Annotated in this window: 49 protein-coding genes and 2 tRNA genes; 15 read left to right on the top strand and 36 right to left on the bottom strand. The window is 44.9% G+C overall.

Going from position 1 to position 53,948, the window contains the following annotated elements:
• Positions 1-313: 313 nt before the first annotated feature.
• Entirely contained in the window at positions 314-1,099 is a 786-nt protein-coding gene (locus VX941_12925) for a Sua5/YciO/YrdC/YwlC family protein (protein ID MEE2934309.1), read from the top strand.
• A gap of 8 nt (positions 1,100-1,107) precedes the next feature.
• On the opposite strand, the gene VX941_12930 is transcribed toward VX941_12925, so the two are convergent.
• Both VX941_12930 and VX941_12935 read right to left on the bottom strand, forming a co-directional pair.
• Entirely contained in the window at positions 1,108-1,803 is a 696-nt protein-coding gene (locus tag VX941_12930) for an SDR family NAD(P)-dependent oxidoreductase (GenBank protein MEE2934310.1), read from the bottom strand.
• Positions 1,800-2,555, bottom strand: a complete 756-nt coding sequence (locus VX941_12935; protein MEE2934311.1) for a nitroreductase — start codon at positions 2,553-2,555, stop codon at positions 1,800-1,802. Before VX941_12935 ends, VX941_12930 begins: the two co-directional genes overlap by 4 nt.
• A gap of 283 nt (positions 2,556-2,838) precedes the next feature.
• On the opposite strand from VX941_12935, the gene VX941_12940 reads away from it, so the two are divergent.
• Positions 2,839-3,453, top strand: coding sequence for a hypothetical protein (locus VX941_12940; protein ID MEE2934312.1), 615 nt, complete (start codon positions 2,839-2,841; stop codon positions 3,451-3,453).
• A 139-nt stretch (positions 3,454-3,592) separates the two neighbouring features.
• Here VX941_12940 and VX941_12945 read toward each other — a convergent pair whose 3' ends face one another.
• The gene (locus tag VX941_12945) at positions 3,593-4,189 is read right to left on the bottom strand and encodes a hypothetical protein (GenBank protein MEE2934313.1); all 597 of its coding nucleotides are present in this window, start codon (positions 4,187-4,189) and stop codon (positions 3,593-3,595) included.
• Between the two features lie 168 nt (positions 4,190-4,357).
• Between VX941_12945 and VX941_12950 the strand changes: the two genes are divergently transcribed.
• Positions 4,358-5,341, top strand: a complete 984-nt coding sequence (locus tag VX941_12950; GenBank protein MEE2934314.1) for a hydroxyacid dehydrogenase — start codon at positions 4,358-4,360, stop codon at positions 5,339-5,341.
• 214 nt (positions 5,342-5,555) lie between these two features.
• Here the strand turns inward: VX941_12950 and coaD are convergent, their stop codons facing one another.
• The 8 genes from coaD to ssb all read right to left on the bottom strand — a co-directional run bounded on the left by coaD (position 5,556) and on the right by ssb (position 15,995).
• Positions 5,556-6,062, bottom strand: a complete 507-nt coding sequence (gene coaD / locus VX941_12955) for a pantetheine-phosphate adenylyltransferase (protein ID MEE2934315.1) — start codon at positions 6,060-6,062, stop codon at positions 5,556-5,558.
• Between the two features lies 1 nt (position 6,063).
• Positions 6,064-8,835, bottom strand: coding sequence for a DNA gyrase subunit A (gene gyrA, locus VX941_12960; protein MEE2934316.1), 2,772 nt, complete (start codon positions 8,833-8,835; stop codon positions 6,064-6,066).
• Positions 8,836-9,155: 320 nt separating this feature from the next.
• Positions 9,156-9,875 (bottom strand): HAD-IA family hydrolase, encoded by a 720-nt coding sequence (locus tag VX941_12965; GenBank protein MEE2934317.1) that lies wholly within the window; start codon positions 9,873-9,875, stop codon positions 9,156-9,158.
• A 177-nt stretch (positions 9,876-10,052) separates the two neighbouring features.
• Positions 10,053-11,066 (bottom strand): D-alanine--D-alanine ligase, encoded by a 1,014-nt coding sequence (locus VX941_12970; GenBank protein ID MEE2934318.1) that lies wholly within the window; start codon positions 11,064-11,066, stop codon positions 10,053-10,055.
• Between the two features lie 2 nt (positions 11,067-11,068).
• Complete coding sequence (locus VX941_12975) at positions 11,069-12,271, bottom strand: ATP-grasp enzyme (protein MEE2934319.1); 1,203 nt, start codon at positions 12,269-12,271, stop codon at positions 11,069-11,071.
• Positions 12,272-12,411: 140 nt separating this feature from the next.
• Positions 12,412-13,221 (bottom strand): class I SAM-dependent methyltransferase, encoded by an 810-nt coding sequence (locus VX941_12980; GenBank protein MEE2934320.1) that lies wholly within the window; start codon positions 13,219-13,221, stop codon positions 12,412-12,414.
• Between the two features lie 15 nt (positions 13,222-13,236).
• A complete protein-coding gene (locus tag VX941_12985; GenBank protein ID MEE2934321.1) occupies positions 13,237-14,976 on the bottom strand; it encodes a sedoheptulose 7-phosphate cyclase in 1,740 nt (579 codons plus the stop codon).
• Between the two features lie 560 nt (positions 14,977-15,536).
• On the bottom strand, positions 15,537-15,995 hold the full coding sequence (gene ssb, locus VX941_12990) for a single-stranded DNA-binding protein (GenBank protein MEE2934322.1): 459 nt from the start codon (positions 15,993-15,995) through the stop codon (positions 15,537-15,539).
• Between the two features lie 197 nt (positions 15,996-16,192).
• Here ssb and uvrA point away from each other — a divergent pair, with 197 nt between their 5' ends.
• Positions 16,193-19,051 carry an excinuclease ABC subunit UvrA gene (gene uvrA, locus VX941_12995; protein MEE2934323.1) on the top strand — a complete coding sequence of 953 codons (2,859 nt, stop codon included), beginning with the start codon at positions 16,193-16,195 and terminating at the stop codon, positions 19,049-19,051.
• A gap of 122 nt (positions 19,052-19,173) precedes the next feature.
• On the top strand, positions 19,174-20,514 hold the full coding sequence (trmFO, locus tag VX941_13000; GenBank protein MEE2934324.1) for a methylenetetrahydrofolate--tRNA-(uracil(54)-C(5))-methyltransferase (FADH(2)-oxidizing) TrmFO: 1,341 nt from the start codon (positions 19,174-19,176) through the stop codon (positions 20,512-20,514).
• Between the two features lie 20 nt (positions 20,515-20,534).
• Here trmFO and VX941_13005 read toward each other — a convergent pair whose 3' ends face one another.
• Positions 20,535-21,383: a squalene/phytoene synthase family protein gene (locus VX941_13005; protein MEE2934325.1), complete on the bottom strand. Its 849-nt coding sequence runs from the start codon at positions 21,381-21,383 to the stop codon at positions 20,535-20,537.
• A gap of 168 nt (positions 21,384-21,551) precedes the next feature.
• Between VX941_13005 and VX941_13010 the strand changes: the two genes are divergently transcribed.
• Positions 21,552-22,907 (top strand): MmgE/PrpD family protein, encoded by a 1,356-nt coding sequence (locus tag VX941_13010; protein ID MEE2934326.1) that lies wholly within the window; start codon positions 21,552-21,554, stop codon positions 22,905-22,907.
• On the opposite strand, the gene VX941_13015 is transcribed toward VX941_13010, so the two are convergent.
• From VX941_13015 to yajC, 4 genes are all read right to left on the bottom strand, one after another.
• Positions 22,904-23,278, bottom strand: coding sequence for an Mth938-like domain-containing protein (locus tag VX941_13015; protein MEE2934327.1), 375 nt, complete (start codon positions 23,276-23,278; stop codon positions 22,904-22,906). The two genes, VX941_13010 and VX941_13015, sit on opposite strands and share 4 nt — an antisense overlap.
• Positions 23,279-23,289: 11 nt before the next feature.
• Positions 23,290-24,225, bottom strand: a complete 936-nt coding sequence (gene secF, locus VX941_13020; GenBank protein ID MEE2934328.1) for a protein translocase subunit SecF — start codon at positions 24,223-24,225, stop codon at positions 23,290-23,292.
• Positions 24,226-24,238: 13 nt separating this feature from the next.
• Complete coding sequence (gene secD / locus VX941_13025) at positions 24,239-25,750, bottom strand: protein translocase subunit SecD (protein ID MEE2934329.1); 1,512 nt, start codon at positions 25,748-25,750, stop codon at positions 24,239-24,241.
• Between the two features lie 75 nt (positions 25,751-25,825).
• Positions 25,826-26,167 carry a preprotein translocase subunit YajC gene (gene yajC / locus VX941_13030; GenBank protein MEE2934330.1) on the bottom strand — a complete coding sequence of 114 codons (342 nt, stop codon included), beginning with the start codon at positions 26,165-26,167 and terminating at the stop codon, positions 25,826-25,828.
• A gap of 209 nt (positions 26,168-26,376) precedes the next feature.
• Here yajC and VX941_13035 point away from each other — a divergent pair, with 209 nt between their 5' ends.
• Positions 26,377-27,246, top strand: coding sequence for an ATP-binding protein (locus VX941_13035; protein ID MEE2934331.1), 870 nt, complete (start codon positions 26,377-26,379; stop codon positions 27,244-27,246).
• Here VX941_13035 and VX941_13040 read toward each other — a convergent pair.
• From VX941_13040 to VX941_13105, 14 genes are all read right to left on the bottom strand, one after another.
• Positions 27,243-28,163 carry a M23 family metallopeptidase gene (locus tag VX941_13040; protein ID MEE2934332.1) on the bottom strand — a complete coding sequence of 307 codons (921 nt, stop codon included), beginning with the start codon at positions 28,161-28,163 and terminating at the stop codon, positions 27,243-27,245. The genes VX941_13035 and VX941_13040 overlap by 4 nt on opposite strands.
• Positions 28,164-28,184: 21 nt before the next feature.
• Positions 28,185-28,847 carry a protein-L-isoaspartate(D-aspartate) O-methyltransferase gene (locus tag VX941_13045; protein ID MEE2934333.1) on the bottom strand — a complete coding sequence of 221 codons (663 nt, stop codon included), beginning with the start codon at positions 28,845-28,847 and terminating at the stop codon, positions 28,185-28,187.
• A 19-nt stretch (positions 28,848-28,866) separates the two neighbouring features.
• Entirely contained in the window at positions 28,867-29,658 is a 792-nt protein-coding gene (surE, locus tag VX941_13050; GenBank protein MEE2934334.1) for a 5'/3'-nucleotidase SurE, read from the bottom strand.
• A gap of 3 nt (positions 29,659-29,661) precedes the next feature.
• The gene (gene serS, locus VX941_13055) at positions 29,662-30,933 is read right to left on the bottom strand and encodes a serine--tRNA ligase (GenBank protein ID MEE2934335.1); all 1,272 of its coding nucleotides are present in this window, start codon (positions 30,931-30,933) and stop codon (positions 29,662-29,664) included.
• 66 nt (positions 30,934-30,999) lie between these two features.
• Positions 31,000-31,833 carry a twin-arginine translocase subunit TatC gene (gene tatC / locus VX941_13060; GenBank protein ID MEE2934336.1) on the bottom strand — a complete coding sequence of 278 codons (834 nt, stop codon included), beginning with the start codon at positions 31,831-31,833 and terminating at the stop codon, positions 31,000-31,002.
• The gene (tatB, locus tag VX941_13065; GenBank protein MEE2934337.1) at positions 31,830-32,171 is read right to left on the bottom strand and encodes a Sec-independent protein translocase protein TatB; all 342 of its coding nucleotides are present in this window, start codon (positions 32,169-32,171) and stop codon (positions 31,830-31,832) included. Before tatB ends, tatC begins: the two co-directional genes overlap by 4 nt.
• A 36-nt stretch (positions 32,172-32,207) precedes the next feature.
• Positions 32,208-32,456 (bottom strand): twin-arginine translocase TatA/TatE family subunit, encoded by a 249-nt coding sequence (locus VX941_13070; GenBank protein MEE2934338.1) that lies wholly within the window; start codon positions 32,454-32,456, stop codon positions 32,208-32,210.
• A gap of 101 nt (positions 32,457-32,557) precedes the next feature.
• Positions 32,558-33,625: an ABC transporter ATP-binding protein gene (locus VX941_13075; protein MEE2934339.1), complete on the bottom strand. Its 1,068-nt coding sequence runs from the start codon at positions 33,623-33,625 to the stop codon at positions 32,558-32,560.
• Between the two features lie 92 nt (positions 33,626-33,717).
• Positions 33,718-34,347: an SMC-Scp complex subunit ScpB gene (gene scpB / locus VX941_13080; protein ID MEE2934340.1), complete on the bottom strand. Its 630-nt coding sequence runs from the start codon at positions 34,345-34,347 to the stop codon at positions 33,718-33,720.
• On the bottom strand, positions 34,347-35,150 hold the full coding sequence (locus tag VX941_13085) for a ScpA family protein (GenBank protein ID MEE2934341.1): 804 nt from the start codon (positions 35,148-35,150) through the stop codon (positions 34,347-34,349). The genes scpB and VX941_13085 overlap by 1 nt, the downstream gene beginning before the upstream one ends.
• A gap of 349 nt (positions 35,151-35,499) precedes the next feature.
• A complete protein-coding gene (nagZ, locus tag VX941_13090; protein ID MEE2934342.1) occupies positions 35,500-36,597 on the bottom strand; it encodes a beta-N-acetylhexosaminidase in 1,098 nt (365 codons plus the stop codon).
• Positions 36,515-37,342 (bottom strand): SPOR domain-containing protein, encoded by an 828-nt coding sequence (locus tag VX941_13095; protein MEE2934343.1) that lies wholly within the window; start codon positions 37,340-37,342, stop codon positions 36,515-36,517. Before VX941_13095 ends, nagZ begins: the two co-directional genes overlap by 83 nt.
• Positions 37,342-39,096, bottom strand: a complete 1,755-nt coding sequence (argS, locus tag VX941_13100) for an arginine--tRNA ligase (GenBank protein ID MEE2934344.1) — start codon at positions 39,094-39,096, stop codon at positions 37,342-37,344. Before argS ends, VX941_13095 begins: the two co-directional genes overlap by 1 nt.
• Positions 39,093-40,268, bottom strand: a complete 1,176-nt coding sequence (locus VX941_13105) for a deoxyguanosinetriphosphate triphosphohydrolase (GenBank protein ID MEE2934345.1) — start codon at positions 40,266-40,268, stop codon at positions 39,093-39,095. The genes argS and VX941_13105 overlap by 4 nt, the downstream gene beginning before the upstream one ends.
• Before the next feature lie 138 nt (positions 40,269-40,406).
• Between VX941_13105 and erpA the strand changes: the two genes are divergently transcribed.
• The 3 genes from erpA (at position 40,407) to hspQ (ending at position 42,067) form a co-directional block, all read left to right on the top strand.
• On the top strand, positions 40,407-40,772 hold the full coding sequence (gene erpA, locus VX941_13110; GenBank protein MEE2934346.1) for an iron-sulfur cluster insertion protein ErpA: 366 nt from the start codon (positions 40,407-40,409) through the stop codon (positions 40,770-40,772).
• A 122-nt stretch (positions 40,773-40,894) separates the two neighbouring features.
• Entirely contained in the window at positions 40,895-41,689 is a 795-nt protein-coding gene (locus VX941_13115; GenBank protein ID MEE2934347.1) for an exodeoxyribonuclease III, read from the top strand.
• A gap of 48 nt (positions 41,690-41,737) precedes the next feature.
• The gene (hspQ, locus tag VX941_13120; GenBank protein MEE2934348.1) at positions 41,738-42,067 is read left to right on the top strand and encodes a heat shock protein HspQ; all 330 of its coding nucleotides are present in this window, start codon (positions 41,738-41,740) and stop codon (positions 42,065-42,067) included.
• Between the two features lie 342 nt (positions 42,068-42,409).
• Here the strand turns inward: hspQ and ilvD are convergent, their stop codons facing one another.
• The 5 genes from ilvD to VX941_13145 all read right to left on the bottom strand — a co-directional run bounded on the left by ilvD (position 42,410) and on the right by VX941_13145 (position 49,900).
• Positions 42,410-44,125 carry a dihydroxy-acid dehydratase gene (gene ilvD / locus VX941_13125; GenBank protein MEE2934349.1) on the bottom strand — a complete coding sequence of 572 codons (1,716 nt, stop codon included), beginning with the start codon at positions 44,123-44,125 and terminating at the stop codon, positions 42,410-42,412.
• A 149-nt stretch (positions 44,126-44,274) separates the two neighbouring features.
• On the bottom strand, positions 44,275-46,932 hold the full coding sequence (locus VX941_13130; protein MEE2934350.1) for a valine--tRNA ligase: 2,658 nt from the start codon (positions 46,930-46,932) through the stop codon (positions 44,275-44,277).
• Between the two features lie 54 nt (positions 46,933-46,986).
• Positions 46,987-47,571: a DUF2497 domain-containing protein gene (locus VX941_13135; GenBank protein ID MEE2934351.1), complete on the bottom strand. Its 585-nt coding sequence runs from the start codon at positions 47,569-47,571 to the stop codon at positions 46,987-46,989.
• 64 nt (positions 47,572-47,635) lie between these two features.
• On the bottom strand, positions 47,636-49,057 hold the full coding sequence (locus VX941_13140; GenBank protein ID MEE2934352.1) for a TolC family outer membrane protein: 1,422 nt from the start codon (positions 49,055-49,057) through the stop codon (positions 47,636-47,638).
• 192 nt (positions 49,058-49,249) lie between these two features.
• Positions 49,250-49,900 (bottom strand): protein-L-isoaspartate O-methyltransferase, encoded by a 651-nt coding sequence (locus tag VX941_13145; protein MEE2934353.1) that lies wholly within the window; start codon positions 49,898-49,900, stop codon positions 49,250-49,252.
• 168 nt (positions 49,901-50,068) lie between these two features.
• Between VX941_13145 and VX941_13150 the strand changes: the two genes are divergently transcribed.
• Together VX941_13150 and VX941_13155 are read left to right on the top strand one after the other, a co-directional pair.
• Positions 50,069-50,142 (top strand) — tRNA-Cys (locus VX941_13150).
• Between the two features lie 189 nt (positions 50,143-50,331).
• Positions 50,332-50,407, top strand: a tRNA-Asn gene (locus tag VX941_13155).
• A gap of 79 nt (positions 50,408-50,486) precedes the next feature.
• On the opposite strand, the gene VX941_13160 is transcribed toward VX941_13155, so the two are convergent.
• Complete coding sequence (locus VX941_13160) at positions 50,487-50,726, bottom strand: hypothetical protein (protein MEE2934354.1); 240 nt, start codon at positions 50,724-50,726, stop codon at positions 50,487-50,489.
• Between the two features lie 95 nt (positions 50,727-50,821).
• Here VX941_13160 and VX941_13165 point away from each other — a divergent pair, with 95 nt between their 5' ends.
• The 3 genes from VX941_13165 to VX941_13175 all read left to right on the top strand — a co-directional run bounded on the left by VX941_13165 (position 50,822) and on the right by VX941_13175 (position 53,872).
• Positions 50,822-51,766 carry a TauD/TfdA family dioxygenase gene (locus VX941_13165; GenBank protein MEE2934355.1) on the top strand — a complete coding sequence of 315 codons (945 nt, stop codon included), beginning with the start codon at positions 50,822-50,824 and terminating at the stop codon, positions 51,764-51,766.
• Between the two features lie 9 nt (positions 51,767-51,775).
• On the top strand, positions 51,776-52,720 hold the full coding sequence (locus tag VX941_13170; protein MEE2934356.1) for a TauD/TfdA family dioxygenase: 945 nt from the start codon (positions 51,776-51,778) through the stop codon (positions 52,718-52,720).
• A 201-nt stretch (positions 52,721-52,921) separates the two neighbouring features.
• Positions 52,922-53,872, top strand: coding sequence for a TauD/TfdA family dioxygenase (locus VX941_13175; GenBank protein MEE2934357.1), 951 nt, complete (start codon positions 52,922-52,924; stop codon positions 53,870-53,872).
• Positions 53,873-53,948: the final 76 nt, after the last annotated feature.

Consider the following 53,948-nt stretch of genomic DNA (forward strand, 5'->3'; position numbering starts at 1 on the left):
ATTTTGCAATATTCTTGTTCAACACTGTTGCAAATCTGTCACATGCATAAAAGATGGCAGGATCAACCGCCCCCCTAGTTCTGAGCCCAATCAGCAAGATTTTTCTCCAAAACCCCTCAGTTAATAAGCAAATTTGCTCTTGTTTAAAAAAACTTTTTTACATTAACAAAAAGCCCCATTTACATTGTTAATTGAAATTTGTTTAAATTGCTGTACGTGGTTGAATTACTGGTGTTACGCAAAACTTTCAAAATAGAACAGTAACCGCCCGGCCAAATCATTGAATATCCGGGCTTTAAATAATGGTAGAAGAATGACTAAAACTGTGGCATTCCGCCAATGGAGCGGCAACATAGATCCGAGTGCATTAAAAGTTTTAAGAAAGCCCGGTGGCATCATCGTGAGCCCAACAAAGGTTGGTTATATTATAATGACCACTGATGAACGCGGCCTAGATCGAAAATTTGATGTGAAAGAGCGCGCGCGCAATAAACCGGGTGTAGTTCTCTGTAGTTCGATCAGTCAACTTGAAAAATTAGCCGTGCTTAACGATGAAATACTGAATTTTTATCAGGATCACTGGGACCATGATATACTACTCGGCTGCATCTTGCCTTGGTCTAAATCAGGGAAATCATTTATCCCTGACGACGGCTCCCAGAACTATATGATGGATAAACGCGAGACGAGTTGTTTTGTTATACGTTTCGGCACACCGTCCGAACAGTTTGCGAAGGTCCTTTGGGAACAAGATAAAAAACTTTGCTTTGCAAGCTCAGCTAACCCATCGGGGCAAGGAAACCGCGGCGTCATTTCCGGAATTGGATCTAAAATTGAGTCGGGCGTCGATATGATTGTTGCTGCCGATGAATACGTTGCCTCAATTCAGCCTAATAGTAGCGAGAAAACCCGCTATGAGCAGGGTGTTATGATATCAATGGTTGATGAGGAAGGCGTATTAGTACCGGAACAGAAGGGCCAGCGTGGAATTCTTCCAGCTCCCACTCTTATTCGGAAGGGTCTGAGCGTAGACAAAATCACAAACCTACTTTCTGACCACTTTAATACCTGGGACTTTAGGCAGGGCGCATATTACTAAAATAAAAATCAGAAGTTTTCGCACCATGGACGCACCTCAACTTCCCAACTCCATGCACTTCTGTGTTGCTGCAATACCTGAAAATAAGTATCAGCGATTGCCTCTGGCTTTAGTAGTGCATCTTTCTCGCCATTTATATTACGTGGATCAGCATCCCCAGTAGAAATACCTCCATCTATTACAAAATGAGCGACGTGAATATTTTTTGGCGCAAGTTCACGAGCTAAACTTTGGGCAAGCCCCCTTAATCCGAATTTTGAGATCGCGAATGGAGACGATTGTGGATAACCCTTTATACTAGCAGATGCACCAGTGAAAAAAATGGCACCCCGCCCCAGCCCTAACATTCGTTTGGCAGCCTCCTGGCCAACCATAAAACCACCGTAACATGATGTTAATATTGCTTTTTTTACCTCATCGGTTTTGAGCGTTTCTATGGCACCCCGCAGACGTTCGCTTGCATTGAAGAGTACTAACGACAAATCTCCTAATTCAGTGTCCGTCCAGTTGTAAAGCTCAGAGATCGATTGTGGATCGCTGCAATCACAAGCCTTGCAAATGGCATTGCAATCAGAAGTTATGCTACTGAGCTTATCAATGTTTCGCGCCGCCAGTGCTACTTTATATCCATTATCAGAAAGACGGCGAGCAAAAGCTGCACTAAGCCCTCTACCCGCGCCCACAATCAATGCACTGTTGGTCATACTGATACTTCTTCATCATAAAATTGAAAGTTTGCGAAGCTGGATAATGGTTCCCGCTGAGGTCGATATTTATTCACTTTTTGTTTGAGGTCGGCATAACCAATCGCCATGCCGCAGACCACGGTTTCATCATCCGGTATCCCAAGGTGTTCTCTGATGATCTCATGGTAGTCGCCGAACGCTGCTTGCGCACAAGTATGCAATCCATGTCCACTAGCCGACACCATAATTGTTTGCAAAAACATTGCTAGATCCATCCAGCTGCCAATTTCAAGGTCGTTGTGAATTGAGAATATCATCCCAACTGGTGCGTCAAAAAACTTATAATTACGGGCCCGCTGACGACGCATTCTTTCAGTTTCTCCTTTTGCAATACCTAACGTCTGATAAAGCCCAATACCGCAGGCTCTCCGTCGTGCTTTGTAAGGCTCGAAAAACTCATCCGGGTAGTACTTCCAACTTCTTTCGTTACCATTGTCACCGGAAAAGAAAGCCTCACAGATTGCATCGGAAAGTCTTTGACGGGCACTTCCCGCTAACACCGTAACTTTCCATGGCTGCATATTTGATCCGCTTGGGGCATACGCCGCAACAGAAAGAATTTGTTTTATAAGACTGTGCTCAACTGGGGTTGATAAAAATGCACGTGTTGAGCCACGACTCACGATCGCCCTGTCAACCAAATTCAAAGTATCCAGACAATCATTATCATTGGGGTCTATTTTATTTTCATTTTCGGCCGTACTTGACATTACTTCCCTTTACTTATTTAATAGAAATAGAATTACAGTAATACCAATACTTTGAAGACAGTTCATAATATTTGATATTTATAACTCAATCATCACAATGCTTATAACTATAAAATTAATTTATGCTTTAACACATTCGTAGGTGTGCTGACATGTGAAAACAGTGCAAACGTCGGTAAATGCACAAGAAGCCAGTCACAGGGTATAAAGCGGTTTTTTGAGTAAATTGTTTTTGTAATGCGCATATGCAGAAAAATACGGAGACGATCGAACAGGATTTCAGATGACAAAGCCACGTAAAACATTAACCAATACGTTTCATGCAGTCGCTTTGGTCCTATTGGTCACGTTGGTAGCCTGCAGGTCAGCGCCATTAGTCCCCACAGCACCAGGGACTACTGGAAGTATAACACGTTCAAGTTTCCAACCCACAACTGATATACCAATACCCAACGGCGCTCGATTTGATGCAGACGCATCACTCGTGCTCAGTAGCAAAGATTACTGGACCGGACGCCTTGTTCTCGATGCAGATCAGAGTATTAGTCAGATTTTTGCATTTTATCAGCAGCAGATGCCCCAGCTAAATTGGAAACCTGTTGCCAGCGTTTTATCTACAACAAGCGTCCTCACATTCATTCGAAAAAATAGAACAGCGACCGTTCAAATCACCCCAAAGAACTGGAGGGGTTCGGAAATTTCCATTACCGTTGCCATTCGCGACCCGGATGCACCAGGTGGCGCTGAAACGGGCCCTATGCCGATGCCAGGAACTAGTAATCTTCAGTTAGACCCGCCAAGCAAACCAGTCTCATCCATTCAAAACCCCATACCCACACCCGTTACTCCTGCCGCCGACGCACCAAAATTTCAACAACAAATTCCTCGGGTATATTGAAAGTTAAAAGTATGGTGCTCAACGCCGCTGAATGAGTTGTTTGACGCCTAGGTGTAAACTAATGAGTACTTTTTTTACGCAGGAATTCAAAATTATGATCGAAGTAATAACTACGTTTTTAAGAAACTAGATTGTCCAGCTATCTGAGAATAACATCCACGCGTGTTGTTGTTCTGCCAAACTTTTTGATCAGAGGGGGAATCATTTGCCTCAATAGCTCCCTCTTCCTCCAACCTTTTAAACTGGCTATAGCTCTCCCCCGCCACACACAACTTAAATCATTGATGTCGCTCACCTCAATTACCAACCGAAGATAGGTAGCCAGAGTTTGATGTGCACGCACCCCCCTTGCCCCCCCTAGAACACTATTGGAATTGCTTCGCCACAAATGAACGAACACTTCGTTTCCAGCCCAGCTCTTACTATGAGCTTCGACCATACCTGTTTTGGGCGCGCTATCATTTATTTGCTCAATCTCTGTACGGTAAAGAATTCTTAACATCGGTTTGGGATGCAAACTCATTCCCTCAGATTCAAAGGCAGCAGTGACATAATCTTTTACTGAACGGTCCAAGAGACTATCTGTCTCGGCAACAACTTTGAATGAAGGCCCCGGTGAAATTGACTTACAATTTTCCGATCCTAAAATCGCCTGCGCGGAAACACTAACACTGAAGAAGCAGATCAAATGCACCCATACGAGAAAATTTATTGGTTGATGCAGTCTTTCCCTCATGTCTAATGAATCCATCGTACTAGGTTAATAGGCGAAGTGTGATATCAATATCTCAGACTGCCGTTATGAGCACAATCAACATTTTACCCAAACGATTAAAATTTAATTATATTGGTTATCAAAAGAATAATTAAAACAGTAAATTAAATAATATTTTTGAGAGTTAACATGAGCAAAAAAGTATTAATTACTGCTGACGGCATTGGTCAGGAAGGTTTAAAATATTTTAAACAAAAAGGTGTGGTAGTTTTTGATTCCAATAACCCGTCTCCAGTAGAAGAATTGATTGAGACAGCCAGTTCCCAGCAAGTTGATGCCATAGTTGTGCGCCGAGCGTCTATCACGGCTGCTGTTATGGATGCCTCCTCAAAACTCAAAGGTATAATAAAGGTTGGCGCAGGGCTTGATTCCATTGACGTCAATGCTGCCACCGAACGTGGCATCGTAGTTTGCAATGGTGCGGGCTTAAATGCTCAGGCCACTGCAGAGCTCGCTTTCTCTCTTATTTTAGCGGTCACGCGCAAAATAGTGCCCTTGGCGCATGAGATGCGGGAAGGAATTTGGTCACAGAATGAGTACTGTGTCGCTGGATTGTCGGGGCAAACTCTCGGAATTGTTGGTCTTGGACATATAGGAAGGATTGTTGCATCGATGGCTCGCCCTTTTGGTGTGAAACTTTGTGCCTTCAGCCCCAATGCTCCAGAGGAAGCTTTCGGTACTGATATAAAGTGTATGAATACCATTGACGAACTCCTTCGGATTTCTGATATCGTAAGTGTCCATGCGCCTGGCCGGCAGCAGTACCGTCATTTATTCAATGAGACGACATTTGCAATGATGAAACCAACGGCTTACTTCATCAATAATGGGCGCGGCTCGATTGTTGATGAACTAGCTTTAGCCGCTGCTCTTTCAAAAGGAATAATTGCCGGAGCCGGCTTAGATGTTTTTGACCCGGAGCCGCCCGCACCTGACAATCCACTGCTACGCGCGCCTAATTTGGTCATGACGCCCCACGTTTCATCCCGTACCCTCAATGTAATCGAAACTACTGCCCGCCAAGCAGCCATAAACGCGTGCCTGATTATCGATGGGGAAAAACCAGCGCAAAAGTTTCTAGTTAATCCAGAAGTTTACAACGGTACCCAGTAAAATCGCATGCCTTTTTACTCAAGTTATTACTGATGCTAGGCGACTAACGACAGAAATAAACAAGGATGGCGTTAGAGTAACGTTTAGGCCACCTCCTTAAAGCAGCTTTTAGCAATAGCAGATAGATCGAATTCAAACGCTACAAAAGGCTTGAGAGAGTTAACGGAACATCATCTAAATTAAAAAATTTGCAATTTTTAAAACGCCCAACGCGCTATTCGTTGGAAAATTTCTCTCGCATGGCAATCGCAACCTCAGCCGGGACAAACTGCTCAATATCGCCACCAAGTTGGCATATTTCCTTCACCAAACTAGAGGCTACAAATAAGTAATTCTCACTGGCCATTAAGAATACCGTCTCAACTTTATCCTCAAGCTTACGGTTCATTGAGGCCATCTGAAACTCGTAATCAAAATCTGAAACAGCACGTAAACCGCGTATTAGCATACTGGCACCACATTCAACCGCAGTTTCCACTAATAACCCTTGAACGCCTCGCGCCTCTATTTTAATACCATACTTGTCAGCCAGCGGTGCGGTCTGCTCCTGAACCATTGCCACGCGCTCTTTGAAAGAGAAAACAGGTGATTTACTAACATTTATAGCAACTGCAATAATCAGGCGATCAACAAGATGTGCTGCCGCACGCTCAACAATATCCAAATGTCCATTGGTGATTGGATCGAATGTCCCGGGATAAAGCCCCACTCGCTCGACCATATCAGTCTTCCTCACCCAATTCGTTGTGCTGATTGTTTTCTTGTTTGTTAACACCCACCGGCCCCTCGGCTGTTTCTTTACCACTATTCATGGTATCTTCGGGATTTTCTTCAGGGTCACCCACATCACTAAGCCTCGCCACTGATACTACTTTTTCATCATCATCAACCTTAAAAACCGATACCCCTTGAGAACCGCGCCCCTTAATCCCAACATCATTAAGCGGGCACCTAATCAGTTTACCTCCATCAGTCACCAACATTATTTGGTCTTTATCCTCAACTGAGAATGCAGCAACAATCTTAGCCGCAGTGCCTTTACCAATATCCATGTTAGTCACGCCTTTTCCACCACGCTTTGCTGGCCTATATTCATAAGCTGAACTTAGCTGACCACGACCATCATTAGAGATAGACAGGATGAATTCCTCCTCCTCGAGCATTTTCTGAAATCCCTCATTTTCCAAAGCTTTTGCTCGCTCTTGATCCCTTTCCAAATCCTCCTGTTTCCATGCCTCTTTATCGCGCGTTTCCAGCCTTCGACGAGCTCGAGAGGCTTGTATAAAAACCTCTCTTTGTTCGGCGCTGGTGTCTGTGTGCTGCAAAACAGACATCCAAATTACCTGGTCGTTATCACCGAGATTTATGCCGCGCACCCCCGTTGAAGTTCGCCCGCTGAAAACACGAACATCAGGTACGGGGAACCGAATACAAATCCCATTTTGCGTGGATAACATAATATCCTTGCTTTCATCACATACCCGCGCATTAACAAGACCATCACCATCAGCAAGTTTCATGGCAATTTTTCCGTTAGCTTTAATGTTGGTAAAATCAGAAAGTTTATTTCGCCGAACATTACCTTTCGATGTCGCAAACATAATCTGCGAGCCATCCCAAGTCGTCTCGTCCTCAGGCAATGGCATAACTGTGGAAATTACTTCACCGTCCTTGAGCGGCAAAAGATTAACCATGGCTTTGCCGCGCGCTTGCGGCCCCCCCAGCGGCAACTTGTACACCTTCATTTCAAAGACCATTCCACGCGATGTAAAGAATAGGACTGGCGTGTGAGTAGATGTAACGAAGACCCTGCTAACAAAATCACCCTCTCGAGTGCTCATGCCAGCGCGCCCCTTGCCCCCTCGTCGCTGCGCACGATATGTCGAAAGTGGCACGCGTTTGATATATCCACCATGGGTAACAGTCACGACCATATCTTCGCGCTGGATTAAATCTTCGATATCGTGTTCAAATTCTACATCGCTGATTTCGGTCCTTCGCTCATCAGCATAAGCATCTTTCATCTCGACTAATTCTGCACGCATTACCTCGAGGAGCAAAGATCTTGACCCTAAAATTCCCAAATACTTGTTGATTTGAGAAGCCAAATCTTCGGTTTCTCCAATCAATTTATCGCGTTCCATCCCAGTGAGACGTTGCAAACGTAACTCCAAAATTGCTCGTGCTTGCTCTTCGGAGAATTGATACTTCCCGCCCACAACGGCGTGGCCCGGGTCGTCTATTATTTTTATAAAATCTTCAACATCGGACGCAGGCCAAGGTGTAGCCATCAAATTTTCCCTCGCCTCCACAGGGTCTTTTGCCTTTCGTATAAGATCAATAACAGGATCAAGATTGCTAATTGCAACTAAAAGCCCTGCCAAAATATGCGCCCTTTCTCGAGCTTTACTCAACTCATAAATAGTGCGTCTTGTAATTACCTCCTCACGAAACGCAAGAAAAGCGTCTATGACTTGTTTAATGTTGAGCATCTCTGGCCTGCCGCCATTTAACGCCAACATGTTCACGCCGAAACTTGTTTGGAGTGGGGTAAACCTATATAGCTGAGCAAGCACAACTTCTGTCATGGCATCGCGCTTGAGCTCTATGACAACCCGAACCCCTTCGCGGTCAGATTCATCACGGAGGTCTGAAATGCCCTCCACCGTTTTGTCGCGAACTACCTCTGCAATCCGCTCTAGCATCCGAGATTTATTAACCTGAAAAGGAATTTCAGTAACGACAATTGCCTCTCGATCTTTGCTTGCCACTTCCGTATGGGTCTTTGCTCGCATTACAACAGAGCCCCGCCCAGTATGAAAAGCAGAATGAATGCCCGTTCGGCCCAGGATTATCCCCCCGGTTGGGAAGTCTGGCCCTGGAACAATTGTTATCAGGTCGGCAATACTAATTTCGGGATTTTCAATGGTCGCCACACAAGCGTCTATCACCTCACCTAAATTATGGGGCGGTATATTTGTTGCCATTCCAACAGCAATGCCGCCGGCACCGTTAACCAACATGTTAGGAAAGCGCGCCGGCAAAACAGATGGCTCCTCAGTTGAGTCATCATAATTAGACTGGAAATCAACTGTGTCCTTGTCAATATCATCCAATAGCGATTCTGCTGCTTTAGCAAGCCGCGCTTCGGTGTACCGCATTGCTGCCGGCGGATCGCCATCCATCGATCCAAAATTACCTTGGCCGTCGATTAACTGAAGGCGCATAGAGAAGTCCTGCGCCATTCTTACCATGGCATCGTATATGGCTTGATCTCCATGGGGATGATATTTACCCATGACATCACCAACAATCCGAGCAGATTTACGGAACGGTTTAGAAGAGTCGTACCCGTTTTCTTTCATCGCATAAAGAATTCGCCTATGCACAGGCTTGAGACCATCTCTTACATCAGGCAGTGCACGGCTAACGATTACGCTCATTGCATAATCGAGGTAAGAGTTACGCATCTCTTCCTCAATCGTAACCTGCATATAAGTACCAGGATTGACGTTTTGCGGCGGTTGGCTCACATCATGCCTTCTTATAATTAATTAACGACTGAATTACCGTTAAAGACGAGTTGCACGCTATGGCACTCAGCTATTGTTTTCCGCTATTTATTAACACTCGCAAGACATCCCTACAAGCGGTGTAAAGTTAATATTTATTATTATATAACAATAGCTTATATGTGAAAAAATCGACAAATATGCAATGGTGTGCGAAGATCGGTCATATGATTCGCTTATGCCCGATTAACAGAACCGCCACGAAAGTTTCGGACCGGAACTACCATTTGGTAAAATATGAATTAGGTTGTGGCGGAAGCGCCGCAAAATCCTAAATCATTTTGATCAATGTGAAAATTCTTAAGGCTCGTTAAAACACAAGCAGAACTGGCATAGTTCTGTGATTTCTTGTACTCACCTGGAACGACTAGACACTTAAGGCCGGCCTTTTCCGCAGAATAAAAGCCACTCTCACTGTCCTCTATTGCAACCGACAAGTGTCTGGGGACCTGCGTTTTTTCTATGGAGTTTAGATAAATTTCCGGGTCCGGCTTAGACTTAATACAATCATTTTCACTAGTGATCAGATCAAATAGGTTAAAATCTAATTTTCCCTGTAAGGAATTGCTGATCGCATTTATATTTCGCTGTGACGTAGATGTGATCCAGCATAACATAATTCTATTTTTTGAACATGTGGTCATTAGTTCTGCAACACCCTCACGGGGGAACAAAACCTTCGACTGCAGTAGTTCTTCAAAAAATTGAGTTTTAAGTACGTGTAAGGCTTTGATACTTTCCTCGTCTAAATTGGTATTACACGACTCGGCGTATCTTTTTAAACGATCTTGCCCTCCTGCCTTTACCAGCATTTCCTGGTATTCCTTCAACTCCCAGTTCCATGAAAGACCGTATTCTTTAAATGCTGAGTTGAACGCAAGAAGTTGCAATTCCGATGTTTCAACAAGTGTTCCTATTGATCCTAAATAGATACACCTTACTTCGCCAAAGGTAATTCGCATATTTGCACCTTGTTAAAAGAAAATTTCAGCCCCTTAGAATATTTATAACGGTTTGTAAGATTTAGACAGGATATGAATTTACCGTCGCCTATACTGAAGATTAGTTTGCATATCATTAGCGGTAAACCCTAAAAAACATTATGGGTGTCCATGATATCGAGTGCCATTCGAACAATTCTAGTGCTCGCTTACAAAATCTCTACATTCCCAGACGTCTTTGATAATAGAGGGGATGTCCATACTGCCAGCTCGCAGCATTTTTGTGATCATTGCGGCGTTACTGAAAGACCAAAATAATCCTGCTTCCAAAAAAATCGGCCTGTTTGACCCGTGTTCTATCCGAAAATCAAAAAGAGAGTAATGCCTGGCGCCTAGTGCTTTATGAGCCCTTAGCGCTTGAGATCGAATTTCCTCGTACAAATCACAATCAATATCAGCTGGGCAAACCATCTTGACCGGTGTTGATAGCGCTTGGTCTTGCGGTTTTCCCCTTGTATCAATTTTTAATTTATCAGAAATAGTTCGAATAGGGTTCTGAGGAGTAACTAGATATTCGATAATGGGGGGGATAAGATAACCCTCGGAGGTTTCTAATACAGCAACCCTAATCTCACGCCCGTTTATGTATTTTTCTGCAAGGACAGAACTATCTGATGCCTCAGCCAATTCGATTGCACGTTGTAATTCATTTGGCCGGGTGACCATTGTTAAACCAACGGAATTATCCTGCTTATTGGGCTTTATTATTATCGGAAAAGAGAGTAATTGAACATCGATCTCCGACGTTAGCCCACCATCGGCTATATTCACCCCATTTTGGACCACACACTTGCGTGTGCGATTTTTATCCGCGGCTAGCGCCATCACAGAACCCGGCGAACCAATCATTTTAAAAGATAATTTTTTTTCAAAAAAATCTCTGCACGCTGTCATCCCTTCATAACAAAACAGGTGGGGGACTATGAGTGAACCTTTGTGCAGGTTATTTATTATTTCTTTTGATGCTTTTGCATCGGACAATTGAGATAAAGAGTGTCCGATGCGCCAACTACCGTTAGGCTCAATTACAATAAAATCCTCCTTCCATCCTTTTGGTAGGATTGTGTTCTTTGCATAGATAAGTGACAATTCGTGGAAGAATTCAGACGTTGGCGAACCACAAACATGGTAAACGTGCTTATTATCGGCCAAAATTAATCTCCACCAGGCTCGACGAGTTTACCGATATTAAAATCAATCCTTAACCACTTGTTACCGGTAAATACCGCTTTTAATAACAGCAATGGAATCTGCCAATGATAAACCATCAAAAATGGAAGTGGGTCATGCATATCAAAAATTGCTTCTTTCCCCAGTGCAACGAGTTTAGTTTTTTCAATAAGCTTAGCGGCGGAAAATGCTGAAAATAGCTCGAACAATTCATGATAAATCCAATAAGTCTCGCGCGCATCTTCTCTCGGTGTGATAGGATCATACTTCACCAAAGATGATGGCTTTACATAAGTGTCCGCAAGCCGTGTCGAATTATAAAAAGTAGTGACAGCTGAGTGTGTGCGCGGATTACACTCAATAGGCATAATCTCGCCCCTATTATTTTCAATAAAATCAAACGAAATCTGGCCCGTAAGACTTAATTTTTTTGCAAAGGAACTAATCCAATCAAAAATTTTTCTATGATCAATATGCTTATACCGAAGCTGAAAATCCGATGATAGACAACAACAGTGCAGCAATACTTTACCTTTGTGCACCAAAGAATGTGTGCAGTATTCCGTGCCCTCTATAAATTCTTGTAATACCCAAGAATTTTTTTCTGAAAAACTTAATCTACTAAAATACTCTGATTGGTCGGGAAACGGTATGAGCGGCCTGTCAAGTCTATTGAGAGGATCATATGAAAGATTCTTAAGAATAAATTTCTTTTTCGACTGTTTTAAATTAATGCGATCTAAATCTTTACGGTTTGCAATTCTATGCACTTCGGGCGCAGTTAATCCTAATTCTGAGGCTATTTCACACAAACGATGTTTATCATCGAGTACTTTCAGAACCTCCATATCAAAGTGGAGAAATTGGCATTGTCCTTTCAATGCTTTTTTAACATCAGAGTCAAAATATACAACCTTTGGACTGGCAACAGGAATCACAAGGTCTATTTTTTCATCCGTTACGATTTTACGAATTGCACTGAGGTAGGACCTGAGACCTTCTTTTAAATCAGGAAGCAGTACAAATTTATGTATGCACGCTGAAAATGCGTGCCCTGAACAACTAAATTTTGCTACTTCGGAAAGATAAACTTTATGGCCTGATCTGTGTAGTAGCCTAGCTAGCTGTAATGCCTTTGTCATCTTGCCACCGGTAAGGAGGATGTTCTGACTATCTGTTCTTTGCATTACAGCGTTCCGCAAAAACAAGCGCATCAAGTTGGCAATACAAAAAATAATAAAACTTAGGGGGGCAAGACCCGTTAAAACCAGAAAGTACAAAATGCCGTGCAGGCGACCACGTATTTTAGCCTTCATCATTTATGCTTTTATTTTACGCGCTCGGAAACGGTAACGCCGTCACGAAGTGGAATTATTACCTGTTCCATTTGTTTTTCATTATTTAGGTATTGATTAAACAAATTTATGGCTTGACCGGCTTCGGATCTGTCAGAGCTATCCAAGTATGCTTCTCCTTGAAGAAGGGTATTGTCGACCACACACAGACCACCAATGCGCAGAAGATTGTTTTTTAGAATATATTGCACATAGTTTGTATAATTTTGCTTGTCGGCATCAACAAAAACAAAATCAAACGTCAAATTTTGTTTTGATATTTTTTTCAAGGTATCCATAGCTGGCCCGATTATTATTTTTATTTTTTTCTTCAAACCAGCAGAAAGGATACTTTTCTCTGCGATGGCAGCAGCTTCAGCATCTATTTCACAAGCTATTAACTCGCCATCATCGGGCAGCCCCCTTGCCATGGAAATTGCCGAGTAACCAGTAAACATGCCTATTTCCAAAATCTTTTTTGATTTAGTTGCCGAAACAAGTGTTTTGAGGAATTGTCCTTCAACATGCCCCGATAACATTTCAGCTTCCAAAAAGACATCAACTTTTTCTCGATCAGCTTCCCAGTCAAATTCACGGGTTTCTTGCGAAAGAGATGCCAAATATGCGGGCTCACTAGTGGTATTTTCTTCGAGATACTTATCCAGGCCGGAAGCTAAAAGGTAGACGCGGTTTAGTTCTTTTTGGAAAATGTCGCTTGTTTCCTTTAATGAAGGATCATTCCTAAGTTGTTTCAGTTTTTCAGTCAAAATGGAATGTGGTGTTATCGGCCTAAGCGTTTTCATCTGTAAACCTATCATTTATTCAGCAGCAAAAGCAGATCGTAGAGGAACATGCACAGTAGAGGGGTCTTCCAAACCAACATCACTGCAAAGCGGTTCAACGCCAATACCTTTACGTTCAAGGCTTTGGCAAAAAGAATGATAGTCGGAAATAGAACTTTTCAGTTCTTCACGCCCAAGATCATTGATGTATCCACAATTACCAATTCGGTGCTTGGGAACAGGCGCGGCGAGATTACCTCCGCGTTTTTCTATAATACGTTCCTGAGATTCCCAAATTAATGATTCTTCTAATAAAATGTCGTGCCAAAGACTCAACTCAAAATTTTCTATCAATTTAATAATTCGAAGGAAAGTTTCGTCATCTATCCAATCCTTTTTTCTACTCAAGAAAGCACCAAATCCCATTCCTATTGAGACTGCGTGCCCATGCAGTAAGCCGGCTTTTATTTCAAAACCGGGCGACCAAGTATGGCCATACGCATGAGGGCGGCATTGATGTGTTTCATATAAATTCTCGTATTCTGCAGAAACATAGCTCCGCATAGCACCGGCCAAAATTTTGTTCGACTTTGCTACTATATCTTTTGTTTTAATATTGTCCTGTTCAATACCAAATCTTGACTTGAACAAATCTGCACCAACCTCTTCGAGATCACAAAACAGTTCGGCATCTTTTACAACACCCATTTTAATCATTTCAGCCACGCCGTGTCTAAGCCAACCAATTTTAAGAGTCTTAAAAAACGAACGATCTGTTATCGTTAGGATTGGTGTATGATAGGAGCCAAGTAGATTTTTGTATCCATATCCATCACAGCAAGTCCGAGGTGACGGTCCAGCGTCTATAGCAGAGACGATTGACGATCCAACCATGATATAGGGTGTGTTGCGATGATAAAGAGCGCACGCCAGACCACCTATATCCGCTAAAACGCCACCTCCAATGATGAGTATGGGCTCATTCCTTGAAACGCCCAGCAACTTAAAATCACCTAAGATTTTTTCAACAGTGTTAAGCGCTTTATCAATCTCCATCGCTCGGTAGACTAATTTTTCTAGATCCGTTGAATAATGTTTAAAGTAGTTCTCAATGTCTTTTCCAAAATGCTTGTCTACATTTTCGTCTACAAGACAAATACAACGTTCAAGCGGTCGGTAGATATCGCTTAAGGTGGTATTATACAAATCCAGTATATTTTCTTCGATACGTATAGAGGTGTAGGTATGGCATGACATAACTGCCTCAAATGCATAATCATCAGAGCCAGTTGTTACTGAGCCACGGCTTTCTCGATACGGTGATGTCGGATATAAGGCGTGCGGATTGTTATTTACAAGTTCTTGTTCGTAATTTTTAAAATAGGCATTAAAAGGTCCTTCCGATAAGACCTTTGATAAACGAATTTTACCTGCACAATTATCTAAAAGTTCATCTCTGAAACCCGTTATGCCCTCTGAAGCATTAGGCGCAATAATCTTGCTGAGTTCCGCCAAATCAGAAAACACAAATTTCAGAGGCTGGGAATAACATGCCCTAAGGCGACGAATGATAGGTATAGCCTTGATATCATCTGAAGAAGCAAGTTCATTCATTAAATCCGGTGAGTCAATCACAGTGTTGGTGAACCATACCACTAACTCTTTAAATACGTCTGATGACCCTAATTTACTCACGGTGTCAGCAGTTGACACTCCATCTAAGACGATTTGTTCAAGTTCAATAAGCTTGGGTAAGACATCTAATTGTACAGTCATAAACTTGCATCTCATAAAAATGTTGTTGTCAAAACTATCATTTGCTCTCCTTTGCTTAAAATTTCCATGAGGCAATTCGGCGCGGGTAATTCTCCAACAGTTTACTAACAATGTAATTGTAGGAAGCGCGTCGTGCGGGGCGGCCCTTTCTGGTGATGTACTTGTTTCCGATGTTCCGCGACCCACAACGCGGGCGCAACCAAGTTTCCGGGCTACGGCTTCCGGTTTCTGATTGCAGGGAAGCTCTCGCAATAGCGAAAGTGTTGTTCTTTAATCTTTACCTTTTTACCTGTAAAGAGAAAGTTTACCCCTAAAGAGTAAGCTCAGAGAGGGTTTTCCGCTCTTTTGTCGCGGGAGAAACTATCGATGTTGTCCCCAAGGATAGTTTTTTGGGGACAAAACTCTTGGCTATCATTTCAAAGATAGCTGTAATAGCCAAACAGCAGTTTTTAGTGAGATATTACCTAAAGGTTATTAGCTTTTAACGTTTTTAAAAGCTTGCTCGCCGAAATCCAGAGATTTGTAAAATTAGGACAAAGTTACCTGCTCCAAAGATATACTTAAAACGGAATTTCATCATCTAGGTCACTGCTACCGGCCGGTGCGGGGCCAGAATCCTCCGGCGGTGAGTAATTCTGAGAAATTTCCTGACCAGCACTTCCTCCGGCGCGAGAGTCTAGCATTGTGAGCTGTCCTCTAAATTTGCGAAGAACTACTTCGGTTGTATATTTTTCTTGGCCTGATTGGTCTGTCCATTTTCGGGTCTGAAGCTCGCCTTCAAGAAAGACCTTTGCCCCTTTCTGCAAATACCGTTCCGCAACATCGACCAGCCGATCATCAAAAACGACCACTCTATGCCATTCTGTCCGTTCTTGCTGCTCACCACTATTACGGTCTTTCCAACGCTCGGAAGTAGCTATCGACAAATTACAAACCTTTCCGCCGTTCTGCATTGTACGGACCTCCGGTTCACGACCTAAATTTCCTACCAGTATTACTTTGTTGACGCTTCCGGACATCGATTTCTCCCGTATTAAAACCGCTAGTAGAGTTTACTGAACATAACGCAGGTATTTCTACCAGAATGTTACTGCAGCGCTACCTATCCAGACAAATCTACGTTAAAAGTTATCGTCTCAAGCCATTGTGGGACCTATATTATCAGTGAATAATTTTTTCAACAGCCAACCAACATTAAGTGGAACATTAACCTAAAATGGCCGACTCGATTAGCATACGTGGCGCCCGCGAACATAACCTTAAGAATTTCGACATAGATTTACCACGTGATCGACTGATCGTCATCACGGGCCTGTCCGGATCCGGCAAGTCCTCTTTAGCCTTTGATACAATCTATGCGGAAGGTCAGCGCCGCTACGTGGAGAGCCTATCTGCTTATGCTCGCCAATTTCTTGAAATGATGCAAAAACCTGATGTGGACTCTATCGAAGGCCTTTCACCCGCAATATCAATTGAGCAGAAAACGACCAGCCGTAATCCTCGCTCTACCGTTGGTACGGTGACTGAAATTTATGATTATCTTCGCCTGCTATTTGCAAGAGTAGGAACACCTTTTTCCCCTGAAACAGGACTGCCAATCGAGAGCCAAACAGTGACCCAAATGGTAGACAAAATTTCAGCATTTAAAAAAGGCAGCCGGCTGTATTTGTTATCGCCTATCGTAAGAGGAAGAAAGGGAGAATACCGTCGGGAATTAAAGGATTTACAAAAACGCGGTTTTCAAAGGGTCAAAATTGACGGCGAAATCTATGAACTCGATGATACCCCGGCGCTTGATAAAAAGCGCAAGCATGACATAGAGGTGGTTGTTGATCGAGTGGTCTTGCGTGATGCTCTTCAAGAGCGTCTTGCTGACTCAATCGAAACAGCACTGGAACTGTCGGATGGGTTGGCTATTGCTGAAGATGCAGACAGTGGTGAACGCAGTATATTTTCAGCGCGTTTCGCATGCCCCGTTTCTGGTTTCACAATAGATGAAATAGAACCACGACTATTTTCCTTCAATAATCCCTTCGGCGCATGCCCCACCTGTGATGGGCTCGGAACTAGAATGACTTTCGACCCAGAACTTACTGTGCCTGACACCTCCAAGAGCCTTCGGGACGGGGCGATCGCACCGTGGTCAAATTCCTCTTCGCCCTACTATCAACAGACCCTCAAAAGTTTAGCGCGCCATTTTGGCGTACAAATGAGCACACCATTCGGGGAACTGCCAGATGAAGTAAGAAGTGCTATTCTTTTCGGTACCGGCGACGTTTCGATTACGCTGGAGTATGACGATGGCCTTCGAAACTATAAGACCAATAAACCTTTTGAAGGCGTTATCCCCAATATGGCCCGTCGTTGGCGTGAAACAGATTCGAATTGGATAAGGGAAGAGCTTGAACGCTACCAGACTAAAAACCCTTGTGAGACATGCAAGGGAGCACGCCTCAAACCTGAGGCTCTAGCAGTAAAAATTGCCGGCCTCCATATCAGTGAAGTATGTACAAAGTCGATTGGCCAAGCCGTAGAGTGGTTTCAAGTATTGGAAAACTCTTTAAACACTAATCAACGGAAAATCGCCGAGCGTATTCTCAAAGAAATTCGTGAGAGGCTCGGCTTCCTTGCTAATGTCGGACTTGAATATCTTTCACTTGAAAGGTCTTCCGGCACGCTTTCTGGGGGTGAGAGTCAGCGTATTCGCCTCGCATCTCAAATAGGATCCGGCCTAGTCGGTGTACTATATGTTCTTGATGAGCCATCAATCGGTCTTCACCCACGTGATAACCAGAGGTTACTTGAAACCCTGCGGCGCCTTCGGGACTTAGGGAATACCGTAATCGTGGTAGAGCATGACGAAGAAGCTATGTGTGCTGCCGACATGTTAGTCGACCTTGGTCCAGGTGCCGGGCGTCACGGTGGAAGCCTCGTTTCCGCCGGAACACCTCAGGAGGTGATGGCATGCTCAAACAGTGTGACAGGTCAGTATTTGTGTGGAGAACGTCAGATCGCCGTACCTCAAAAGCGACGGAATACCAGATCAACACCGAAACTCCAAATAAATGGGGCCTCGGCAAACAATCTAAGGAATTTGTGTGCGGAGGTGCCTCTTGGAACCTTGACGTGCGTGACTGGGGTATCCGGAAGTGGAAAGTCGACATTTACAGTTGAAACTTTATACCGAGCATTGGCACGACATTTAAATAACTCTCGGGTCATTCCAGGCACCTACGAGAGTATCAAAGGTTTGGAATACTTGGACAAGATTATAGAAATTGATCAGTCACCAATAGGACGAACGCCTCGTTCTAACCCAGCAACCTATACAGGTGCATTCACACCAATACGAGAATGGTATGCAAACTTACCTGAGGCAAAAGCAAGAGGATATGCTCCAGGGCGTTTCTCATTCAACGTTAAAGGCGGTCGATGCGAAGCCTGTCAGGGTGATGGAGTAATAAAAATTGAAATGCATTTTTTGCCAGATGTATATGTCGAGTGCGATGTTTGTGAGGGTAAACGCTACAATCGAGAGACATTAGAGGTGCAGTTTAAGAATAAATCTGTCGCTGACGTTCTCGCCATGACGGTAGAGGAAGGCGCAGAGTTTTTCAGCGCTGTTCCTTCAATACGAGATAAATTGGCGACCCTTAACCGCGTTGGGCTTGGTTATGTGCAAATCGGCCAGCAAGCAACAACACTTTCCGGTGGTGAGGCGCAGCGAGTGAAACTTGCGAAAGAACTCGCGAAACGGGCCACCGGCCGTACTCTCTACGTACTAGATGAACCTACCACTGGCCTTCATTTTGAGGATATCCGAAAGTTACTTGAGGTACTGCACGCGATAGTCGACACGGGTAACACAGTTGTGGTTATCGAACATAACCTCGATGTAATCAAAACAGCCGATCATATCATAGACCTTGGACCAGAGGGTGGAGACAATGGTGGAAAATTAGTTGCAAGCGGAACACCGGAAGAGATTGCTAAAGTAAAAAAAAGCTATACAGGTATGTATTTGAAAACAATTTTACGAAAACAAAAGGAAATTCCACAAAGGAAAAATATTTAAGTCAAACAGTTTTGCTCCATGGTTTAATTCTGAACCGCCCTTAATCTACATTTTTTTCAACCTATTAATTTATTCAAATGAAAGCGTCCGAACAATCTATAATCGCTAAATCGGCACCAATAATGTCTGAGAGAAAATCACCCATCCACGTAATTGGCGGCGGCTTGGCCGGATCTGAAGCTGCTTGGCAAGCTGCCCGAGCCGGCGTTCCAACAATCATCTATGAGATGCGACCAACCCGTGGCACAGAAGCCCATAAAACAGATGGTTTGGCTGAATTGGTGTGTTCCAATTCATTTCGCTCAGATGACGCACTCAGCAACGCTGTAGGGCTATTGCACGAGGAAATGCGGCGCTGCGGGTCAATCATCCTGTCGGCCGCAGATGCTAACAAGGTACCAGCTGGAGGCGCCCTTGCGGTAGATCGGGACGGCTTTAGCAATATGATTACCGATGCCATCAATGATGAACCTCTAATTGAAATAGAAAGAGCTGAGATCACAGAAATTCCCTCAGAAGATTGGGACAATGTCATAGTCGCAACCGGTCCACTTACATCAGAGGATTTGAGTGCCTCAATTCTAAATGCCACGGGCGAAGACACTCTCGCTTTCTTTGATGCAATTGCGCCAATCGTTTACAGAGACAGCATTAATTTCGACATCGCATGGTTCCAATCTCGCTATGATAAGGGTGATGGTGCAGATTATATCAATCTTCCGATGACCGAAGAGCAATACCTAACATTTTTAGAAGAAGTTAATCAGGGTGGGAAAACAGCGTTTAAATCCTGGGAGGAAACACCCTATTTCGAGGGCTGTCTTCCACTCGAGGTTATGGCAGAACGAGGCCCAGAGACACTTCGTTTCGGACCGTTAAAGCCGGTAGGATTAACTGACCCGCGGAACCCAGACCAAAAACCCTACGCTATAGTACAGCTCCGACAAGATAATGCCTTGGGCACTTTGTACAATATGGTGGGTTTTCAAACCAAACTTAAGTATGCAGAGCAGACCCGTATCTTTCAGATGATACCAGGGCTTGAAAATGCACGGTTCGCAAGGCTCGGCGGCCTTCATCGGAATACATTTTTGAATAGCCCGCGTTTACTTGATAGCCAGTTACGCTTGAAGCAGGACCCTCGCCTTCGGTTTGCAGGACAAATTACTGGTGTAGAGGGGTACGTTGAATCTGCTGCTATAGGGCTATTAGCAGGCCGTTTTGCAGCGGCTGATAAATTAGCAATTACAGTAACAGCACCGCCGCTGACGACTGCCCTTGGCGCACTGATCAATCATATTACTCAAGGGGCTGAGAGTTCTACTTTTCAGCCTATGAATATTAATTTTGGCTTGTTTCCTCCACCCGTGACTCCAGAGGGAAAACGCAAACTCCGAGGTCGGGAACGCAAACTAGCATATACTACACGAGCAAATAATGCCCTCAAGGCCTGGCTTTCCTAAAGTAGCCAGAATGGCATGTCCTACTGCCATTTCCTGCTCCATACCTTGAGTGCAAGGCGCGCCTCGTGAAACGGAATGGGTAACGTAACAGCATAAACATATGGATCGTAATTGACCCGCTTGAGACGCATCAGATACCAGCGTGCCTGCGCAGCCGACAACACCGCAGGATATGCCGAACGTGATAACTTAATCCCAGCCACCTCATCCAAGCGTAGGAACGCCATTTCTCCGAGCCTGGCGATGATCTTTGATAATTCCGAAGATGGCCTGAGTGAGAGCAAGGCGCGTTCACTCAGGCCCGCCTCATTCATCAAATCTACGGGCAAAAAATTTCTGTTCTGTTTAAAAAAGTATGGTGCTGCTCTCAACAAACCTGCCATACCATAACTAACAGATGCCGCACTGACCGCGAGCGCATTTTTTTCATCTTCTGGCACCTCAAGGACCTTCAATGCCAAACGGTTTAAAGGCGTAACGGTCTTATCGATATAACCACATAACTCTTCCACGTTTGCAAAAGGCTCATTTTTAAGGTCATTCATCCTACCCATAATCAGGGTCTGTAATTCCTTTCTTTCTAAACCCCAAGTCTCCTTGGCGTTTGCCAGCGCTTGAAGAACCTGATGCTGTCTTGGCGTTCCTGTGAAAATTTCCTCAATGGCATCTGACCACCATTGCAATCTGATCTCGCCCAGCATTGGTTCAGATACAGTTTCTCGGATTTTAGCAATTTCGTGATTAAAAGCGTGAATCGCCCAAAGTGCAGAACGTCTCTCAACCGGCGCAAAAAGACTCACAACGTACGCGTCATGTGCCACACGCCGGACAAGGTCACGACAATAGACATCGTTGTCATTCCAATCCATTAACATACTCAGTTAAACATAGATAAACCATAATCATATAAGTTAGCGTATCCTTTAAATATGTAATAGCCTTACAAAGTTTTTACCTTGGTCTCCACGCAGGCATATATTAGAACGCCAAAAACTGGGCCGGTGAACAACTCATAACTATATTCTGGGACTTTTTCTATGGATAAGACTGCCGAAGATCTAGTGGATTTTACTCTTGAGACAAAGTTCGACACGTTGTCAGAAGCAACTATTGAAGCTTGTAAAAATAGACTGCTAGATACAATTGGATGTCTTGCTGGTGGGTTTGATCATCCTGTTTTCATAGCTGCCAGAAATTTTGGTGAACGGTTCATGATGGAAAAACCTGCAACTATTTTGGGCACAGGTATTTCCGCTTCACCAGACATGGCTGCGTTTGCAAACAGCGTTGGAATACGTGTTCTTGACATGAATGATAACTATCGCGTGAAGAGCGGTGGCCATCCAAGTGATGTTATAGGCGCCCTTTTCGCTGGGTCCGAGATAGGGGAAAAAAGTGGCGCTTCTTTTCTCACAGCTATGGCAATTGGCTATGAAATATATTGTCGCCTTTGTGATGCCGTCGATATAAATGGTCAGGGCTGGGATCAGCCTGTTTGTGGAGTGTGCGCCTCGGCTTTAACCGTAGGAAAGTTAATTGGGCTCGACCGCAAAGAGCTTCTCCATAGCCTTTCTATGGCGATCGTTCCCAACATGGCAATGATCCAAACACGTCAAGGCCAACTTAGTGCCTGGAAGGGATGTGCGGCTGCAAATGCTGCTCGCAATGGGGTATTTGCAGCTCTCTTAGCCAAAGAGGGTTTCACGGGCCCCAGCATGCCAATAGAGGGCAGACACGGGTTATGGGATATTGTTGGGAAATTCGATTGGAAAATTGAAAAAGGACTGTCCCCGGAGCGTATTCTGAGTTCTGACATTAAGGCCTTTCCAATTTGCGTGCACGGGCAAACTGCCGTCTGGGTTGCGCTTGAAATACGAAAACAAATATCATTAGAAGCGATAGAACATATCCACATAGATACGTATCATCGTGGTTATGAAATGATGTGTAGCGATCAATCTAGATGGTTGCCATCGACCAGGGAGACAGCAGACCACAGCCTACCCTTTGTGGTGGCTGTTGCGCTCTTAAATGGATCTGTCAATGATGATTCCTTCACCGACGAAATGCTAAAAAACAAGCAGCTTGCAGACTTAATCAAAAAAGTAACTGCCAGCTCTAATCCCGAAATGTCTGCCTTGCATCCAGAAAGTATGCCTTGCCGGATAACCGTAGACCTTAAAAATGGCTCCCAATTTAGTCATACACTGCAATACCAAAAGGGGCACCCGGACAACCCTATGAGTGAGGAAGAATTGGAGTCTAAATTCAAAAACCTGTTTTCAAAATTTGGTAATATGAACCAGGCAGAAAAAGTAATAAATCTGGTAAGGATAACCGATCATTTGGAGGATATGTCTGCTTTAATTTTAGCTTTGGAGAAACGCAACTAAACCAACATTAATGCAGCTGCGACCCGGCGACCCTCGGCTAATAAAACATTATAGGTGCGACATGCAGCGCCAGTGTCCATGCTGTCTACACCAACCCCCTGCGCCCGAATGCATTCCCTAAGATCATTTGGGATACGTTCCATTTTTTTTCCAGTTCCGATCAGTAGAACTTCTATACCAGGGTCAGCATTTAAAACCGGTCTTAGACTACTTGAGTCAACATCTGAGATACGCGAAATTGGCCACTCCACAGTCTGCTCCGGCGTCACAATGACACAACTGTTCCAAACCACCGATGCTATTCTGAATCGCCCGGGCCCGTAGCTATCAACAACTTGGAGGCCCTCCAGGACGTTGGTACTCACGTCCATCTAACCAACCCTTATTCTTCTGATTGCGATGAATACTTGCCTTCACCGTCACTATTTCGGTCTATCCTGAGATACAGTAAAGTTGGGACTGCAAGGGCCACAGATGAGTATGTCCCGATCAGCACGCCAAATATCAGAGCAATCGAGAACCCACGAATTACCTCGCCTCCTAGCAAAACTAGCGCCAGAAGGGCTAGCAGCGTTGTCACGCTGGTCATGACCGTTCGCGCAAGTGTCTCATTTATAGACTTATTGAATAAATTAGTAAGTGGCATGCTTTTGTATCGACGCATATTTTCGCGGACCCGATCATATATGACAACAGTGTCATTTATAGAGTAACCGGCTATTGTAAGTAATGCCGCTACAGAAGCCAGATTAAATTCTAGTCCTAATAGTGAGAACAAACCAATCGTCGCTAACACATCGTGACTAAGGGCTATGACCGCCCCCAAACCAAACTGCCACTCAAAACGAAACCAAACGTATAGTAGAATGGCGCCAATCGCCATTAGCACAGCTAAAATAGCCGCTTCTTTAAGCTCGGCACCAACTGTAGGACCAACTGTCTCAGTTCGACGGAATTCTATTACCTCTGCCTTAATTGCCTCAGAAATTATAGCAACTGCCTCCTGTTGTTGCGCATCGCCACCTTTTTGGCGTTGAACACGAATTAACACGTCGTCAGGAGCACCAAATTCCTGAATAGAAACTTCGCCAAGTCCTAGATTGCTGATCTTATTTCTCAGACTAGCCACATCTGCAGGGCCGTCAGTTTTTACTTCAACCAGAATGCCACCTAAAAAATCTATCCCAAGATTAAGCCCCTTAATCCCAAGCAAACTTAGCGACCCGACAATAAGAACCGCTGAAAAAATTAGTGCAACAAAACGCTTTTCTATAAAAGCAATACTTGTGTTGTCCGGAACAAGGCGGAGCTTAATCATTTTTGTAAATGCCTTAAATCATCATCTCTGTTGGGCGGGCTGACCTTAGCCAGCTAACCACCATTAATCGGGTAACCATTATGGCCGTAAACATGGAAGTGATAAGCCCAAAAGTAAGCGTCACAGCAAACCCTTGAATAGGCCCTGATCCAAATGCATACAGTAAGATTGCCGCAATGAGTGTTGTAAGATTAGAGTCAACAATAGTGACCAACGCCCGACTATACCCCGCTTCTACGGCGTTTATTGGCGTCCTTCCGGAACGTAATTCTTCCCTTATTCGCTCAAAAATAAGAACATTTGCATCAACTGCCATCCCTACAGTCAAAACAATCCCAGCTATACCCGGTAAGGTTAAGGTAGCCTGAAGAGCAGAAAGCAGGGCCGCTAACAGGGCTACGTTGATGAAAAGAGCAATGTCAGCCATGATGCCAAAACGCCCGTAAACCACCACCATAAAAACAAGTACTGCTACAAAACCAATTATACTCGCAGCTTTTCCAGCCTCTATTGAATCTCTACCAAGACCCGGCCCGACGCTGCGCTCCTCAAGAAACGTGACGCCTGCGGGCAAAGCGCCAACACGAATAAGCAGAGCTGTTTCTTGGGCTTCCTTAATTGAAAAACGTCCGGTTATCACGCCGTTACCTTGACAAATTGGTTCATTGATAACCGGGGCGCTAATGACTTTTTTGTCGAGGATAATTGCTAGTTGTCGATTAACATTTTCCCGACTTGCTTTGCAGAATTTACGGGCTCCTATGGTATCGAAACGGAAAGTGACTGCCGGACGATTTTCATGGTACGTGCCGGCCGCGTCAACAATGTTTTCTCCGCCAACTCTCACCCGTTTTTCAACGGTATAACAGATTGGTTGTCCGCTAGCGTCTGTATCATCTGAACGCATGAGCTCTGTCCCACCTCGCATTCTCTTTGGAGAATTAGTGCAGAGGTGCATTTTTTTCACCTTCTGGATAGTAAGCTTGGCGGGTTTGAATTTATCTTTCAGTGAAGCATCACCGCCCGGGACTTGGACCAAAATGCGTTTCTCTCCCTGACGTTGTATTGATGCTTCCAATGTCCCAGTTGCATCAATACGACGGCGTATCACCTCTACAGTGCGACTAAGGATATCGTCTTTTTGTTCAGCTAAAAACTTTGACGAATACGCAATGGCGAAGGATCCTTTTTCATCAACATCATATTCAAGATTACCAATTCGATCGCGTAACTTTTTGCGCACGGTCTCTGTCTTACTAGGATCAAGCAGTTTAAATCGAACGCTGTCACCTGAGATAGATATACCAGAACTGCGTGCCTTAGCTTGGCGAAGCGTTATACGTACTGATGACTTTAGATTTTCTAATTGCTGCTTAAAGACGGATTCCACATCAACATCCATCAAGAGATGGAGCCCGCCTTGCAAGTCGAGCCCTAAATTCATTCGCTTACCAGGCAACCATTCGCTGCCGAGATCGAATGTTCCTTCCTTAAAAAAGTTAGGAAGTGCGTACAAAAAACCCATCCCACAAATAACCAAGATGAGTATTTTTTTCCATGTCGGAAAATTAAGCATTACACAGCCCGATTTTTTAAATAGCTATTTCTTGGCCGTGTCATTAGCCGGCTCTGTTTTGGATATAACCTCCGAAATCGTGCCGCGGGCTACTCGAACACGAACTCCGTCAGCTATTTCAAGTGCAACTTCTGCCTCATTCGTGACTTTTGCAACGGTGCCGTAGATACCCCCTGCGGTAACAACCTTATCTCCACGGCGTAGCGCACTAATCATCTCGCGATGCGCTTTCACTTTCTTTTGCTGTGGCCGGATCATTAGAAAATAAAAAACACCGAAGATAAGCACCATCATGATAATGGTCTGCATTAACCCACCACCACCAGCAGCTCCACCGCTTTGTGCCCATGCAGTTGAAATCAACATTGAACTCTCCTTACCGTACTGATGTTGGCAAAATCAAAGGCCATTTAGTTGGATGAGACGCGACTATACTCAGAACCGCAGCAATTTCAATTCTGAACAACATCGCTGACCTATCAAATTTTTCAACATAAATGTTTTAAAAGAGTACTTCTTCTAAATCATTCATGATACCTCCTAAGAATAGCTATATTACAAACGAGTGTTAAGATATGAAAATTGACAGTTTGGCAAATCAATTTCTCGAAAGAATTGCAATAGCACTTGAAAAAATTGCACCAAAAGACGAGCTAAAAAATGAGATCCATCTTGCCGATGGCTATGTTTGGCAAGCAGACCAATGCTGGCTCGAACCGGTTCACCAAATCAATCGACTGGACATAACCTTGCTGCAGGGCATAGACAGACAAATCGCGTTGTTGCTTGAAAACACTGAACGGTTTTCAAAGCGATTACCTGCGAATAATGCATTACTTTGGGGCGCACGCGGTTCTGGAAAAAGTTCTCTCGTAAAGGCAGCACACGCCGAAGTTAATCGTAATATAAAGGATCCGTCGTCTCGAATTGCGCTAATCGAGATACACCGAGAAGATATCCCTACACTGCCAAATTTACTCTCTATATTGCGAGAAACTCCGCGACCTTGCCTTGTCTTTTGTGATGATCTTTCATTTGACGGAGAGGATGCTAGTTACAAATCACTGAAAGCCCTTCTAGAAGGAGGAATTGAAGGCCGTCCCAAAAATGTGATTTTTTACGCCACCTCCAACCGGCGTCATCTACTACCACGGGACATGATGGAGAATGAACAATCTACCTCTATTAACCCTTCCGAGGCAGTTGAGGAGAAGGTGTCACTCTCCGATCGTTTTGGTCTTTGGCTAGGGTTTCATAATTGTTCCCAAGAAACCTATCTTATTATGGTAAAACACTACATAGAACATTATGAATTAGAAATAAAAAATATAGACTGGACAAAGGAAGCAAATGAATGGGCGGTCACCCGGGGTGCGAGGTCCGGACGTGTCGCTTGGCAGTACATCCAAGACCTTGCAGGACGATTAGGGAAATCATTAGATTAATAACGGGCAGCTGTTCTTCGGACCAAGTGCCTCAACGGATTAACCGAGCGTCTGCCCTTTCGAATTTCAAAATGTAGTTGTGGGCGCGCAACTGCTCCCGTACTCCCAACTTTTGCGATAATTTGACCTCGCCGCACTTTTTGGCCTCGTTTAACCAAAAGCACAGAATTATGTGCGTAAGCTGTCACATATCCTCCAGAATGCTTAATCAGAATCAGGTTACCAAAACCTGCCAATTCGCTGCCACCGTAAGCAACAACCCCGTTTTCTGCTGCTCTCACTGGCGAGCCTGCAGCCGCTGCGATGTTTAGTCCATCATTGTACAAACCTCCCTTCTTTTTCCCAAATCTGGAAATAACTTTGCCGCGCACAGGCCAAAGAAAACGAGATGAGGTGCGCGGTGGTGCCTTTAACTCGGGCACTTTTTTTGACCTACTCGTCTTGTCCTTTCCCGGTGGCCCTTTCGTTTTACGATATTGGTACGAAGCGACTTGTCGATTTTTTGGCAATCTCAATTTCTGCCCTACACGAATTCGATAGGGTGCGTTAATGTTATTAAGTCGCGCCAGTGAACTAACTGAAACCTTAGTCTGGCGAGAAATAGAATACAGTGTATCCCCCTTTCGCACAGTGTGACTCGCGGGACCAAGGAACCTTGTGATAAGTAGTTGATCGCCAATCCGTAGACGATATGGAGGTGAAAGCTGATTATCTTTGATAAAATTTCGTATTGGAATGCCGTATTTTTTTGATATCCGGTAAACAGTATCGCCTCGCCGAACAACATGGATGGATCGTTCATTAGGCGTTTCCACGTACCTGACAAAATTCCCCCTGCTATCGCTAAGAGAGCTACAGCCAGCCAACAGTCCAAGCAACTTTGCCAGCATCATAAAACGGACAGTTTTCCGTCTCATCATTTCCTCAAAATAATAGGGTCACCTACTGGTTATCCCATCTGTTTTTGGCATTCCACCAATTAAGGGTAGAAACCTGACATCAAAAAGACCCTGAGCATCAACCCCATCTCGATTTTTTGCAATGCGCATTACCTTTTGAACACCGTGTTCTGGCCCAATGGGTGTTACCATAACACCATCTTCCGCCAATTGGCCCAAAAGAATATCGGGTATATTCTCGGTTGATGCAGCGACGATAATACGGTCAAACGGTGACTGCACGGGCCAACCTTTTTGGCCGTCGCCCAACTGTGCAGTGACATTAAAGCATTTGATAACTTCAAGCCTCGCCTCAGCATCGGCGAGCAAAGTAGCATGTCTCTCGATCGAATAGACTCTACGATAAAGATGCGAAAGAATTGCCGTCTGATACCCTGAGCCAGTACCTATCTCCAACACCTTCAACCGTTTTCCGATGCCAAGCGCACTTATCATCCGTGCAACGACATTTGGATCGCTAATGGTTTGCCCCATGCCTATTGGCAGCGCCGTTTCATCGTAGGACCTATCTCGAAAAGTAGGAGGCACAAAAAAATCGCGTGGTACGCGCTCAAAGGCAGAGATTATCTTTGAATCTGTTACGCCGGCCTGACGAAGTGATATGACTAACCGAATTTTTTGCGATGCGAGAGCCTCAGAAATTTTTCTTCTCCTGCTAACATCAATCTTTATTAAATAAAGTCTTTAGTTCACGAAGTGTCCCTGCATGCGTTTGGTTTGCATGTAATGGAGTTACAGAAATAGCGCCTCGCTCGACTGCTTTATTATCTGTATCACCATGTCCCACAGATTGTCCCGGATGGGGATTTCCGATCATGTACAAATTATTTTTACGAGGGTCCGTAACCTCAATTATCTGGTACGACTTACTGCGCTGCCCCTGACGGACTGCAATAACCTCAGAAACTTTTTCACCATTTTGAACGGGGAAGTTTATATTCATAAAAACATCCCTTCGCCATTTCAGCGATAGTAACCGAGTAATGATATCTGGAGCAAACCGTTTGGCAATAGACCAATTCGTCTTTCCACCATTTTCTGACTGTTGACTTAATGAGATAGAGGGTATCCCAAGCATCGCACCCTCCATGGCAGCAGCAACAGTCCCCGAATAACTAATATCATCAGCGATATTTAAACCTTGATTGATACCGGATAATACTAAATCAGGCGGACTGTCTTTCATGATGGTATTGATCGCCATTAACACGCAATCGGTTGGAGTTCCCACAACCGAATACTTTCTTTTTGAGACTCTCTCAATACGAATGGTCGCGTTAAGCGTTAATGAATGACTGGACCCACTTTTCTCTGTTTCCGGAGCAAATATCCAGATGTCGTTGGACATTTCACGCGCAATTTTTTCTAAAATCCGCAAACCTGGGGCATTGATCCCATCATCATTAACAAGCAATATACGCTTCCCTATTGGATCAATTGGCGTGGCTGACACAAACTAGCCCTTTTCAATTTTCGTAATGCCATTTAGGTATGGCTGCAAAGCACTCGGAATAGTGATTGACCCATCGGGATTTTGATAATTCTCAAGAATAGCTATAAGGGTCCGGCCTACTGCCAAACCGGAACCGTTCAGGGTGTGCACAAAGCTGGTTCCTTTCTGACCCGGTGATTTAAAGCGTGCATTGAGCCGCCGAGCTTGAAAACATTGGCAAGATGAACAACTTGACACCTCTCGAAAACTATTCTGCCCGGGCAGCCATACCTCGAGATCGTAGGTTTTAGAAGCTGAAAAGCCAATATCTCCAGTACATAGCGTGATCACTCGATAAGTAAGTCCCAAACGCTTCAGGACCTCCTCGGCACATGACGTCATTCGTTCTAATTCCATTTTTGAGTCTTCAGGATGGACGACACTCACTAATTCAACTTTATTGAACTGATGCTGACGTAACATTCCACGAGTATCTTTTCCTGCTGCACCAGCTTCCGACCGGAAACAAGGCGTCCAAGCGGTTAGACGTAATGGCAGATCACTAGCATTCAGAACTTTCCCCGCAACAAAATTTGTAAGTGGAACTTCAGCGGTCGGGATTAGCCAATGATCACCATCTGTTTTATAAAGGTCATCTGAAAATTTTGGCAATTGCCCTGTCCCAAAAAGGGCTTGCTCACGCACAAGAACGGGCGGCACAGATTCTATGTAGCCAAACTCAGCACAGTGCAGGTCAAGCATAAAATTACCGAGTGCGCGATCGAGTTTGGCCAACATACCTTTTAATATTACAAATCTTGATCCAGCCATTTGCGCTGCAGTCTCAAAATCCATTAATCCTAGTGACTCTCCCAGATCAAAATGCTCTTTAGGAAACTCAATCATAGGCTTCTTGCCAACCTCACGCTCAAGCCGATTAGCAGTCTCATCTTGACCGTCTGGTATGCTCGGGTCAGGCAGGTTTGGTATAACTTCCAATATTGCGTTCAATTCAGCATCAATATCTTTTTCTATTTTTTCGGCCTCAATCAGTTTCTCTTTAAGCTTGGATACCTCCTCCATTAATTTGCAAGCATCCTCCCCTGCCTTTTTCATTTCTCCGATTTTCTTTGAAATGTCATTCCGTGATTGTTGAAGGTTTTGCATTTCGGTCTGAGCTGAACGCCGTTTTTGATCGAGCGCTATAATGTGATCTACTGGGGGCACAAATCCACGGCGTCTCAAAAGCGAATCAAATTCGTCGGGCTTTTCACGAATATAACGAATATCATGCATGGTATTTGAAATGTCCCATTAGGCAGTTGCTAAATATTACGATTAAAATTTACGCCGCCGTCGATGTTAATCATTTACTTCACTTTGCCCCAGAGCTAAACGTTTGCGTTCAAGGACAATCGAACACCAGATAGAAATTTCATAAAGAAATATTATGGGAATAGCCAATGCGAACTGACTTAACGGATCTGGTGGAGTCAAGATGGCAGCAGCTACAAAAGCGATCACAAAAGCATATCGACGTTTTTGTTTTAACAATTCTATGGACACCAAACCCGATCGGGTTAAAAGAACTAAAACAACTGGAAGTTCGAAGCTCAACCCAAAGGCAAAGATAAGCCTCATTACTAAGGAGAGGTATTCATTAACTTTAGGTTCAAGTTCTATAGCAATTTGGCCTCCGGTTGCCACTTGTTGAAATCCCGCAAAAAACTCCCACGCTATGGGTAAAACTAAATAATATACAAAAGCACCACCTGTGAAAAAAAGAACTGGCGAAGCGATGAGAAAAGGTAAAAAGGCTAATTTTTCATTACTATACAGCCCCGGCGCCACGAACTTCCAAACCTGATTAGCCACGATTGGAAACGACAAGAATCCAGCAGTAAAAAAAGCTACTTTCAAATCAGTGAAGAATTTCTCGTGCATTGCCGTGTAAATCAGCCTTTTACCCTCCTGACCGTGCCACAGGTCATTAAGGGGATTAACTAGAAAATTAAATATAGGGCCTGCAAAATAGAGGCTGACTATAAAAGCTATAAGCAATGCACCCACTGAATATAAAAGTCGTCGTCGCAGCTCCACTAAATGGGCAAGTAGTGGCAACTTAGGATCATTAATCGCTTCGGCATCCTTTTGGTTTTTGTCACTTGGCCTGACTGTTTCAGATCCATCGCTCATGGCAATGCTTTGTCTGAGTCAGATTCAGAATTATGCGGTTTTTTATCTTTCTCAACAATATCATCTAATTCATTAAATTCGGTTTCTAAATCAAGCTCTTCATCAACGTTCTTGACAATATTTCTATACGGAACTGTTGACAGGTCTTTGCGTACCTCATCGAGTTCTGCCTCTCGGGCCAGATCATCGAACCCAGACTGAAGATCAAACATCAGCTCTCTCATCCGCCTCACCGCACGAGTGCATGTTCTAAGAACACTGGGTAATTCCTGTGGACCTACAAGCACAACAGTTACAACCGCTATAATAATCAGCTCAGGCCAGCCAATATCAAACATGCATTTGTGTCTCTAAGGTAAATTAGGTGCAAACTCTTACTTTCTAACTTTTACTTTTTTTGATTCCTCTTCAAGAATCTCAGTAGCAGTTGTGTTAATCGTCTTTGGCTCAATCTCTCCCACATCCAGCGGCTTTTCACTCTTATTTTCATCCTTTATGTTCTGCTTGAAATTCCTGAGTCCTTTTCCAAAATCACCCATTATTTGCGAAATCTTTCCGCGACCACCAAAAACCAACAGAGCAAGTGCAACTAGTATCAAAATTTCCCACGGACCCAGCGACATCAATTTCTCCTTTTTTGAAAGTTTTCCTCATCGAGGTGGGAATAAAAAAATTTATCATACAAGTTAGGAAGACTATGGGCAAAAGATGACTGTAAATATATTCATGCCTTAGGAAAAATGAAAGTTTGGTTCGGGTCAATATCAATTCTCAGCCTTTCATTTTGTTCCGGCAAAAAGCGTCCGGGCATGCGTGAATGAAGGTGGACCTTTTCCCCATTCATCCCGTTGGCACAAAGATGGATAAGGGAGGAATATCCTAACATGCGCGCTTCCAGCGCCTGCACCCCAAACTCAACGGATGGGTTCGTCAGGCGGGTTAAGCGAAGCGCTTCCGGCCTTATAAGGATCTCAACTTCTGTTCCTCCTGCGATATTTCCTGAATCTATCATACCAATTGTTGTATTTACCTTTCCATTTTCAACAAATCCGTTAACACGGTTAACTTCGCTGAAAAATTCAGTTACAAAGGAATTAGCCGGCTTACAGTAGATTTCCTCTGGTCGACCAATTTGCTCGGTCACTCCATTGTTCATCACCGCTATGCGATCACCCATGAACATCGCTTCCTCCGAATCGTGGGTAACCAATAAAGCTGCAGCCCCGGATTCCTTCAATAAATGCAGAGTATCATCTCGAATTTGATCACGCAGTCTGGCATCAAGCCCCGAGAACGGTTCGTCCAACATTATAAGATTAGGTTTCGGGAGCAACACTCGAGCTAAAGCAACCCTCTGTTGTTGTCCTCCAGATAACGCATGAGGATAACGGTTCGCCAGATCAGCAATCCCAAGAGTTCTAAGCAGTTGCGAAATCTCGTCTGCCATTTCTTCGCCTTTATATTTCCTCACTCCAAATGCCACATTTTCTATGACTGTGAGATGGGGAAACAGAGCATAATCTTGAAATACTAACCCAATGTCACGCTGTTCGGGCGGAAGACTAAAACCTGCACCTTTGGCAACCGGTTTCCCCGAAATTCGGATTTCGCCGTGCTGGAGCAACTCTAGGCCCGCCCCTAATCGCAACGTGGTTGTTTTGCCGCAGCCTGACGGCCCTAATAAACATACTAGTTCGCCCTTAGCAAGCTCGAGTGAGAAGCCTTGCACAGCGCAAGTGTCGCCATAATAGTGGTAGACGTCAGTAAACTCCAGTGCGGGGTCAGCGATCATAGCTACTCCCATTCTTTACCTATGAAACTTTCCATTTCAAAGCAGGTTGCTCTTAACTCCAAAGATATTAACTTTCTTGAAAAGCATATAGATTAATTCTGAGCAATATCGCCTTCATCCTTCTCATAACTTTCAGTATCAGCATTATCACTTCCATCAGATATTTGACCTAACGACATCAACCCCCGACGAGAGTCTAAAAGTCCAGCAGCTTTTAATTCCTCAATCCCGGGCAAATCCTCAATTTGCTCAATTCCAAATTGATCCAAGAATTGCTCTGTTGTTCCCCAAGTTACGGGACGGCCGGGAACCCGGCGACGCCCACGTGGCCTAATCCACTCTGCCTCCAGCAAAATATCGAGCGTCCCCCTCGATGTGGCCACTCCCCTTACCTCTTCGATTTCTGCCCGAGTGATGGGTTGATGGTAAGCAATAATAGATAAGGTTTCAATTGCCGCACGTGACAAACGGCGCTTTACTTCGGTTTCAATCCTAAGGTGATCTGACAGGTCAGGAGCGGTCCTAAAAGCCCATGCTTTTTTCCCTACCGATACAAGATGAAACCCGCGATTAGAATAAGAGGATTTCAAATCTTGAAGAAGTTCATCTACATTACTTCCTTCGGGAAGTCGTGCTTTCAGAACTTTCTCTGATACTGGATCAGCAGAAGAAAATAGTATGGCCTCTAAAATTCTTAATAATTGAAATCGGTCCATTGTCATCAAGCTGCTACTTCCTTTTTGCCCGATTTGAGATATAACGGACCAAATGCTTTGGATTGGCGAAGGGAGACCTCTCCAGCTTTCACCATTTCCAATGTAGCAGCAAACGTGGCTGCCATTGCGGAGCGCCTCAAAATTCCCGCCCCTAATGCGGGAGGTAAAAAATTTTCTAAAGTTGTCCAATCTGGAGCCTTACCTATCACTTGACGCAACCAATGCAGTGCTTTTTCAGTTGTATAAAGTTTAGTGGGATCAATGCGAAGAGCCGAGATATTTTCACGTTCCCGCGTCGAGCCATATGCCCGCAACAAATCGAATAAACTGACTTCAAAAACTGAGGTTCTGACAATCTTCATCTGCTCGGGGTTACCCCGCTTGAAAAAATCACGGCCTAGTTGCGGACGTTCAAATAATTTTTTGCCGGCATTACGCATTCCTTCCAAGCGTTGAAGCTGGAATGCGAGCCGGGCAGCCATTTCAGCAGCGCTCAATTCTTCTTCTTCACCTTTTTCCGCTGGCAACAACAGACGTGACTTTAAAAAGGCCAGCCAAGCTGCCATAACTAAATAGTCAGCAGCGATCTCAATACGCAAGTCACGAGCTTGTTCAAGAAATTCAAGGTACTGATTAGCTAACTGAAGAATAGATATTTTAGTCAAATCTACCTTTTGTTCGCGCGATAACGAAAGTAATAAATCTATGGGACCTTCATAACCGTCCAAATTTAGGACTAACTCTTGCCGAGACGTTCTAGCAGGCATATCCGATCTATCTGTAATATCTTCTTGAAATTCTGAAACCACTGCATTTTCCTTCTCAACTACTAGGAATATAACCTGAACGGCTTCTGCTGCTGAAACTCTCGCTATATAACGTCTTTAGGCGTCGTTACCAGTATCGCTTATAAATGACAAACACCTTTTGCATAATTACCGGTAACACGTTGCAGAGGGGAAGGACAAGCATATGTCCGCATATGCCAAAGTACTGTTTTAAAATAATTTTCCATATTCGTAATGTTAATTCCTCAAAACGATTATGGCTGAAAAAGGTAAAAAACTATTATTTAGATTCGCTTTGTGCAAACCCATTCCGTATCGTTTGAGGGCAGGTAACATATTCTGTTAGTCCGAGTTGTCAAAATACAATTATCTACTCCAGCATAGTCGAAAGAGTCTCTCGCATCGATTGCAAGTTTTGTGCATCAAAAAAAGTAGGCCTACATGAACTACGAGCGTCATAGAGCCGTTTCAGCGCTGGTATTGCCATCGGCTCAACGCCTTTTGCCGCTTCCACCATTTCTTCAAGATTTCCACTGCAGTGAAGGACAACGTCGCAGCCTGCATTTAAAGCTCCGTAAGCACGCTCTGAAAAATCTCCTGAAAGTGCTCTCATTCCAATATCATCACTAAACAGTAGACCATCAAAACCTATATCGCCCCTGATAACTTTATTGATCAGAGTTTTAGATAAAGTCCCAGGCACTTTCCTATCGAAGGCCGAATAAACTATATGGGCTGTCATTGCTGCAGGCATATGGCGTAAACGGCGAAAGGGCTCGAAATCCATTTTCTGCAACTCACTGCGACTCGTGTTAACCTCCGGTAATTCTATGTGGCTATCTGCCATCGCTCGGCCATGTCCCGGAATATGCTTCACAATGGGTAAAATACCCTTCGAAAGATAACCCTCACAGACCTCATGCGCTAAAGCAGAAACGATTTTTGGATCGTTTGCGAAAGCGCGGTCACCTATTACTTCATGCGTATTCGGCCATGCAAGGTCAGCCACGGGAGAGCAATTCGTATTTATACCGAGATCAACTAGCTCAAGGGCTTGTATTTGGGAATTTAATCGTACAGCCTTAAGAGCAAGAGAAGGATCGGTTTCAAAAATTGCGCCAAATTCACGTGCTGCCAACGTTTTTCGCCAAAGGGGGGGACCAAGCCGAGCCACCCTGCCCCCTTCCTGGTCAACTAAAATTAAAGGGTCAGGAAATTCTATCGAGTTACGGAAGTCAGCTATTAACGCACGGATCTGCTCCGGAGTATCGATATTTCGCGAAAACAGTATTAAACCAAGAGGATTATTTGCAGCAAAAAAAGAGCTCTCTGCGGCGGTTATTTCTGTGCCAGCACAACCGTAAATGATAGCAGAAGGGATATTTTTAGCGTGCTCGAACGACAATGCACCCTTGACCCCGCCTTTTAAGCTTTTTACAGATCCCCGTAGCCGTTGTACGAGAAGCAATAGGCCCCGCCCTTAATCGGTAATACACTTTACCGCGAACAACGGCACGTGAAATTTTAAGTTTTAGCTTGCCAACCACATTAGAATATCTTTTTTTTATTTTTGCCCACTCACGCTCCGCATTCTTTGATGTTGCAAGTGCCCCTGTTTGTATTAAATACGCGCCACCTTTTGGCGCACTTACTTTCTGCCGACGTTTTGTCTGCGCTTTACGAACCTTTTTCGGGTCAATAGGTGTCAGTTTGGTCGGTGCCTTTTTATCTTTTGGGATAACTGGCGGACGGATCAGTTTAGTTTGCTTGTTTTTTTCATCAGATGTATCTGTTAACTTTTGTCTCGTCATTTTGCCGGTAAGACTTGGCAATTTAGGTGGCGTGGGAGCTGCATTCATAGGGCTAAGCGGCTTCTCTGGGGGCGGCAATATTCTCTCGACCTCGCGGTCACTCCGAGAACCTTGTACGGGATTGAATATGGTTTTTTCTTGGTGGGCCACCGTAACCCCCCCGGGCTTAGGAGGAGGGATTTTAATTGGTCCATTCATTTTTAACAACGGTGCTGCATCTTCGCTGCCGGCACGAACGCCAGCATCGTAAGCGTACCAAACGAGTCCTCCAAAGGCCACGAACACAAAAGTTAATATGACAATAGGAATGAGCCCAAATCGCCTAGGCTCAGGTGCAGCATCGAGGGCTTCTGCATCTATTTCCGCTAATGCACGTTCTAACGGATCATTCTCGCCAACCATTACCGCATTTCCTCTAGTGGCTTAATTCCTAGCAATTCAAGGCCGCTAGCAATAACCATTTGCAATGCGCAAACAAGTGCGACTCTTGCCTTGGTCAACTCAGGGTCATCCTCAATCATGAACCGCAACGACGGGCTCTCCTTACCCTGCGTCCATAAGCTATGAAAAGCAGATGCTAAGTCATTTAAATAGAATGCAATGCGGTGAGGCTCTTTTGCAGTCGCAGAAGCCTCTATTAGGCGCGGCCAACCAGCCATTAATTTGATAAGGTCTATTTCAGATTTTTCCTTTAAAAGTTCAAATTTTGAGGTCTTTAAAGATCGGTAGCTTATATCAAGGCGGGGCATTTGACTGGCGATCATGCGGCTCAGCGAGTTGCATCGTGCATGGGCATATTGCACATACCAAACTGGATTATCTCTTGATTGTGCGGTTACCGCTGATAGATCGAAATCGAGCGGTGCGTCGTTTTTGCGGGTGAGCATAATAAAACGAACAATATCTTTTCCGACCTCGTCGACGAGTGCGCGAAGCGTAACAAAATTCCCTGAGCGCTTCGACATTTTAATAGGTTTACCGTTATCCAATAGCTTTACTAATTGGCAAATTTTAACATCTAAAGTTGCCTCATTATCTGTGACTGCTTTAACTGCGGACTTAACCCGCTTAATATATCCCCCGTGATCAGCCCCCCATACGTCTATTTGATTAGAAAAACCGCGCTGAAATTTATCTCGATGGTAAGCAATATCCCCTGCGAAATATGTCCACGTTCCATCGGACTTTTTTAACGCTCTATCCACATCGTCTCCTAATTCCACCGCCTTGAATAACGTCTGAGGTCTTGGCTCCCAGTCATCTAACTTTTTACCTTTGGGAGGGTCTAAAACTCCCTCGTATATTAGACCACGTGCACCCAAGTCGTTTAAACAGTCGATAACCTTACCTGAGTCCACAAGAGTACGCTCAGAGGTGAAGACATCAGGTTTGACACCTAATTCGGCGAGATCAGCCCGTATTAATTTCATCATTTCGTCAATAGCAATCTTCCGAACGGGGCCAAGCCATTCGGACTCCGGAGAATTCTTAAACTTTTCCTTGTATTTTTTTGCTAAAATTTGTCCTACTGGCTTAAGGTAGGCGCCGGGGTACAGTCCATCTTCGATGTGACCTATTTCATCGCCAAGAACTTCCCGGTATCGCATAAAAGCAGATCGTGCTAATGCATCGACCTGCGCCCCAGCATCATTGATATAATATTCCCGTGTCACATCATAGCCCACTTTGCTCAAAAGTGACGCTAAGACATCGCCAAAAACTGCGCCTCTTGCATGGCCAATATGAAGCGGCCCAGTTGGATTAGCTGATACATATTCGATATTTACTTTTTTTCCCTTACCTATAGTAGATTCCCCAAACCTATTTTTAAGATCTAATATGTCACTCAAACATTGATGCCAGAAAGGCAACCTCAAATGAATATTTATAAAACCCGGCCCTGCGATGTCAGCTCTTTCAACCTCCTCAAACTCTTCTAACAACCGCCCTAGTTTTTCGGCTAATTCCCGGGGCGCTATCGCAGCAGGCCTTGCTAATACCATGGCCACGTTAGTTGCCACATCACCATGCGCCGCATCGCGGGGTGGCTCTACTGCTATATTATCTAGTGCAAGGCCCTGCGGAATTGCTTCAGTCAAGGCCAATTTATCGACACAAGAAATGATATGTTTTCGAATATTTAAAAAAAGGTTCATGAATTGGAGCCACTCTGGTGAAACATGGCACGGTGCAAATTAATAGCGTAACGATCCGTCATACCCGCTATATAATCTGCAACAACACGTGCAGTGACTGCTGAGTGAGGTACATCTGCTCCTTGTGCCCATTCCTGAGGTAATTTTTCAGGCTCATCATGGAATAAATGAAAAAGGTCACACAATTGTTCCGCCCCAATGGCCGCTTCATTTAGTACCGCAGGGTGTAAATACATATTTTTGAATAAGAATGATTTAATTTTTCCTTCATCACCTGCTACCGCCGGCGAAAAACTCGCGATTGGTGTTCCAAAATATCGAATATCGTCTGCTGAGGAAACCCCTGCTTCAATCAGATTAACATTGGTTTGATCCGTCAGATCATCAATTGCTTTGCCGATCAAACGACGTATAGACTCATGAATTACACGCGGCATTTCCAGCCCTTTGTATTCATTAAGAACTTTGCGAAAGAGACCAATAATGTGCGGCACGTCTTCGAGCATTTCAAGTGTTATGATACCAGCACGTAATCCGTCGTCGAGATCATGATTGTCATAGGCTATATCATCGGCCAAAGCCGCGATTTGTGCTTCAAGGGCAGGATAAGAAGCAAGCTCTAAGTCGTGTTTTTTGTTATATGAAACTATCGTTGGGGGTAAACCTCCATCAGTACCGTTTGAGATAAGCGGCCCGTTGTGTTTAACCACGCCCTCAAGTGTCTCCCAACACAGATTTAGCCCTTCAAAAGCAGGGTGGCGTCGCTCCAATAGGGTAAGGATTCGAAGAGTTTGATCATTATGATCAAATCCACCGAATTCTTCCATGCATTTATTAAGCGCTTCCTCCCCCACATGACCAAAAGGCGGATGCCCGAGGTCATGGGCTAAGGCTAGTGCTTCCGTAAGATCTTCATCTACCCCTAGAGAACGTGCGAGTGCGCGTGCGATCTGAGCCACCTCTAAGGTATGGGTTAGACGCGTGCGGTAATGATCGCCTTCTGGAGATATAAAAACTTGCGTTTTGTGCATCAATCTTCGAAAAGCGGTCGCATGAATGATGCGATCACGGTCTCGTTGAAATCCAGTTCGGCGTCGACTGGTGGGCTCAACATATAACCGTCCTCGACTGTCATCGAATCGGCTGGCATAAGGGGCAAGTGTTATGGACATGTTAGGAGTATTGTTGTCACATTCGAAAAGGCAGAAGTACAAATTACGTAAAAATAATTCTAGTGATTGACTTTTCACCCTCTGCTATCAACTATATAACATGTTTATGCAACCATTTTCAGGGGTTAGATTACCTAGATGGCTGATATATTCGAAAGTCATGATGAGCATACACAGCGCAACTTTAGTGTAAGCGAAGCCGCTATTAACCGAATCGCTCAAATCATGGAGACTGAATCGGATAAAGAAACAAAACTTCGTGTTTCTGTATCCGGTGGAGGGTGCTCCGGCTTTCAATATGGCTTTACTTTTGACAATAACATAACACCGGATGATCACTTGTTTGAGCGTGACGGCGTTACTGTAGTTGTCGATGACACTTCACTAGATTTACTAAACGGAGCGGAACTCGATTTCGTTACCGATCTAATCGGGGCATCATTTCAAATTAAAAACCCCAATGCCACATCCTCATGTGGGTGTGGTTCGTCATTCTCAATATAGGGCACACGAACGGCACGTGTTTCACTACGTCATCCACCATACGACTGAACTGTAAACCTTCAAACTATGCGCCCACCTCTCACATATGCTTTTCAGGACAATATTAGGAAACGGAGCTATTTTTGAAACTTGCTACATTTAACGTGAACTCAATAAAAGCCCGACTTCCGAGGGTGCTTGAATGGCTCTCTGACGCAAAACCGGATGTCGTTTTGCTCCAGGAAATAAAGTGTGTAGATGAGGCCTTTCCATCAATGGAATTCGAAAGTCGTGGCTACAAAGCCGCGACCCACGGTCAAAAAGCCTACAACGGCGTGGCTATTTTATCTTTACACGAAATGGATGATATAACTCGCGGGCTTCCCGGTGACCCCAGTGATGAGCAAGCCCGCTACATCGAGGCTACCATACAGGGTATACGAGTTTGTGGTCTTTATTTGCCTAACGGCAACCCTACTGATACCGAGAAATTTACTTACAAAATTGCTTGGATGGACAGGCTCATTGAACATATTTCAACCCGGCTGCTACCAACAGAAATGCCTTTTGTCCTTGGCGGAGACTTTAATGTCTGCCCTACTGATAAAGATTGCTATAATCCAGAAGGCTTTGCAAACGACGCGCTTTGCCGCCCAGAGTCCCGCGCACGTTTCCGTACAATGATCAATTTAGGCCTTACCGAAGCCTGGCGAGCTCTTCACAAAGAAGTAGCTTATTCATATTGGGACTACATGGCCGGCCGATGGCAAAAGGACGAGGGTGTTAGGATTGACCATTGGCTTTTGTCCCCGCAGGCTGCTGATCGCCTTCAAAGCTGTGAAATTGACAGAGCCCCTCGCGGCAAGGAAAAAGCGTCGGATCACACACCTGTATTCCTTGAAATTTCTGATGGGAATAAAGGCTTCAATAGTTCCTAATTATTTATCTCTAATTATCAAAGTCATTTAGTGAAGAAGTGCAAAAATATGGAAAAGTTCACCGCAAAATTCCCAATTGGGCAAGTAGTACGGCACCGCCGACATCCCTTCCGTGGTGTGATTTTTGATGTCGACCCGACTTTCTCTAATACCGAGGAGTGGTGGCAATCTATTCCTGAAGAATCACGGCCGAGGAAAGATCAGCCGTACTATCACTTGTTCGCTGAAAATTCTGAGATCACCTACATCGCCTATGTATCCGAACAAAACCTGCTACTAGACGATACCGGTAAACCTGTTAGACACCCAGCGGTCTCGTCAGTTTTTAACGGAATGGAGGATGGTCGCTATGTATTGCGGACGGAGCACACCCATTAAATCCCGACCATAACCTTCACCGGAACCCCTCCAATAAAACCAGAAACCAAGATCTAACCTTCAAAAGTCGGAGTGAACCTAAAAGGCACATTCAGTGCGCACCACTTCCTTTATGAAATGCCATTCAAATTTACACAACGTTTTTGAATGAAATGGAGCTGAATTCCAGTTTCTACGAAGACATACTTGTAAACATTACTCCGAGTTTAACAGGCTTATTCCAAGCAAGTAGGTTTTATCGATGATACAAAAATCCTATTCAAGGAGATAGATCGCATATTGTCCGTAATTGATATCCTAAACTTAAACCAAAACACAGGACTTTAATGAGCAGCATTAACTCTAAATGTCTGCATAAACATGCTTTTCTGCCTTTGCGCCCGGATGAGTCACGGCACCTTTGTAAGCTGGCCCAACCGTTTGAGCGTAGCGCCAAAGCGCTCCCGACTGGAATTCCGTCTCTCGTGGTTTCCACTCTTCCCTACGATCGGAAATTTGCTTATCATTAAGGTCAACCGACAAGATTCCCTCGACGGCATCTATTGTGATCATGTCGCCATCTCTCAGTAGCCCGATAGGTCCGCCGACCGCAGCCTCAGGACCTACATGACCGACGCAAAAACCGCGGGTTGCTCCTGAAAAACGGCCGTCAGTTATAAGGGCGACCTTGTCACCCATCCCCTGCCCATAAAGTGCTGCGGTAGTCGCAAGCATTTCCCTCATACCCGGTCCTCCCTTCGGGCCTTCATAACGTATAACTAACACCTCACCCTCACGGTAATTTTTATTTTCAACGCAAGAAAAAGCGTCTTCCTCGCAATCAAAACAACGGGCTGGCCCAGTAAACGACTGATTTTCCAAACCTGCTACCTTAACAATGGCGCCCTCTGGGGCAAGGTTCCCCTTCAAGCCGACGACGCCTCCTGTTTTGGTAATTGGATTACTAACCGGGTAAATAATCTTTTGGTCGTCGGGAACTTTTATATCCTCTAGATTTTCACCGATTGTCTTGCCCGTTACCGTCATACAGTCGCCATCAAAATATCCGCCATTCAGCAATGCTCGCATCAGAACCGGAACACCTCCTATTTCAAACAGATCTTTTGCCACATATTGTCCGCCCGGCTTCAGATCTGCTATATACGGAGTATCTTTGAATATATCTGCCACATCAAAAATATCGAAATCGATTCCGGCTTCATGAGCCATCGCTGGCAAATGGAGCGCTGCATTTGTTGATCCCCCAGAGCTAGCAACTATACGAGCTGCATTCACCAACGAGCTGCGGGTGACAATATCACGTGGCCGCAAATTATTTTTGAGCAACTCCATAACGGACCAGCCAGATGCCTCTGCATACTCGTCACGAGATTCGTAGGGTGCAGGCGCACCAGCAGAACCAGGCAACGCAAGACCAATCGCTTCCGAAACACATGCCATTGTATTAGCAGTGAATTGCCCACCACAAGAACCAGCTGAGGGACATGCAACGCACTCCAATTCGTGCAAATCCTCGTCGCTCATATTTCCAGCACTATGTGCCCCCACAGCTTCAAAAACATCCTGTACCGTGACGTCCTTACCCTTGAATTTACCAGGTAAGATTGATCCACCGTACATGAACACCGACGGCACATTGAGCCTCAGCATAACCATCATCATTCCCGGTAAGGATTTGTCACAACCAGCGAGCCCTACCAAAGCATCATAACAATGGCCACGCATAGTTAGTTCGACAGAGTCCGCTATAAGATCTCGGCTTACAAGAGAACTTTTCATGCCGGAATGACCCATCGCAATTCCATCGGTTACGGTAATTGTAGTGAACTCACGCGGTGTTCCGTGGGCTTCTTTTACTCCCCTTTTTGTAGCTTGTGCCTGACGCGAAAGTGAAATATTGCAGGGAGCCGCCTCGTTCCAACATGTCGCTACCCCCACGAATGGCTGTGCAATTTCCTCTTCACTCATCCCCATTGCATAATAGTAGGAACGATGAGGGGCACTTTCTGGGCCAACGGAAACGTATCGGCTTGGTAGTTTTGATTTATCGATGCTCATAATGGGTACACCTTTTTGACAGCTGCTAAACTTTTGATGATCTCACTGCCCTGACCTCAATGACTTGTCAACCGGACATTCAGTCTAATTCTTTCGATTGTTCGGTGTAAAAAGAAGATTGTCATTAGAATAGATATTTTTCGCCGTTATCATTGGTGTGCCGTTAAACGCTCAAGCGCCAGCGCTAATTTATTCTTAACCCTATTTTCAGATACTAAGCGTAACCTCTGCTCTTCTATGATTTCGGCTGGAGCCTTTTGAAGAAATTGTTCATTATCCAATTTCCTTTTAAGTTTGTCTATTTCAGCTACAGCTTTTTTCATCTCCTTATCTAGACGATTTTTCTCGGCATCGAGATCAATGACCGCCGCAAGTTGAAGAAATATGGTAACATCATCATGGACCAGCTGAACGGCGTCCGAAGGGATAGACTTATCAGTGGAAAAATCAGAAATACGCGCAAGCCTACAAATTAACTTTTCATGCTCCATAAGCCAGCCTCTGTCTTTTTCGCCCAACCCGACAATAATTGCTGGAATTTTAGCCCCCGCAGGCACATTCATTTCGGCCCTAACTGACCGGACACCGGTAATTAGGCGGATGACCCAATCAATTTCGTTAGCGGTAGTTTCATCTCTAAGACCCAACTCAAGGGAGGGCCACCGCTCAAGTATTAATTGCTTATGTCTGCCGCCAATCAATCTCTGATACAACTCTTCAGTGATAAAGGGCATAAAGGGGTGCAGCAATATTAACATCTGTTCGAACAACCAAGCCGCAGTATTCTGGGTCTCCGTTTTAATTTTTTCATTCTTATGAGCAAGCAATGGTTTGGCAAATTCAAGATACCAGTCACAGTAAGTGCCCCAGACAAACTGATACAGAGTTTGTGCAGCATCATTAAAACGAAAGATTTCGAGTTCCCTACTTGTTTTAATACTGCAATTAACAAGTTCACCAATAATCCACCTGTTAACTGTCTGAGATACATGCCGAGGATCAAACTCGGTTCCAAACGGGCAATTATTCATCTCACAAAATCTAGCTGCATTCCAAATTTTGGTAGCAAAATTACGTGCGCCCTCAACCCGGCCTACCGACAGCTTAATATCTCTCCCTGGGGCAGCCAAGGAGGCTAAAGTAAACCTAAGCGCATCGCACCCATATTGGTCTATGAGCTCCAAAGGATCGATAACATTCCCTTTAGATTTTGACATTTTCTGTCCATTTTCATCTCGAACTAAGGCGTGCACATAAACTGTCCGGAACGGAACATCACCCATGAATTCAATACCCAGCATCATCATTCGTGCAACCCAGAAGAAAATGATATCGAAGCCAGTAACTAGGACATCAGTGGGATAACGACGGTCAAGATCAGAAGTTTTTTCCGGCCAGCCAAGTGTGGAGAAAGACCAGAGGCCAGATGAGAACCAAGTATCCAAAACATCCTCATCGCGCCTAAGTTCTGTAATCTTACCATAATGTTTTTGTGCGGCTTGATGAGCCTCTTCTTCAGATAACGCTACAAATATTTCACCATCAGGACCATACCATGCAGGAATTTGATGTCCCCACCATAACTGCCGTGAGATGCACCAAGGCTGAATATTCCTCATCCATTCAAAGTAGGTCTTTGACCAATTTTCTGGGACAAATTTCGTATCGCCGTCCTCGACAGCCTTGATCGCAGGCTTTGCAAGCTCTTTCGCATTAACAAACCATTGGTCCGTTAAATACGGCTCTATAGGCACTCCACCTCGATCACCATAAGGAACCATATGAATGTGATCTTCAACCTTCTCAAAGAGCCCTTCGGCCTTGATGTCTTTTATAATTTTTTCTCTAGCTTCAAATCTATCGAGACCACGGTAGCGTTCAGGTGCTTCATCACTAATCCGACCCCGCGCATCAAGCACATTAATCATGTCGAGCTCATGCCGACGACCAACCTCAAAATCATTGAAATCGTGCGCAGGAGTAATCTTGACAGCCCCCGAGCCCTGTTCAGGATCTGCGTATTCGTCTTCAATAATTTCTATACGTCTTCCAACCAAGGGTAACAAGCAATATTCGCCAATCATGCCTTTGTATCGCTTGTCGTCCGGATGCACTGCAACAGCTGTGTCCCCGAGCATCGTTTCCGGCCTAGTGGTCGCAACAGTAATGAACTTTTGATCCATACCTTCGATCGGATACCGGAAATACCAAAGGTGTCCGTTGGTTTCCGTCTGTACGACCTCAAGATCGGAGATAGCAGTTTCTAATTTTGGGTCCCAATTAACCAACCGTTTGTCGCGATAAATTAATCCTTTAGAGTACAGTTGAACGAAAACCTTTGATACTGCTTGACTTAGACCCTCATCCATCGTGAATCGCTCGCGACCCCAGTCACAGGAAGCACCTAATCGGCGTAATTGCTTCGTGATGGTACCACCAGACTGTTCTTTCCACTTCCAAACGCGACTGAGAAAATTCTCTCGTCCGATTTCACGCCGACTTTCTCCATTCTCAGACAATTGGCGCTCAACAACCATTTGCGTCGCGATGCCAGCATGATCCATCCCCGGCTGCCAAAGCGCATCTTTACCAACCAACCGAGCTTGACGAATTAAAATATCTTGAAGAGTATTGTTAAGTGCGTGTCCCATATGAAGGCTGCCTGTGACGTTAGGCGGCGGTATAACAATAGTATATGGATCGGCATCGGGTGATCGACCCGACTCGAAAGCACCGCTGTCCTCCCACTCACCATATAGCCTTGGTTCAACCTCATTTGGTTGATAAAATTTTTCGAGATTACTCATGAATGCCTAATTAAGGGACAGCCCACAGATCATGATAACGCGCCTAAAAATTATTTATTTTGGTTCTGCTTGGTCCGCCATACGTTGAATTTCCTTTTGCACCAAACGTTCGACCATATCCGGGAGGTTCGCGTCAAGCCATTCCCGCAACATTGGCCGAAGGAGGTCTTCCGCTAATTGTTCAACGGTAGTCCCAGGCCGGTGCTCACGAATTGCCGCAGATAGACTGGTTAGTGAATTAGTCATTTTTGCTCTTTGAGGATCCCCAACCAACGCATCAGCTTTTTTCTCTGGTGGTTTAGATGGCGGGGGCGGGGGAGGAGGAGGAGGTGGTGGTGGTGGTGGCGCGGCCTCAATTTCAGATGCAATGGTTGCTTCCTCCGGCTGTTTCTCAAGACCGTCGTCTGGATTGGAAACCTCGTCTTTTATTTCATCTACCAGCTCAATTTCCTCTTCATCATCATCTTCACCAGGAACCTCGTCCTCCAAAACAAGCTCGCTATCATCATCCTCAACCGTATCAGGAGGTGCACCTTTCATATCCGATTTCTGACCATCGTCATCCTCAGAAATTATCTTTCGGATAGATGCCAAAATTTCATCCATTGAAGGTCCTTGCTGTCCGCCACCTTCACTCATGGTTTAATACTCTCTTAATTAACCCCATCGAATTCATACCGGTCACTTAATTTGTAAATTATTCTCAGGGTTTTTTTACCTCATTTGATACATTAGATGACCCAATATCATCACCCAGCCCAAATATCTTCCACTGTACTGCGCTATAGTGCACATTAGTGTCATAATAACCACTAGGCAGCTTCAAAGCTGGGCCGGTAAGTCGTCCGGTTGCACTCATAACATCGAACCTCGCAACCACTTCATCGCGTTCCGCTCTAACCAAATCGACCTTAGCATCTAGCAATTCTTGTTCCGCATCAAGAACATTCAGGACAGTGCGTGATCCCACCAACGCTTCCTGTTGGACACCCTCTAATGCGATCTGTGCAGCACGCACTTCGGCCTTCAATGATTCAATTCGAGCACGCGCCGTTGACAATGATTCCCAGCCGCTCGTGGCCTCCTCTACGGCTTGCCGCCTAGCCTCTTCAATTTGCATTCTAGACTGAGCATGTAGTTGTTTAGCCTCACGTACCCTACTAAAGACGGACCCCTGCTGGTAAATTGGAACCGTCAATTGCGCCCTCAATTCATAATCTGTGTTATCCCGGTTAAGCACCGATTGATTACGTCCCTTCGTTGCCTGACCTATCAAATCTAAGCTTGGAAGTAATTCCCCCGTTATCTCGTTGGCGTTATGAAGGGCTGCAGCCTCGTCAAATTTCGCAGCCAAAATAACCGGGCTGTTTTCTTTGGCAAGCCTGATCGCGTCTTTTGCGTCACTAGGCAATTCAAGAGCTGGATCAGGCTTATTCAAATCTGTTGCATCTACGCCCACAATTTGTCTGAAAACACCCCGGCTTGTTTTAAGATTACCTTCTGCTTGGATACGATCTGCTTGCGCACCTGACAAGCGCGCCTCAGCCTGCGCAACATCAGTCCGCGTTACTTCTCCCACATTAAATCGGTCTTGTGTCGCCTCTAATTGACGAGCCAAAACTTTTTCATTATTCACCGTAAGCTTCAGAACTGCGCCGTCTCTAAAGACGTCCATGTATGCAGTTACTGTATTTAAAAGAACGGACTGTTCCGTCGAAACCAGCCTTGCTCGCTCAGCGCGAACCCTATTCTCTGCCTCTTCAGTGGCTGCCAATGTTTGTCCGCCCTGAAAGATATTCTGCGTAACAGTAACTTGCGCCTGATATCCGCTGCGTCTGTTGATTTCGTTGTTGTCGTTATTTCGTCTGTTCCAAAAAGTATTACTCCGAACCGAGCCTTCAACTTCCGGACGCCAACCCGACAACGCTTGGCTAACTTGCTCGTCTGTTGCACGCACTAAAGCGCGCTGTGCAAGCAAGGTTGGGTTGTTTTGATACGATAACACCAATGCATCTTCCAAAGTCATCGCATTGGCTGCCTGTAGAGTACCTAGACCACTTGCTATAACCCAAAGTCCACGCAGAACCGTTTGGATTTTACATTTTTTGAAAGTTTTTACTACCAAAGGGAAACCCTCTCCTGGCTACAAGGGCAGTTGCGCACTATTCCAGCCTTCAAAAAAGCGTTTGCAAAAAATTGTTTTAATTGCCTAAATTTCATTTACCACCAAAACCAAATCAACCAACCAAGTACGATTGATCAATAGTTTGCCACCAATAACGCAAACATACCACAAAATCTAGTGCTTTATTACCTGCTAAAACACAAAATTTTGTGGCATTTTAAAATTTGGAAGTATTGACGCTTTCGCATCAAATAAAACGCGGCCGGATTGAGCAGCTCCACTCTTCAAAAATCGAGTTGCCCTGCCCACGCCATTTTCTTGAATAATGGTGGTTAGCCTACCTCCATCCGCCATCTGGTCGAAAATGACGTCGGGCAGTATTTCTACAGCGCCGTCAATGAAAATAGCATCATATGGCGCCTCTTTGACCCAACCCTTTTCTAGGGGCCCCGTCACAGATATAACGTTATCGAGGCCAAGCTGATTACAAACATTAGTGGTTTCTGCGCTCAACATTTTATCATCGCATAATGCAAACACAACACAAGCCAAGCGCGCCATAACCGCTGCTGTGTAGCCACTAGCCCTCCCAATAGCGAGACATATGTCTTTCTCTTTTAATTCTAAACATTGCAACATTCTTGCTGAAGTCATGGGTGCAAGCATTGAGCGCCCATCCGCAATATTTAGCTCTCCATCAGAGTAAGCAAAAGCCTGGAGGTCAACGGGCAAGAAAGCCTCCCTCGGAAGGTCTCCCATCGCAGACAACAATGCTGCATCAGTAACTTTGTTAGTGCGCAACTGACAGTCAACCATATTCTGTCTTGCTTCGACTATATCCATATTAAATCCATCCGATTTTTCCAACCAAACTATTTTTACAGTAACGCCCCATTAAACTTAACAATCCCATCTGCCCGTTTCAAATCACACGTAAAAAATTTATCCGTGCAGCTTCCGCTTGACCTACAGCATTCTCTGATTAATATCCCGCCCCTGCACTAAAAGAATGGTCCGGTGGCAGAGTGGTTATGCAGCGGATTGCAAATCCGTGTACGGGGGTTCGATTCCCTCCCGGACCTCCATGTTTCAAGACATCCCTATAATAAATGCAAATCCTCCTTGACATTAATATGACTGATTGCTGAAACATTACAAAGCAACATATCCAGATGCTCATTAAAAATACGTTATCATAGCTATTCGTCTTGCCTGTGATCAACGCCATTGCTATAAGCCAGCGGCAGAAAAGTTAATTTGCTCATCTACTTTGATCCGCGGTAGCTCAGTTGGTAGAGCAGGCGGCTGTTAACCGCCTTGTCGCAGGTTCGAGTCCTGCCCGCGGAGCCAATAAAATCAAGGGTTTAGAGGACAATAAAAACAAACCTCTAAGCCCTTTTTTAATCCGGTGGGCAGATGGTGGGCAGAATTATTTGCAGTCTGACACCCTCTTGAGCCATTCCCTGGCGTTCTCGCCTGGCAACCGCGATTCGAGATATCGCTCCCGAAGCGTTGTTATCGCCAAATAATACGGATCGACAGCGTCTTTTTCCCAATCATAATCGTTACTCAAGCGGCCTGTTCCAAACCTCATAGCTGCACCGCATGGCGCAGGGGCTTTCCCATATCGAGATCGCCAGGGCTCGATCGGGGGATCCGCCTTTGCCAAAATAGTCTTCCCCTATCTAGTCTTAATTCACAAAACGTGATTATATACCGAGTGCAGTTTACAAAAGAAGCACGGCAGCGGAATAGGAGGCTCTTATGAGCGGAACTTCTGTCGGAACAATTGGAGTTACGCCGACCGGTTCTGCGCTCGGCGCTGATATTCAGGGGATTGATCTGTCGGGGCCGCTCAGCGATGAGCTTCTCGCAAGGCTCATAGAGATTTGGGCAGAACATTTAGTATTGCGGTTTCCCGATCAGAGTTTGGCCGATGAAAAACTTCTCACTCTTACCGAATATTTTGGCGGTCAACAGCCGAGCGGCGCGCGCAAACGCCGGCAGGAAATGGGTTTGGGTGAGCATTCCAAGAACAATCCAACCGATCCACGGTTTAATTATGTCACTAATTTGGATTATGATGGGAATCCATCTGCTAAGCCGCGCGGAAATGGCGCTTACGAATTGCGCTGGCATTCTGATAATAGCTACGTCGAAGTGCCGCCAACGGCTACCTTATTATGGGGGCAAAAGATTCCCGTCGATGGCTCCGGCCAGACCATGTTTTGCAATCAAATTTTAGCTTATGAAGAGCTGCCTGTTAGTTTGAAAGAGATTATCGAAGGCAAACATATGATCCATGATGGATCTAGGAACACGGCTAACATGGTGCAGGTGGGCGGGAAAGCACCGAAAACGCAGGCGGATATCAAAGGGCCGGTCCATCCAATGGTCCGCATTCACCCGCCGACCGGTAAGCGGGCGCTATTTCTAGGCCGTCGTTGGGATTATCCGTCGACTTATATTGTGGAAATGCCTGGCGATGAAGGTGAAGAGCTGATGGATCGCCTATGGGCGCATGCAACCCAAGAGAAATATGTATGGGTGCAAAATTGGACCCCGGGCGATCTCATCATGTGGGATAACCGGGCGGTTATGCATCGGCGAACAGCCGTTAACCCTTCATCGCCTCGGATCATGCACCGGGCTTTGATCAAAGGCGACCCAGTTGTTTCAGCATGGGATAACGTAGCCGCTGCCGAATAGGAGAAATCAGTGATCGCTAATTCAGTCGAGAATATTGAAATTATACCTACCGGTAAGGCAGTTGGTGCTGAGATACGTGGTATCGATTTGTCTCAAACGTTGTCCGCGGGTGTAGTTGAAAAATTAACCAATGCATGGGCTGAGCATTTGGTGCTTCTCTATCGCGACCAAGATCTGGAGGACGAGAACATTGTGACGCTTTCAGGTTATTTTGGCGGACACCAGCCGGCGGGTGCGCGGCAAGCGCGGAGGCAAGCCGGCATTAAGGACGCAGGCAAGGGTAGCTCGACCGATATGCGAATCAACTATGTGTCCAATCTTGATGATGAAGGCAACCCAACTCAGCATAATCGTGGTATCGGCAGCCATGAAATTCGCTGGCATTCGGATAACACCTATGTGGAGGTGCCGCCCACGGGCACACTTCTGTGGGCTGAAATTATTCCCGATGACAACACCGGCAATACGATGTTTTGCAACCAGTACCGCGCTTACGAAGAATTACCGGATGATCTAAAAGAAGCCATTGAAGGTAAGCACATGATGCATGATGGATCACGCACCACTGCTAACCGTGTGCATCCTCATCAAACTATGCCAAAAAGCCAAGATGATATTGACGGGCCTATCCATCCTATAGTTCGCATTCATCCGTTGACTGGCAAGCGTGCTTTGTTTTTAGGCCGTCGTTGGGATTACCCATCAACCTATATCGTTGAAATGCGCAATGATGAAGGCGAAGCGCTGATGGACAAGCTTTGGGCGCACGCGACTCAAGACAAATATGTTTGGGTCCACCAATGGCGGCCCAAAGACATTTTACAGTGGGATAATCGTTCGGTGATGCATCGCCGAACCGCGGTTAACCCAAATCAAAAAAGAATATTGCATCGAACGCTTATCAAGGGCGATCCTGTGATCTCAGCATGGGGCAATAACGATGCAACGCAGTAGGAGGCTGTTATAGCATTCAATTGAGGTAATTCCCAGCGATCTTATGTTTGGGGAAACCAATACACTTTGTAAAGCCGGAACGAGATCGACTCAAAACAGAAGAGATATATATACTAGATGTGTGTTGATGAGGAGCCGCCAATGTCTGTTTTTGAAATTATGAAATAAATGAAGCCGCTATTGCGGCGGAGTAGAAGATATATGGTTAATACACTCGATGATATTGAAGTTGTCCCGACTGGCGCAGCTGTTGGCGCTGAGGTGCGTGGCCTAGATTTTGCTCAAAAGGTTCCAAAAGAGGTGGCAGTTCGGGTTAACGAAGTTTGGGCTCAGCACAAAGTTCTACTATTGCGGAATCAATTTCTCGATAAGAGTTTGCTTTATCAGGCGGCTGAGGTGCTCGGCGGCGTTCAAGAAACAGGTTCTCGGGCGATGAACTTGAAAGCGGGTTGGAAAGAAGGGACAGCACGTATTTCTGATTTCCCCGGCATCAGCTACATTTCCAATTTAGATGAAAACGGCGAGCCTGTACTTAGAACAAAAGGCTCGGGTAGTCTCGAAATAGGATGGCACACGGATAATTCCTATATGCAGGACCCACCGATGGGTAGTTTATTGAATGCGGTTGAGGTTCCGATAGACGGGGGCGGGCACACGTCCTTTCTCGATACGGTAGCAGCTTATGAAAGTATGACCGAGTCACTCAAGCTAGAAATTGAAGGGCTACATATGTGTCACGATAATAGCCACAGTACGGTTGGGCAGTTGCGGGCTATCTATAATGGCGTTGAACCTACCTGTCGTGAAGAAGTGGACGGGCCTGTGCACCCACTGGTGCGTATCCATCCAATCACCGGCAAACGCTCTATTTATCTCAGCCGTCGCCACGGGTTTCCCTCGGCCTATATTGTCGAGCTCTCCGATGCCGAAAGTGAAGACCTTCAAGACCGCATCTGGGCACATGTCGCTCAAGACAAATTCACTTGGACGCATACCGATTGGAAGGTGGGTGATTTGGTTATGTGGGATAATCAGCAACTGCTGCACAAGCGCTCAGCTATAGACCCGACGCAAAAACGGGTCATGCAACGGACATTAGTAAAGAGTGAAGGTTTTATCTCTGCATGGGATTCAACTGCGACGGCGGAGTAGAAAAGATCATAGCCAACCGTCAGCAAGAGGTCACGCGCCTTGTCACAGGTTCGAGTCCTGACCGCGGAGCCAATAA

The organism is Pseudomonadota bacterium (genome assembly GCA_036339585.1).
Lineage (GTDB): Bacteria > Pseudomonadota > Alphaproteobacteria > UBA8366 > UBA8366 > UBA8366.

Excerpts from the sequence above, each read along its gene's own strand:
- VX941_12980 (MEE2934320.1), bottom strand. The coding sequence starts at position 13,221 with ATGAAAACGCTTAGGCCGATAACACCACATTCCATTTTGACTGAAAAA.
- ilvD (MEE2934349.1), bottom strand. The coding sequence starts at position 44,125 with ATGAGCATCGATAAATCAAAACTACCAAGCCGATACGTTTCCGTTGGC.
- VX941_13105 (MEE2934345.1), bottom strand. The coding sequence starts at position 40,268 with ATGTCCATAACACTTGCCCCTTATGCCAGCCGATTCGATGACAGTCGA.
- VX941_12985 (MEE2934321.1), bottom strand. The coding sequence starts at position 14,976 with ATGACTGTACAATTAGATGTCTTACCCAAGCTTATTGAACTTGAACAA.
- VX941_12925 (MEE2934309.1), top strand. The coding sequence starts at position 314 with ATGACTAAAACTGTGGCATTCCGCCAATGGAGCGGCAACATAGATCCG.
- uvrA (MEE2934323.1), top strand. The coding sequence starts at position 16,193 with ATGGCCGACTCGATTAGCATACGTGGCGCCCGCGAACATAACCTTAAG.
- VX941_12930 (MEE2934310.1), bottom strand. The coding sequence starts at position 1,803 with ATGACCAACAGTGCATTGATTGTGGGCGCGGGTAGAGGGCTTAGTGCA.
- serS (MEE2934335.1), bottom strand. The coding sequence starts at position 30,933 with ATGCATGATATTCGTTATATTCGTGAAAAGCCCGACGAATTTGATTCG.
- VX941_13015 (MEE2934327.1), bottom strand. The coding sequence starts at position 23,278 with ATGGACGTGAGTACCAACGTCCTGGAGGGCCTCCAAGTTGTTGATAGC.
- hspQ (MEE2934348.1), top strand. The coding sequence starts at position 41,738 with ATGGAAAAGTTCACCGCAAAATTCCCAATTGGGCAAGTAGTACGGCAC.
- VX941_12975 (MEE2934319.1), bottom strand. The coding sequence starts at position 12,271 with ATGCAAAGAACAGATAGTCAGAACATCCTCCTTACCGGTGGCAAGATG.
- VX941_13145 (MEE2934353.1), bottom strand. The coding sequence starts at position 49,900 with ATGGATATAGTCGAAGCAAGACAGAATATGGTTGACTGTCAGTTGCGC.
- tatC (MEE2934336.1), bottom strand. The coding sequence starts at position 31,833 with ATGAGCGATGGATCTGAAACAGTCAGGCCAAGTGACAAAAACCAAAAG.
- VX941_12935 (MEE2934311.1), bottom strand. The coding sequence starts at position 2,555 with ATGTCAAGTACGGCCGAAAATGAAAATAAAATAGACCCCAATGATAAT.
- erpA (MEE2934346.1), top strand. The coding sequence starts at position 40,407 with ATGGCTGATATATTCGAAAGTCATGATGAGCATACACAGCGCAACTTT.
- VX941_13035 (MEE2934331.1), top strand. The coding sequence starts at position 26,377 with ATGAAAATTGACAGTTTGGCAAATCAATTTCTCGAAAGAATTGCAATA.
- tatB (MEE2934337.1), bottom strand. The coding sequence starts at position 32,171 with ATGTTTGATATTGGCTGGCCTGAGCTGATTATTATAGCGGTTGTAACT.
- VX941_13175 (MEE2934357.1), top strand. The coding sequence starts at position 52,922 with ATGGTTAATACACTCGATGATATTGAAGTTGTCCCGACTGGCGCAGCT.
- VX941_13130 (MEE2934350.1), bottom strand. The coding sequence starts at position 46,932 with ATGAGTAATCTCGAAAAATTTTATCAACCAAATGAGGTTGAACCAAGG.
- VX941_13075 (MEE2934339.1), bottom strand. The coding sequence starts at position 33,625 with ATGATCGCTGACCCCGCACTGGAGTTTACTGACGTCTACCACTATTAT.
- VX941_12940 (MEE2934312.1), top strand. The coding sequence starts at position 2,839 with ATGACAAAGCCACGTAAAACATTAACCAATACGTTTCATGCAGTCGCT.
- VX941_13040 (MEE2934332.1), bottom strand. The coding sequence starts at position 28,163 with ATGAGACGGAAAACTGTCCGTTTTATGATGCTGGCAAAGTTGCTTGGA.
- VX941_13135 (MEE2934351.1), bottom strand. The coding sequence starts at position 47,571 with ATGAGTGAAGGTGGCGGACAGCAAGGACCTTCAATGGATGAAATTTTG.
- VX941_13095 (MEE2934343.1), bottom strand. The coding sequence starts at position 37,342 with ATGGTTGGCGAGAATGATCCGTTAGAACGTGCATTAGCGGAAATAGAT.
- secF (MEE2934328.1), bottom strand. The coding sequence starts at position 24,225 with ATGATTAAGCTCCGCCTTGTTCCGGACAACACAAGTATTGCTTTTATA.
- VX941_13070 (MEE2934338.1), bottom strand. The coding sequence starts at position 32,456 with ATGTCGCTGGGTCCGTGGGAAATTTTGATACTAGTTGCACTTGCTCTG.
- yajC (MEE2934330.1), bottom strand. The coding sequence starts at position 26,167 with ATGTTGATTTCAACTGCATGGGCACAAAGCGGTGGAGCTGCTGGTGGT.
- ssb (MEE2934322.1), bottom strand. The coding sequence starts at position 15,995 with ATGTCCGGAAGCGTCAACAAAGTAATACTGGTAGGAAATTTAGGTCGT.
- VX941_12945 (MEE2934313.1), bottom strand. The coding sequence starts at position 4,189 with ATGAGGGAAAGACTGCATCAACCAATAAATTTTCTCGTATGGGTGCAT.
- trmFO (MEE2934324.1), top strand. The coding sequence starts at position 19,174 with ATGTCTGAGAGAAAATCACCCATCCACGTAATTGGCGGCGGCTTGGCC.
- scpB (MEE2934340.1), bottom strand. The coding sequence starts at position 34,347 with ATGACAATGGACCGATTTCAATTATTAAGAATTTTAGAGGCCATACTA.
- VX941_13165 (MEE2934355.1), top strand. The coding sequence starts at position 50,822 with ATGAGCGGAACTTCTGTCGGAACAATTGGAGTTACGCCGACCGGTTCT.
- argS (MEE2934344.1), bottom strand. The coding sequence starts at position 39,096 with ATGAACCTTTTTTTAAATATTCGAAAACATATCATTTCTTGTGTCGAT.
- VX941_12965 (MEE2934317.1), bottom strand. The coding sequence starts at position 9,875 with ATGCGAATTACCTTTGGCGAAGTAAGGTGTATCTATTTAGGATCAATA.
- gyrA (MEE2934316.1), bottom strand. The coding sequence starts at position 8,835 with ATGCAGGTTACGATTGAGGAAGAGATGCGTAACTCTTACCTCGATTAT.
- coaD (MEE2934315.1), bottom strand. The coding sequence starts at position 6,062 with ATGGTCGAGCGAGTGGGGCTTTATCCCGGGACATTCGATCCAATCACC.
- VX941_13010 (MEE2934326.1), top strand. The coding sequence starts at position 21,552 with ATGGATAAGACTGCCGAAGATCTAGTGGATTTTACTCTTGAGACAAAG.
- VX941_12950 (MEE2934314.1), top strand. The coding sequence starts at position 4,358 with ATGAGCAAAAAAGTATTAATTACTGCTGACGGCATTGGTCAGGAAGGT.
- VX941_13005 (MEE2934325.1), bottom strand. The coding sequence starts at position 21,383 with ATGGATTGGAATGACAACGATGTCTATTGTCGTGACCTTGTCCGGCGT.
- secD (MEE2934329.1), bottom strand. The coding sequence starts at position 25,750 with ATGGGTTTTTTGTACGCACTTCCTAACTTTTTTAAGGAAGGAACATTC.